The sequence below is a fragment of the Verrucomicrobiota bacterium genome (genome assembly GCA_016200005.1).
GTDB lineage: Bacteria > Verrucomicrobiota > Verrucomicrobiia > Limisphaerales > PALSA-1396 > PALSA-1396.
Genome location: JACQFP010000068.1, coordinates 1 through 57,671 on the forward strand (window position 1 = coordinate 1; position 57,671 = coordinate 57,671).

The 57,671-nt window shown below is 58.0% G+C and carries 47 protein-coding genes and 1 pseudogene; 33 read left to right on the top strand and 15 right to left on the bottom strand.

The features are described 5' to 3' along the window. The first annotated feature begins 57 nt into the window (after positions 1 to 57). Positions 58 to 270 (top strand): tyrosine-type recombinase/integrase, encoded by a 213-nt coding sequence (locus HY298_22965; protein ID MBI3853122.1) that lies wholly within the window; start codon positions 58 to 60, stop codon positions 268 to 270. 209 nt (positions 271 to 479) lie between these two features. Here HY298_22965 and HY298_22970 read toward each other — a convergent pair whose 3' ends face one another. The 3 genes from HY298_22970 to HY298_22980 form a co-directional block, all read right to left on the bottom strand. Next, positions 480 to 1,925 (bottom strand): glycoside hydrolase family 130 protein, encoded by a 1,446-nt coding sequence (locus HY298_22970; GenBank protein ID MBI3853123.1) that lies wholly within the window; start codon positions 1,923 to 1,925, stop codon positions 480 to 482. 22 nt (positions 1,926 to 1,947) lie between these two features. Next, the gene (locus HY298_22975) at positions 1,948 to 4,236 is read right to left on the bottom strand and encodes a glycosyltransferase family 4 protein (GenBank protein ID MBI3853124.1); all 2,289 of its coding nucleotides are present in this window, start codon (positions 4,234 to 4,236) and stop codon (positions 1,948 to 1,950) included. A 245-nt stretch (positions 4,237 to 4,481) separates the two neighbouring features. After that, complete coding sequence (locus HY298_22980) at positions 4,482 to 4,667, bottom strand: hypothetical protein (protein MBI3853125.1); 186 nt, start codon at positions 4,665 to 4,667, stop codon at positions 4,482 to 4,484. 170 nt (positions 4,668 to 4,837) lie between these two features. On the opposite strand from HY298_22980, the gene HY298_22985 reads away from it, so the two are divergent. Both HY298_22985 and HY298_22990 read left to right on the top strand, forming a co-directional pair. Further along, positions 4,838 to 5,014: a hypothetical protein gene (locus HY298_22985; protein ID MBI3853126.1), complete on the top strand. Its 177-nt coding sequence runs from the start codon at positions 4,838 to 4,840 to the stop codon at positions 5,012 to 5,014. A gap of 59 nt (positions 5,015 to 5,073) precedes the next feature. Then, positions 5,074 to 5,298, top strand: a complete 225-nt coding sequence (locus tag HY298_22990) for a hypothetical protein (protein MBI3853127.1) — start codon at positions 5,074 to 5,076, stop codon at positions 5,296 to 5,298. Positions 5,299 to 5,326: 28 nt separating this feature from the next. Here HY298_22990 and HY298_22995 read toward each other — a convergent pair whose 3' ends face one another. The 7 genes from HY298_22995 to HY298_23025 all read right to left on the bottom strand — a co-directional run bounded on the left by HY298_22995 (position 5,327) and on the right by HY298_23025 (position 12,959). Next, positions 5,327 to 6,064 carry an alpha/beta fold hydrolase gene (locus HY298_22995; GenBank protein MBI3853128.1) on the bottom strand — a complete coding sequence of 246 codons (738 nt, stop codon included), beginning with the start codon at positions 6,062 to 6,064 and terminating at the stop codon, positions 5,327 to 5,329. Between the two features lie 117 nt (positions 6,065 to 6,181). Beyond that, positions 6,182 to 8,599 carry a response regulator gene (locus HY298_23000; GenBank protein MBI3853129.1) on the bottom strand — a complete coding sequence of 806 codons (2,418 nt, stop codon included), beginning with the start codon at positions 8,597 to 8,599 and terminating at the stop codon, positions 6,182 to 6,184. A gap of 4 nt (positions 8,600 to 8,603) precedes the next feature. Next, positions 8,604 to 9,050 (bottom strand): response regulator, encoded by a 447-nt coding sequence (locus HY298_23005; GenBank protein MBI3853130.1) that lies wholly within the window; start codon positions 9,048 to 9,050, stop codon positions 8,604 to 8,606. Between the two features lie 9 nt (positions 9,051 to 9,059). Continuing rightward, positions 9,060 to 10,529 carry a HAMP domain-containing protein gene (locus tag HY298_23010; protein MBI3853131.1) on the bottom strand — a complete coding sequence of 490 codons (1,470 nt, stop codon included), beginning with the start codon at positions 10,527 to 10,529 and terminating at the stop codon, positions 9,060 to 9,062. A gap of 3 nt (positions 10,530 to 10,532) precedes the next feature. Then, on the bottom strand, positions 10,533 to 10,988 hold the full coding sequence (locus tag HY298_23015) for a DUF4154 domain-containing protein (GenBank protein ID MBI3853132.1): 456 nt from the start codon (positions 10,986 to 10,988) through the stop codon (positions 10,533 to 10,535). A gap of 4 nt (positions 10,989 to 10,992) precedes the next feature. After that, on the bottom strand, positions 10,993 to 11,439 hold the full coding sequence (locus HY298_23020) for a response regulator (GenBank protein ID MBI3853133.1): 447 nt from the start codon (positions 11,437 to 11,439) through the stop codon (positions 10,993 to 10,995). After that, positions 11,436 to 12,959, bottom strand: coding sequence for a PAS domain S-box protein (locus tag HY298_23025; GenBank protein MBI3853134.1), 1,524 nt, complete (start codon positions 12,957 to 12,959; stop codon positions 11,436 to 11,438). The genes HY298_23020 and HY298_23025 overlap by 4 nt, the downstream gene beginning before the upstream one ends. Positions 12,960 to 13,498: 539 nt before the next feature. Here HY298_23025 and HY298_23030 point away from each other — a divergent pair. Continuing rightward, positions 13,499 to 14,830: a hypothetical protein gene (locus HY298_23030; protein MBI3853135.1), complete on the top strand. Its 1,332-nt coding sequence runs from the start codon at positions 13,499 to 13,501 to the stop codon at positions 14,828 to 14,830. Positions 14,831 to 14,991: 161 nt separating this feature from the next. Here the strand turns inward: HY298_23030 and thpR are convergent, their stop codons facing one another. The 3 genes from thpR to HY298_23045 form a co-directional block, all read right to left on the bottom strand. After that, positions 14,992 to 15,582 (bottom strand): RNA 2',3'-cyclic phosphodiesterase, encoded by a 591-nt coding sequence (gene thpR / locus HY298_23035; GenBank protein ID MBI3853136.1) that lies wholly within the window; start codon positions 15,580 to 15,582, stop codon positions 14,992 to 14,994. A 142-nt stretch (positions 15,583 to 15,724) separates the two neighbouring features. Beyond that, the gene (locus tag HY298_23040; protein MBI3853137.1) at positions 15,725 to 16,738 is read right to left on the bottom strand and encodes an agmatine deiminase family protein; all 1,014 of its coding nucleotides are present in this window, start codon (positions 16,736 to 16,738) and stop codon (positions 15,725 to 15,727) included. A gap of 259 nt (positions 16,739 to 16,997) precedes the next feature. Then, positions 16,998 to 17,942, bottom strand: a complete 945-nt coding sequence (locus HY298_23045; GenBank protein MBI3853138.1) for an aldo/keto reductase — start codon at positions 17,940 to 17,942, stop codon at positions 16,998 to 17,000. Between the two features lie 183 nt (positions 17,943 to 18,125). Between HY298_23045 and HY298_23050 the strand changes: the two genes are divergently transcribed. From HY298_23050 to HY298_23130, 17 genes are all read left to right on the top strand, one after another. Continuing rightward, a complete protein-coding gene (locus tag HY298_23050; protein ID MBI3853139.1) occupies positions 18,126 to 20,633 on the top strand; it encodes a hypothetical protein in 2,508 nt (835 codons plus the stop codon). 56 nt (positions 20,634 to 20,689) lie between these two features. Then, positions 20,690 to 21,310, top strand: coding sequence for a hypothetical protein (locus tag HY298_23055; protein ID MBI3853140.1), 621 nt, complete (start codon positions 20,690 to 20,692; stop codon positions 21,308 to 21,310). A gap of 237 nt (positions 21,311 to 21,547) precedes the next feature. After that, positions 21,548 to 23,041: a hypothetical protein gene (locus tag HY298_23060; protein MBI3853141.1), complete on the top strand. Its 1,494-nt coding sequence runs from the start codon at positions 21,548 to 21,550 to the stop codon at positions 23,039 to 23,041. Positions 23,042 to 23,095: 54 nt separating this feature from the next. Then, positions 23,096 to 24,784, top strand: coding sequence for a hypothetical protein (locus tag HY298_23065; GenBank protein ID MBI3853142.1), 1,689 nt, complete (start codon positions 23,096 to 23,098; stop codon positions 24,782 to 24,784). Then, the gene (locus HY298_23070) at positions 24,781 to 26,709 is read left to right on the top strand and encodes a M4 family metallopeptidase (protein MBI3853143.1); all 1,929 of its coding nucleotides are present in this window, start codon (positions 24,781 to 24,783) and stop codon (positions 26,707 to 26,709) included. Before HY298_23065 ends, HY298_23070 begins: the two co-directional genes overlap by 4 nt. 87 nt (positions 26,710 to 26,796) lie before the next feature. Further along, complete coding sequence (locus HY298_23075) at positions 26,797 to 27,552, top strand: type 1 glutamine amidotransferase (GenBank protein ID MBI3853144.1); 756 nt, start codon at positions 26,797 to 26,799, stop codon at positions 27,550 to 27,552. Next, the gene (locus HY298_23080; GenBank protein MBI3853145.1) at positions 27,549 to 28,709 is read left to right on the top strand and encodes an iron-containing alcohol dehydrogenase; all 1,161 of its coding nucleotides are present in this window, start codon (positions 27,549 to 27,551) and stop codon (positions 28,707 to 28,709) included. Before HY298_23075 ends, HY298_23080 begins: the two co-directional genes overlap by 4 nt. A gap of 58 nt (positions 28,710 to 28,767) precedes the next feature. Continuing rightward, complete coding sequence (locus HY298_23085; GenBank protein ID MBI3853146.1) at positions 28,768 to 30,198, top strand: aldehyde dehydrogenase; 1,431 nt, start codon at positions 28,768 to 28,770, stop codon at positions 30,196 to 30,198. Positions 30,199 to 30,229: 31 nt separating this feature from the next. Beyond that, positions 30,230 to 30,730 carry a four helix bundle protein gene (locus HY298_23090; protein ID MBI3853147.1) on the top strand — a complete coding sequence of 167 codons (501 nt, stop codon included), beginning with the start codon at positions 30,230 to 30,232 and terminating at the stop codon, positions 30,728 to 30,730. Positions 30,731 to 30,774: 44 nt separating this feature from the next. Next, entirely contained in the window at positions 30,775 to 32,121 is a 1,347-nt protein-coding gene (locus HY298_23095; protein ID MBI3853148.1) for a glutamine synthetase, read from the top strand. A 1,271-nt stretch (positions 32,122 to 33,392) separates the two neighbouring features. Next, a complete protein-coding gene (locus tag HY298_23100) occupies positions 33,393 to 33,599 on the top strand; it encodes an antitoxin family protein (protein ID MBI3853149.1) in 207 nt (68 codons plus the stop codon). 61 nt (positions 33,600 to 33,660) lie between these two features. Next, entirely contained in the window at positions 33,661 to 33,918 is a 258-nt protein-coding gene (locus HY298_23105) for a UPF0175 family protein (protein MBI3853150.1), read from the top strand. 30 nt (positions 33,919 to 33,948) lie between these two features. Continuing rightward, positions 33,949 to 34,224 (top strand): DUF3368 domain-containing protein, encoded by a 276-nt coding sequence (locus tag HY298_23110; GenBank protein ID MBI3853151.1) that lies wholly within the window; start codon positions 33,949 to 33,951, stop codon positions 34,222 to 34,224. 178 nt (positions 34,225 to 34,402) lie between these two features. Then, positions 34,403 to 34,615, top strand: coding sequence for a hypothetical protein (locus HY298_23115; protein MBI3853152.1), 213 nt, complete (start codon positions 34,403 to 34,405; stop codon positions 34,613 to 34,615). Positions 34,616 to 35,177: 562 nt separating this feature from the next. After that, entirely contained in the window at positions 35,178 to 38,129 is a 2,952-nt protein-coding gene (locus HY298_23120) for an HYR domain-containing protein (GenBank protein ID MBI3853153.1), read from the top strand. 47 nt (positions 38,130 to 38,176) lie between these two features. Beyond that, complete coding sequence (locus HY298_23125) at positions 38,177 to 42,853, top strand: HYR domain-containing protein (GenBank protein MBI3853154.1); 4,677 nt, start codon at positions 38,177 to 38,179, stop codon at positions 42,851 to 42,853. Positions 42,854 to 42,972: 119 nt separating this feature from the next. After that, positions 42,973 to 43,707: a hypothetical protein gene (locus HY298_23130; protein MBI3853155.1), complete on the top strand. Its 735-nt coding sequence runs from the start codon at positions 42,973 to 42,975 to the stop codon at positions 43,705 to 43,707. Positions 43,708 to 43,828: 121 nt separating this feature from the next. Here HY298_23130 and HY298_23135 read toward each other — a convergent pair whose 3' ends face one another. After that, positions 43,829 to 44,761 carry a hypothetical protein gene (locus HY298_23135; GenBank protein MBI3853156.1) on the bottom strand — a complete coding sequence of 311 codons (933 nt, stop codon included), beginning with the start codon at positions 44,759 to 44,761 and terminating at the stop codon, positions 43,829 to 43,831. A gap of 308 nt (positions 44,762 to 45,069) precedes the next feature. Here HY298_23135 and HY298_23140 point away from each other — a divergent pair. The 11 genes and pseudogenes from HY298_23140 to HY298_23190 all read left to right on the top strand — a co-directional run bounded on the left by HY298_23140 (position 45,070) and on the right by HY298_23190 (position 55,645). Next, positions 45,070 to 45,288: pseudogene (locus HY298_23140) on the top strand (type II secretion system protein). Positions 45,289 to 45,905: 617 nt separating this feature from the next. After that, positions 45,906 to 46,283 carry a hypothetical protein gene (locus HY298_23145; protein ID MBI3853157.1) on the top strand — a complete coding sequence of 126 codons (378 nt, stop codon included), beginning with the start codon at positions 45,906 to 45,908 and terminating at the stop codon, positions 46,281 to 46,283. Between the two features lie 110 nt (positions 46,284 to 46,393). Further along, on the top strand, positions 46,394 to 47,323 hold the full coding sequence (locus tag HY298_23150) for an alkaline phosphatase (GenBank protein ID MBI3853158.1): 930 nt from the start codon (positions 46,394 to 46,396) through the stop codon (positions 47,321 to 47,323). 19 nt (positions 47,324 to 47,342) lie between these two features. After that, positions 47,343 to 48,482, top strand: a complete 1,140-nt coding sequence (locus tag HY298_23155; protein MBI3853159.1) for a 2-aminoethylphosphonate--pyruvate transaminase — start codon at positions 47,343 to 47,345, stop codon at positions 48,480 to 48,482. A gap of 202 nt (positions 48,483 to 48,684) precedes the next feature. After that, a complete protein-coding gene (locus tag HY298_23160; protein ID MBI3853160.1) occupies positions 48,685 to 49,533 on the top strand; it encodes a phosphonoacetaldehyde hydrolase in 849 nt (282 codons plus the stop codon). A gap of 19 nt (positions 49,534 to 49,552) precedes the next feature. Next, positions 49,553 to 50,842 (top strand): PQQ-like beta-propeller repeat protein, encoded by a 1,290-nt coding sequence (locus tag HY298_23165; GenBank protein ID MBI3853161.1) that lies wholly within the window; start codon positions 49,553 to 49,555, stop codon positions 50,840 to 50,842. A gap of 45 nt (positions 50,843 to 50,887) precedes the next feature. After that, positions 50,888 to 51,196 (top strand): hypothetical protein, encoded by a 309-nt coding sequence (locus tag HY298_23170; protein MBI3853162.1) that lies wholly within the window; start codon positions 50,888 to 50,890, stop codon positions 51,194 to 51,196. Positions 51,197 to 51,242: 46 nt separating this feature from the next. Continuing rightward, positions 51,243 to 52,619, top strand: coding sequence for an aspartate aminotransferase family protein (locus HY298_23175; protein ID MBI3853163.1), 1,377 nt, complete (start codon positions 51,243 to 51,245; stop codon positions 52,617 to 52,619). A gap of 288 nt (positions 52,620 to 52,907) precedes the next feature. Beyond that, positions 52,908 to 53,330 (top strand): hypothetical protein, encoded by a 423-nt coding sequence (locus HY298_23180; GenBank protein ID MBI3853164.1) that lies wholly within the window; start codon positions 52,908 to 52,910, stop codon positions 53,328 to 53,330. 165 nt (positions 53,331 to 53,495) lie between these two features. Next, complete coding sequence (locus HY298_23185; protein ID MBI3853165.1) at positions 53,496 to 54,863, top strand: beta-N-acetylglucosaminidase domain-containing protein; 1,368 nt, start codon at positions 53,496 to 53,498, stop codon at positions 54,861 to 54,863. A gap of 164 nt (positions 54,864 to 55,027) precedes the next feature. Next, on the top strand, positions 55,028 to 55,645 hold the full coding sequence (locus HY298_23190) for a GNAT family N-acetyltransferase (protein MBI3853166.1): 618 nt from the start codon (positions 55,028 to 55,030) through the stop codon (positions 55,643 to 55,645). Positions 55,646 to 55,749: 104 nt separating this feature from the next. Here the strand turns inward: HY298_23190 and HY298_23195 are convergent, their stop codons facing one another. Then, positions 55,750 to 57,027, bottom strand: a complete 1,278-nt coding sequence (locus tag HY298_23195) for a DegT/DnrJ/EryC1/StrS family aminotransferase (GenBank protein ID MBI3853167.1) — start codon at positions 57,025 to 57,027, stop codon at positions 55,750 to 55,752. A 163-nt stretch (positions 57,028 to 57,190) separates the two neighbouring features. On the opposite strand from HY298_23195, the gene HY298_23200 reads away from it, so the two are divergent. Then, positions 57,191 to 57,655, top strand: a complete 465-nt coding sequence (locus HY298_23200) for a hypothetical protein (protein ID MBI3853168.1) — start codon at positions 57,191 to 57,193, stop codon at positions 57,653 to 57,655. Positions 57,656 to 57,671: the final 16 nt, after the last annotated feature.

Sequence of the window (57,671 nt, forward strand, 5' to 3'; positions counted from 1 at the left end):
CCGCGCACCGGGATTGAGCGGCGGCATCATCTGGACGAGTACAGCGTGTAACGGGCGGTGCGCAAGGCGGCGGTGCTAGCCCAGCTGGACGGCCGGAAAGTGACGCCGCACACGTTGCGACATTCCTTTGCGACGCATCTGCTGGAGAATGGTTATGACATCCGGACAGTCCAGGATTTACTCGGGCACAAGGACGTGACAACGACGCAAATTTACACGCATGTGATGCAGAAGCCGGGACTGGGCGTGAGGAGTCCGCTGGATCAATAGGGTTGAGGGTTGAGGGGGGAGAAACATTCAACGTTCAACGTGGAACATCGAACTGGAACACCAACCCCTGACGCCTCACAGGAGGGGAACAAGGGAAAGGAGAAAGCAGAGGGCAGAAATTGGAGTAAAGTGGAAGGACCACTGAACATCCAACGTTCAACATTCAGCATCGGCTGTGGAAGGCAATGAGCGGATTTGTTCAGCCAGGGCTATTCCATCGCGGCCAGCACTTCGTCGAGGGACAGCGTGGCGAACGTGGTGGCGTAGTCGGACATGGCGTAGGGGATGATGAGTTGTCGTCCGAACAGAAGACTGCCGCAGGAATAAACGACGTTGGGGACGTAACCTTCGCGCTCGTTTTCGTTGGGCTTGATCAGCGGTTCGCGCAGACGGCCGATGACCTTGGTCGGATCGTCGCGGTCGAGCAGGAACGCGCCGATGCAGTATTTCCGCATCGCGCCGACGCCGTGGCTGAGCACGAGCCAGCCGGCTTCGGTTTCGATGGGCGAACCGCAGTTGCCCATTTGAATGAACTCCCATGGAAAGGTCGGCTTCACGATGAGTTCCGCATTGTGCCAGAAGTGCAGATGGTCGGAGAACATCACGAAAATGTTTTCATAATCCTGACGGCCGAGCATCGCGTAGCGGCCGTTGATCTTTCGCGGGAAGAGCGCCATGCCTTTGTTTTGTATCGCCGGGCCGTTCAAGGTGATGAATCTGAAATACAGGAAGTCGGGCGTCTCGATGAATTGCGGGAGGATCAGCTTGCCGTCGTAGGCGGTGTAGGTCGCGTAATAGGTCTGCGTACCGTCGTCATTCCTGAAGAGAACAAAGCGCGCGTCTTCAATGCCGTTGCTTTGGGAAGGCGTGGCCGGGAACAGGATGCGTTCGGACAAGCGCGAGTCAGGGGCGAATTGCACTTCGTAATTCGATTGGGCCAGCGCCAGGACTTTCGACGCGAGCACTTCAGTTTCCTGGTCGCGTTTCCGGAGTTGATCCAGGGCACTCTTGACGTGGGCGGTCAACTCTTCCAACGCAAATGATGCGCCCAACTGTTCGAGCACGTGACGGCTGAAATCGCCTGTCAGACCGAGTTCCTGAAGCTTTCGCTCGAACAGTTTTTTTTCGTACGCAGCGTTGGGCGCATGGTCCGGCTCAAGGCTGTAGCGCGTGGGTGTGTTGATGGTGATGTCGCCCTTCGCGTCGAGGAAACCCGTGCGAAACGTGACCGACGAAATGTGTCCTTCGCCGGTGGCCCGCAGACTCAGAACGAAACGCAGTGAACCCGGCGGCAGGTCTGATTGATCCGGGTGCGGCACCATGGAGGGATTGAACAATGCCGCAGCTTCTCCCGAATACTCATGCGTGAAATGCGCACCCAACAACAGTTCCCGTTCCTCGGAAAGCTTCTGGTCGGTGAGCAAATAGCCGCGCACCTGCTCGAAGCGGCGTTTGAGGAAGGCGCGGATTTTCAGATGACGTTCGCCAAAGTCGGCCAGGACTTGCTCGAGCAAAGTGTGGACTTCGCTTTCCGACAGGGCCATGACCCGCCCGCAGATTTTGATGGCACGCTGCTCGCTCGTGGGGTTGAAGGGCCGGACCAGCACGCGTGCGCGGTCCGGCAGCAGCATGACGTTGGTGCGTTTGACATTGATGGCTTTCATAAAGGATCGAGAGTTACGAAGCGGGCTGGTTGAACGCCGTGACGGCGTTCTGCATGAGTTGCATCTCCGCCAGCGCGAGCAGGAAAGCCAGCGTCGATTCCGCGCCTTGGTTCTGGTTGACGCGATCCACGTGCAACGCATCGCGGCAGCCGCCGGTGCTGGAGGAGTACACTTCCAGCCCGAGATCGTTCCAGCCGAGGAACCAATCGAAGGCGCGGTGGGCCTCCTCGTACCACCACCCTTCCGCCGTAACGCGGTAGGCTTCGAGGCTGGCCGATACCATGGCCTGCGCTTCGATCGGTTGCTGATCGAAGGTCGCGCGGTTGCCGCCCCGCTGATGAAATCCATTGCTGCCGATGGGGCGGAAGTCGCCGCTCTCCGCCGTTTGCGCTTCCGCCAGCCAGCGGAGAGTCTGGAGTCCGCGCTCGAGGACCGGCTTTTGCCCCGTCGCATTTCCGGTCAGGATCAAGGCGTGGGCGAGCTTCGCGTTGTCGTAGGAGAGCACGTCCTCGAACCACGGCCAGTCCGGCTGCGTGGTCCGGTCGAAGAGTTCCATGAGCCGGGTGGTCAGCAGGTCACGGATTTGGCTGGCGAACCGATCGCCGCTCAGACGCTGCAAATATTCATGAATGCCGAGGAGGATGAACGCCCACGCGCGAGGTGAACTGAACTCGGTCACCGCCGGCAGCGCTTGCGCGAAGAGTTGTCCAGCCATGACCTGGAAACTGCGGTAGGGCGAACGCCCCACCCCCAGACCCAGCGCCCAAAGCGCCCGCGCATGGGAATCTTCCGAACCCTGCTCATCAAGCCAGCGCCGGTCGAAGCTCAGGTGGTTGTGGAACCGCTTTGTTTTGGGGTCGAACGCGTGATGCAGAAACGCGGCATAAGTCGTGGCCAATGTCCGCACGCTTTCCGGCTCTTCTTCCATCTCATCCAGCAGCACGGCCAGAATGAACGCGCGCGCGTTGTCGTCCGTGCAGTAGCCTTCGGAAAAATTCGGCACCGTGAATATGGCGTGCTGAAAGAGACCGGTCGAATCGGTCATCCGTGAAAGATGATCCAGCTTCAATTCCGGCAACTCGCGGGGTTGCTGGTCGAGCGTTTTGGTGGCGAACGATTTTCGCGACAGCACCGCGCGTTCGAGGCGCGCCTGTTCGAACGAGCGCATGTAAAGCCGCGCCACGTTGCTCCAGATCATTTCGCGACCCAGTTTGTAAGCGTTCTTGCGGGTGGTCGTGCGGCGTGTTTCATCACGCAGCAAACCGATCACCTCGCGGGCAATGGCCTGAGCGTCGCCGAACGGCACCAACACACCGCGGTCTTCCGCGAGCAATTCGGCCGCGTGCCAGTACGGAGTCGAGATGACGGCCTTGCCAGCGCCGAACGTGTAGGCGAGTGTGCCCGATGTAATCTGCGCTTCGTTGAGATAAGGTGTGATGTAAATGTCCGCTGCGCCGATGAACTCCTTCAGTTCCTCGAGTTCCACGAAGCGGTTGTAAAAGATGACGTTCTTCTGGACTTTGTTTTTCTTGGCGAGGCGCTCGAGGCCGAGACGGTAGGCTTCGCCCTGCTCGCGCAACTCGTTCGGGTGCGTGGCACCGAGGACGATGTAAACCACGTCGGGAAACTCCGCGAGAATCTGCGGCAGCGCGTTGAGGACATGCTCGATCCCCTTGTTCGGGGAAAGCAGGCCGAACGTGAGCAACACCACGCGCCCTTCCACACCAAACTGGTCCTTGTAATAACTCGGATCAACGAAAGGCAGATCGGGAATGCCATGCGGGATGAGATCAATCTTGGCAGGCGGCGTCTGATAAACCTCTTGCAACATCTGTCGTCCGCGCTCAGCCATCACGGCCAGGCGGCTGGAGCGCGCGATCAATTCCTGCATGACGCGCCGCTGGTCGGCGTTCGGCTCGCGCAGGAGGGTGTGAAGCGTGGTAACAATGGGCATCCGCAATTCACGAAGCAGCGCGAGCAAGTGACTGCCGGCCGGCCCGCCGAATATCCCGAATTCGTGCTGCACGCAGACGATGTCCACGTTGCTGATGTTCAGAAAATCCGCCGCGCGCTGATACGAAACCAAATCCTGCTCCTCGATCTCGAAGCGGACCACGTCCGGGTATTCATAGCCGCCCTCGATGTCATTCACCGGCACCGCGAAGCACTGGCTTTGCGGGTGCTCGGCCGCCACCGCCGACAGCAAGTCGGACGTAAACGTGGCAATGCCGCATTTGCGCGGCAAGTAGTCGCCGAGAAATGCGATTTTTCGAATTTCCGATGCCGTTTCCACCGTTGCCATGATTTGCAGTTCCTTGCCCCGTGGAGTAGCAGTGCGTTTAGCCTCCGGCGTGCGTGCGCCGTTTACTCCACGGGGCGCGTCGGCCTGCCCGCCGGAAAAGTAGAAATCTGAAATTGGGAAAGTTGAAATTCGGATTTCAGCTTTCTGCTTTCACTATTTCAGCTTTTCCCAAGACTGGCCCGGAACGAAACTAACCTTGTCCCAAAATAATTGTCTCGCGAAATTTTTAAAGCGAGTGACGCCAACTAAACCACACTTGAGGTGAGGATCAGTTTTTCGCCTCTTTCCAAACGCTTGCCTCCGCGCTTCAAAAGGGCGACGCGGATGGCGCTGAACATTTCTCCATCGGTCAGGATGCGATGCGCCATCACAACATAAGTTCGTTCGTGGACTTCATCGATGACGATATTTTCGATACTGGGTGATTTCATGCTATTTAACCTTTCGTTTTCGAGTTTGTAGGCATCCCACCCGGGCGCTTCGACGAAACGAAGAGGCCGGGATGGCGTGCGCGTTGATCCATTGATTCTTAAGAAAACCTCCGTTGCCGATCCAGGCTGGCAGCTTAGTGACGGTTTCCGATCTCGACGGAGTATCGTTGATGTCAACGGAAGTAGCCAGCGAAACTTATACCTGGCAGGAAGCCGGGTATCGCGGAAGTGTTTTTTGCTCCCGATCCCTGGGCATTGTCGCCGCAACCCAGCGGGTATTGGTGGTGGCGCTGCCGCACCGTTCCGTCAATCGTTATGATTGCACGCCTCCGCAATGGGAGCGGTGATTAACGGGTTGAACATTTTTTGCTGCACTCGGATCGAGACTTCTGATACAGTCACCGCCATGAATAACACTCTGCAAAAGAGCCGCGGCCCGCGACCGCCATTTGAAAGCGGTCAAATCTGGGAACTGGCGGATTCAAGTCTTCAGATTGGCCTGGTGGGCAAGACGCTGGTGCATTACAAACATTACAAGGGCAAGACCAAACGGGCGCCCATTTCGCTGGCGGGCATCAAGGTGTTGGAGAAATATCTGAAAGCAAACAAGGCGGTCCTGGTTCAGGAATAGCCGCTGAGCATTGCTTCAGGCGGATCGTTTAATTGTTCACCTGAACGAATTGAGTCTTCGACCAGGCGACAACCTTTTCCACCATCACCGAAGTAAATTCGCCGCTGAAAACATGGCCTGAACCTTCGATCTCGGCGAATTGTTTTGGCTCGTTGGCCCTGGCGAAAATGTCGCGTGAATCCTGGATGGGAATGACATCGTCGGCGGTCCCGTGCACCAACAACCAAGGCACATGAATTTGCGGCGCGCGATCCACCACCGTGTTGAGGGTCGTCAGGTCGTCCATGTAAGCTTTGGAAAGGGGACAGCTTGCGTCATCCCACATGCAACCCTGGCCCGGTTTGACCGTGCCAAATTCACGCTGCGCAAAAGCCTTCGTGTGAACCATGCCCGCCAACGAAATCAGAAGTTTGATGCGCGTGTCCCGGCTGGCGCGCAACACCCCCACCGCCCCGCCCATGCTATGCCCGGCGTAACCTACGGTGCGACCCTTCAACGCATCCAACACGGCGACCAAATCCTCGACTTCCTTGGTAACGGTGGAGTCAACAAACCGGCCGCCCGAAGCCCCGTTGCCGGAAAAGGAAAAACGCAGCGCCGAAATGCCGGCGCCTGCCAACCCTTCCGCCAACGCCACGAGGAAGGGACGGTCCTTGTTACCGGTGACGCCGTGACCAAGGACGACGAGGCTTTGGGAATTGCTTCTGCCGGCGTGAAAAGTGTAGTCGAGCCGTTCGCCCTGCGCATTTTTGATTTCGCCAAACATAGCGGTTGCTCTCTTGTAGCGGCGAGACGGGGGGCGAACAACCTTAAACTGTCGCCACCCAAACCCGACCGATGAGATTGCGTCCGTGGTGGGGAGCCAAGAAGCTGGGTTTTCGGTTCAGGCATCCAGACTTTTCCGCACGGCCTGCAGCAGGCGATTCGGTTGGTAGGGCTTCTGCAAGAAGTTCGTGCCTTCCTTCAACACAAAAGCGGTGTCTTCAACTTTCACGCTGTAGCCGCTGGTGTAAAGCACGCGCAAGTTCGGTTTTTGCGCCGTCAGTTCTTTGGCCAGGACGGGTCCATTCAATCCCTCGGGCATGACGATGTCCGTCAGCAACAAATCAATCTGCGCCTGATGTTCGGCCCACAGCGCCAGGGCCGCCACGCCGGAGGCGGCTTCCAGGACCTGGTAACCGTTTCTTTTCAGGATGCCGGCGACGAGATTGCGCACGGTCGTTTCGTCCTCCACCAGCAGGATGGTTTCGGTGCCGCCGCGCGGTTTCGGTGAGACCGCCACTGGCTCCGTGTCGGCGTCCTGTTCCGCGGCGCACGGCAGGTACACTTTGAAGCTGGTGCCCTGGCCCACCTGGCTGGCCACTTCCACCCAACCCTGGTGTTGCCGGACAATGCCATACACGGTCGCCAATCCCAGGCCGGTGCCTTGGCCGACACCTTTGGTGGTGAAGAATGGTTCAAAGATATGCGCCAGAATTTCCGGGGTCATGCCGCAGCCGGTGTCGCGGACACTCAGGCAGACAAATTCGCCCGGACGCGATTCGGAATGATCGAGCAGGTTCACCGCGTCGATCCGTGCGGAGGCCGTGCGGATGATCAACCGGCCGCCGTTGGGCATGGCGTCGCGGGCGTTGATGGCGAGGTTGAGAATCACTTGTTCGATCATGCCCGCATCGGCCAGCACCCGGGGCAGTCGCGGTGCCTGGTGAAACTGCAAATCCACATCCTCGCCAATGATCCGGCGGAGCATCTTACCCATGCCCTCGATGACCTCATTGAGGTTCAGCGCCTTTGGCTGGATGACCTGTTTGCGGCTGAAAGTCAGCAGTTGACGGGTCAGGCCGGCGGCCCGTTCCGCCGCCGCCGCCACTTCGTGCAGTTTTTCCTTCATGCCATCGGCCAGGTTGGGTTCCGCCGACAGCAATTCGGTGTAACCTTCGATGATGGTCAGGAGGTTGTTGAAATCGTGCGCCACTCCGCCCGCCAACTGGCCGACCGCTTCCATTTTTTGCGACTGGCGCAATTGTTCCTCGAGTTGTTTCCGTTCAATGAACTGACCGATCTGGCTCCCCAGAATATTAAACATCTGCAGCAAGCCCTCGTCGGCTTGCTGAATGGTATCAGAGAAGAACTCCAGGACGCCCAACATTTTGTCCCCCACGCGAACCGGAAAGCCCAGGGCGCCGCGCAACCCCGCGCGCTTGACGGCCGGCGCGCGCAGGAAGTTTGGTTCCTGGGTTGCGTCGGGAATCCAGGTCGGCTGGCCGCTGGCCCAGACCCGGCCCGGCAGGCCCACGCCGATCCGGAAAGTCATTTTGCGGCTCGCTTCCTTTAATTCCAGGAATTCGGTGCTCGGCAGGTGCCAAAGTTCGGCGCAACGCAAGACATGGTTGGCTTGGTCGATCAGCCACAGTCCACCGACCTGCCATCTCAGGTTCCGACAGATCACCTTGATGATGCGTACGGTGGCTTCCCCGAGCGCCGTTGATTCCGACAATTCCCGCGTCACCGCATGAATGACCATCTGCCGTTGTTCAGTACGCTTACGCTCCGTGATGTCGCGGGCGATGCCCAGGACGGCGACCGGCTCGCCCTGCTGGCAGATCAAGGTGCTGACCACCTCCAACGGAACACGACTGCCATTTCGGGCGGTGATGTCCAGTTCGTAGGTTGTGGCCATGCCAGAGTCGAGTTTGCGAGCAAAGCTGCCGCGGGCTTGTTCCACGTACTCCGGAGCCACCAGGTCGGTGATGTTTCGACCCAGGATCTCCTCAGCCCGATAGCCGGTGGCATTTTGCGCGGCCTTGTTGAAGGAAGTGAAATTGCCGGTCAAATCATGGGTATAGGCCAGGTCGTGGGCGTGGTCGAACAGGCTGCGGTAACGTTCCTCGCTTTCGCGGAGCGATTCCTCGACCCGCTTGCGCTCGATGGCGTAATGGATGGCGCGTTTGAGCATGAAGCTGTTGATCTGTCCCTTCACCAGGTAATCCTGTGCCCCGGCGGCCACGGCCTCCAAGGCCATCCGCTCGTCGCTCAAGCCGGTGAACACGATGATCGGGATTTTGGGAGCTTGGGCCATGACGCTGCTAAACGTCGCCAATCCCTGACTGTCGGGCAGCCCCAGATCCAGCAGCAGGATGTCAAATGTTTCGCGCTCCAGAGAACGCAACACCTCGTCCACGCGCCCGGCGCAGCTCATCTCAAACGCGGCCACGGGTGGCTCATTCAACATCTCATGGAAGAGCCGGGCGTCTCCCGGGTTGTCTTCCACCAGTTTGATTTTGATCGGACTCGCAAGCACGATGTTACGCCTGTGGCAGCTTTACGATGCCAAACCAGAAGTCCTCAATCGACTGCACGATCTTGATAAACTGGTCAAGCCGGAGGGGTTTGGTGATGTAGCAGTTGGCATGAAGATTATAGGCCTTGACGATGTCCTCCTCGGCTTCCGAATTCGTCAAAATGACGACCGGGATGCGCTTCAAGTCCGGATCGCGTTTGATCTCTTCCAACACTTCGCGCCCGCTTTTGCGCGGCAGATTGAGATCCAGGATGATGACGTTCGGGCGCGGCACACTGACGTAATCGCCGACGCGACGCAGGAACGCTATCGCCTTCGCGCCGTCGTCCACAACGTGTAGCTTATTCAGCACTTTGCACTCTCGTAGGGACTCGCGCGTCAGGCGCACGTCGCCGGGATTGTCTTCCACGAGCAATATTTGCACCAGTTGACCGACTGCTTCGTCTTGCATGACTTTGATTCAATTGGCTTTCTGTTTGGGGATAGTGAAGTAAAAGATTGAGCCTTTGCCAAGCTCGGATTCGACCCAGATCCTCCCGCCGTGGCGCTCCACGATACGTTGGCAGATCGCCAGGCCGATGCCCGTGCCCGGGTATTCCGCTTTGGAGTGCAGCCGTTGAAAGATGATGAAGATGCGCTTGAAGTATTCCGGCGCCATGCCGATGCCGTCATCATGCACCGAAAAAACCCACTCCGCCGCGCTCTCCACGGCACGCACATGGACATGGGGCCGCCCGGCGCCATGGAATTTAATGGCGTTGCTGATGAGATTTTGAAGCAGTTGACCCAGTTGCGTCGCGTCGGCCATGACGGTCGGCAGTTCCCCGTTTGTCACGACCGCACCGGCGGTTTCAATGGCGGGGCTCAGATTCACGCGCACCGTGCCCAGCACCTCGTGGACATCCACCGGTGAGAGCGGCTTGCCCCGCGTGCCGACGCGCGATAATTCCAGCAGGTCGCTGATGAGCCGCTGCATCCGCGTGGCGCCGTCCACTGCGTAGGCGATGAACTCGCGCGCGTCGTCGTCAAGCTGATCGTGATAGCGTTGTTCGAGCAGTTGGGTGTAGCTGGAGACCATGCGTAGCGGCTCCTGTAAATCATGCGACGCCACGTAGGCAAACTGCTCCAGTTCCTGGTTGGCCAGTTCGAGTTGCGCGGTGCGTTTGCGGACCCGCTGCTCGAGTTCAACGTTCATCGCGCGCACGCGCTCTTCTTTTTCTCGCAACGCATTGTTTTGCTCGTGAATCTGGTCGAGCATCTGATTGAAGGCATCGGTCAGCAGGCCCAACTCATCTTGCCCCAACTTTTTGGCCCGGACAGAGTAATCCCGGCGGTCGGAAATGGCTTTGGCAGTCCCGGCCAGCGCCAGGATGGGCTGCGAAATCTGTTGCTGCAGTACGTTGGACAGGGTGTAGGCCGCCAGGAAAGAAACCACGATCACCAAAATGGCGATGCCACCGTAGAGTCGGAATCGCTCATACATGACCTCCAGGTCGGACTTGAGATAAAGCGTGCCCAGGCGTTGGTTGTCCCGGTGCGCGACCGGCTGAAATCCAACCAGGTACGAATGCTCGAAACGGTAACCATCCTTTCCCGGCGTCGCCGGGAAGTCCCCGGCGGCGAGGTTTGCCGGATATTTCGAGAATAGTTTGCCATCCTTGTCGTAGAGGCTCGCGGCGACGACATGCCGCTCGGCTCTGAGCGCGGCCAAGGTTTCGTTGGCGTCCCCCGGGTTGTCAAAGGCCAGCGCGGCGGCGCTGTTGGCGGCGATGACTTGCCCAATAGTGGCGAGTTGCCGCAGAGTCGTTTGCCGAAACGTCAGGAACTCGGCGGCAATGAAGGCCGCGCAAGTCAGCGCCACCACCACCCCGCTGGTCAGCAACAGAATTGCCATCAGCTTCCGCTTGATCGGTGTGTTGCGAAGCGACATCGGCTAAACTTTTCCGGCGGTGATGATCTCCGCCGGGCCCAGCAGGTGGGAACTAATCATCAGATCGGAAGCTTTGGCGGACTCCCCATTGATATTGAGACGGGTTTTTCCTTTGCGAGTGGCAAACTGGATCGGCCGGCCGCTCCGGGCAAAGTCATCGGCGTCCTCCATCGTGAGAATGTTCCGGTCTTGCAAGCCGGCGAAAGTCTTCACCCAGCGCTTTGCCGCAGATCGACGGAGGCACACGCCATGACAGGTCTGGAACTCCGGCACCCGGCGATAGCGTTGCGCCACCCCTGGCCGGTTTCTTCCTCTCTCACTGCGGACGACGTCGTCCAATCGACGGTCGCAGCGCATTTCAAACGCGGGGACTGGCGGCTCTTGCAACATCTGCTGGATGAGCCGGGCGTCGCCAGGGTTGTCTTCGACCCGTTTGATCATGATCGGACTCGCAGGCACAAATTTACTTCGGTGGCAGCTTTACGATCTCGAACCAGAAGTCCTCAATCGCCCGAACAATCTTGATGAAGTGCTCAAACGCGAGAGGTTTGCTGATGTAACAGTTGGCGTGAAGATTGTATGCTTGGACGATGTCCTGCTCCGCTTCCGAACTCGTCAGAATGACGACCGGGATGCGTTTCAGGTCGGGGTCGGCCTTGATGTCTTCCAACACTTCGCGCCCGTCTTTTCGCGGCAGATTGAGGTCAAGGATAATGACGTTGGGGCGCGGCACCTGGGCGTATTCGCCGGCGCGCCGCAGGAACGCCATCGCTTTCACCCCGTCGTCCACGACGTGCAGCTTGTTGCCCACCCTGCATTCGCGGAAGGACTCGCGCGTGAGGCGCACGTCACCGGGATTGTCTTCCACGAGCAAAATTTGCACCAGTTCACTGACGGGTTCTTCTTTCATGACGCTTGTTTGGCTTTTTGTTTGGGAATCGTGAAGTAAAATACGGAGCCTTTGCCCAGTTCGGATTCGACCCAGATTCTCCCGCCGTGACGTTCGACAATGCGCTTGCAGATGGCCAGGCCGACGCCAGTGCCTGGATATTCCGCCTGGCTGTGCAGCCGTTGAAAGATCAGGAAGATGCGATCGAAGTACTCCGCCGCAATGCCGATGCCGTTGTCACGGACCGAGAAGATCCATTCGTCCAGCCGCTCTACTGCAGCCACATGAACGTGTGGCGGTTCTTTGCCGCGGAACTTGATGGCGTTGCTGATGAGATTCTGCACGAGCCGGATCAATTGGGGCGCGTCCGCCAGGATCGTGGGCAGTGGTTCGTTCGTGACCAGCCCTTGGCATTGTTTAATGGCGCTCTGGAGAGTGACACGCACTTGACCCAGAACTCCGTTGACATCAACCGACTCAAAGGACTGGCCGCGCGTGCCCATGCGGGAATACTCAAGCAGATCGTTAATAAGTTGCTGCATCCGGGTGGCCCCCTCGACGGCGTAGCGGATGAAATCACGCGCGTCGTCGTCAAGCTTGTCGTTGTAGCGCTGGGCCAGCATTTGCGTGTAGCTGGAGACCATTCGAAGCGGCTCCTGTAAATCGTGCGAAGCCACGTAGGCAAACCGTTCCAGCTCCTCGTTGCTGCGGCGCAATTCCGTCAACGCGGTTTGCAGGTTCTTCTCATTCTGGCGTCTTTCAGTGATGTCGCGAATGGCGCTGGAAACCAGCGTGCCCTCCTCCGTTTCCAAAGGGCTGAGGCTGACTTCCACTGGAAATTCAGTGTTGTCCTTGCGCAGGCCGTAGAGATTCAAACCCGCTCCCATGGGGCGCACCGTCGGAGCGTCGAAAAAGCGCATACGATGTCCGGCGTGATTTCCCCGAAAGCGCGGAGGCACGAGGAGTTCAATCTCTTTCCCCAAGAGTTCTTCACGCGAGTAGGCAAACAGCCTTTCGGCTTGAGAATTCATAAGTTCAATGAGGCCATGGCGATTGATAATCACGATCGCGTCCGGCGCCGATTCCAGAAACCGGCGGAATCTTTCCTCAGCCTTCTGGCGCACGATGATTTCTTTTTCCAAGGCTGCGTTGACCTTTCTCAAATCGTTCCGGCTGGGCAAGGCGAGCGCGGTTGGCATCAACTTTGCGAGAAGGATCGCCGTGAACACGGACACCAACGCTGTCACGGCTTTTATAACTCCGGAAAGCCAGTAGGCAGGGTGCCACACCGACCAGATTTCCATCAGGTGCGTGGTGCCGCAAGCTAGAATAAAAATAGCGAAAAAGACCAATATCCAGTTAAATGCAAAGTCTCTGCGTTTGCGAACGTAGTAAAGCAGCGTGAGTGGAATCGAATAATACGCCAGCGTTATGAGTGCATCGGAAATAACATGCAGCCAGATGAGGCCGGGCTCCCAAAGATAACAATGGCCGTGAGGCATGAAGCCTTCGCCCGACAGGAGTTGTTTGATGAATTCCATACGCTTTAATGACCGGACCAGCCCCGACCGCGGAATTCTGGCTCGCCGTCGCCTGAGTCGTGGTCGAGGCAGACCCGGTCCCTTCCGATGATGTTAATCGCGCGGCTCCAACGTTTACATCTGACCGCGTTGCCGCATCGCGGATGACTTCGCCGAAATATCGGCCAGCTTGAGCGAGCCGCCCGTCGGTCTTGGCGTTGCATTCTTGACTCAACCTTCTGGGGAACGCCAACCATCTCAATGGACCACCGACGATGGCGATTCGATCCGGGAGGCTTACGGCTAACCCAAAGCCGCCATGAAGACAAGGAAAAATTCCCGTACGGATCACAAGGGACCAACGTCTAGCGTGGGCCAACGGAGGTCCACGGCGACTTCGCGCACCAGCAATCCATCGCCTTTGCACATTCCGGTTCGAGATGGTCGTGCCCTTCGCAACTCAACGCCAAGGCCTGTTTCCGGCCCAACCGAACACTGCCTGCGAAGGGTTTCCTCCGAGCGTTGAGAATGGCAACAGTTCTGCTAATCGCCATTATTATATGAAACATTCTCGCCAACCGGTGCATTCGTCGGCGGGCAGCGTGCTCTTGACCACATTATGTGTGGTCACGATCATCGGCGTCACGTTGGCGTCCTACCTCACGCTCATTAATCATCAGAATTACAATTCGTGCCGTTCGCAGGCTTGGAATCAAGCCATGCCCGTGCTCGAAGCCGGGATTGAAGAAGCGTTGACCCACTTGAATGCTCATGGCCAGACCAACCTGCTTTGTGATGGTTGGGAGTATCATGACGGGAGCTACAGCATGATTCGTCAACTGGGCGCAGCCTACTACGTCGTCAACATCACCAACTACGTCTCCTCGAACTCCAGCCCGACAGTTGTCGCCGCCGGTTATGTTCCACTGCCGCTCCAGACGAACCGATACATTTGCCGCCAAGTCTCGGTCACCACCAAGAAGGCGACCCTCTTTGCAGGCGGCATCGTCGCAAAAGGCTCGATCGATCTCAACGGCAACAACATCAACACCGATAGCTTTGACTCCGCTGATCCGGCCTACAGTTTGTTGGGCCTCTACAATCCGCTGGCCACAAAAGACAACGGGGACGTGGTAACCAATTCGCGGCTCACAAATTCGCTGTCCGTCGGGAACGCCAGGATCAAAGGCAAGGTGGCCACCGGACCGGGTGGCGTTGTGGCAATCGGTCCAAACGGCGTCGTGGGGAGCGCGGCTTGGAATGCGGATACAAGCAATCGCGGCATCGAACCCGGCCACTGGCATGACGACATGAACCTTGCATTTCCGGATGTGACGCCGCCATTTTCTGGCGGGGCGTTTATGCCGGTTTCCGGAGTGGTGGGCGGCGTTTTTTACACCTACGTATTGAACAACATTTTGAACAACGGTCGGTATCAGATGGCGGAACTGAAGATGAGCGGCTCGGCCAACATGATCGTCGTTGGCGACGTCACTTTATACGTGACCGGCAACGTCGATATTTCCGGGCTGGCGACCATCGTGATCGCCCCAGGTGGACATTTGAAATTATATGTCGGCGGCCCTTCAACCGCGATCCACGGGATTGGCGTGAACAACCTCCTCGGCACGGCGGATCAATTCTACTACTACGGCCTGCCCGGCAACAAAAGCATTGAAATTGGTGGCAATGCGCTCACCACCGTTGCGCTCTACGCTCCTAATGCGGACCTTGATTTTCAAGGCGGCGGAAACATCCTCTATCATCTGATGGGAAGCGTGGTCTGCAAATCGGTGAAATTGAACGGTCATTTCAGTTTCCACTTTGACGAGAATCTGCCGCGAGTCGGACCCGCCCGCGGTTATGTCGCAACCTCGTGGCAAGAGGGCTAACACTCGTCCTGCGGGGAAGTTTAACTCCGGTCGTTCGCCGCCGCCGGCGCACGCTGAACCTCGCCGCTCTTTCCATGCCTCAAATAACTTGCCAGGTGCATCCCTGATTCGCCAAAACCTGACACCGTCGATTGATGTAAAGTCCGGCACACGCGCCCGTTTCACCGTTCCCCGATGCCCTTTCCTTCCAACGGAATCCGGTCCAGGCATGAGTAACGCGCCCCTTGCGGCGAAAGCTCGCTCCGCATCAACTCCAGATGCGCCATTGCCCACCCGCCAAATTCTCTGTTCGCCCAGGTGGATAGTTTCTCCGCGAGGAATGCGCTCTTCGCGTGCCGCGGCTTGACGCGGCCGATGGTCAGATGCGGTCGAAACGCCCGCTGCTCATTGTGATCACCGAATCCGCGCGTCGCATCGCTGATGTGCGCGGCCAAGGCTTCCAAGTGTTTCAGGTCGCCCGCCAAGCCCACCCAGATCACCCGCCCGCCGAAACAGCCCGTCTTTTCGGCACGAAGCTGACATGGGGCGACCTCCGCGCACACCTGGCGGATGGTCTGTTGCAATGCTGCGAGGCGCGCGTGGGGAACATTGCCGAAAAAACGAATCGTCAAATGCACCGACTCCGGCCGTGTCCAAGCAACATCTTCAATCGACTCGCCGAGCTCTCGTTGCAACACTTTCAGTCGCGCCAGCACCTCCGGCGGCAGCGGCACGGCGAGGAACGCGCGAATGTTTTGAGGCGGCTCAGGCATCACAAACAAGATTGCATTTATTCAACCACCAAGCCTCATAAAAACGATGCTCCTGAGGTTAGGGCGTCATGAGCTGTTGGAAAGTCCGTCCGATCCATCGCTCCCAATTCTCCAATACTCCAGAACTCCATCAGCCCATTCCTTACCCCGGCTCCTGCTGGCTGATGCAATGGAACGCGCCGAGTCCCCAGATCAACTCCGTCGAATCGATACCCATCACACGCCGGTCACGGAATTCCTTTTGCAAAATTGCCAGCGCCTTTGCGTCGTTGGTGTGGCGATACGTCGGCACGAGAACAATTTCGTTGGCAATGTAGAAATTCGCGTAGCTCGCGGGCAATCGTTGCCCCTGATGTTCGACGACACCGGGCATCGGCAATGTAACAATCCGAAACGCTTCGCCGTCCTGATCGCACAGGGTGCGCAAGCGTTGCAAATTGTCTTGCAGGATTTGGTGGTTTGCATCGGCGGGATCCTGTTCCATCACCGTCACAACCGTTTCCGGGTTCACAAAACGCGCCAGATCGTCGATGTGTCCATCGGTATCATCGCCCACAATGCCTTCGCCCAGCCAAAGCACTTTCGTTACACCGAGATAGTCGCACAGACATCTTTCGATCTGACGTTTTGTCAAATCCGGATTGCGGTTGGGATTCAACAAACAAGCCTCGGTGGTCAATAAAGTGCCGCGACCATTCACTTCAATCGAGCCGCCCTCCAAAACCATCGACGGCGAGAAGAGCGGAAGCTGGCGCAATTTCGCGACGTGTTGCGGAACCGCGTCGTCGAGATCAAACGGTGGATACTTGTTGCCCCAGGCATTGTAGCCCCAATCGACGATCGCCCGCTCGCGTTTTCCGTTTTGTTCCCGCACGAGAAAAATCGGGCCGTGATCGCGACACCACGGTTCATAAGCGGGGAACTGGTGAAAGCGGACACGATCAAGTGGCGTCTTATATTGGCTCAACAATCCGCGCACCACACGTTCCATCTCCGCATCCCAAACGTTGATGTTCACCTCTTCAACTTGAACGAGATGCCGAATCAACTCCGCGTAAACTGGCGGGACGCTGTCATACTTGTCCGGAAAACTGATTCCATCGCGACGCGGCCAAGTGAACCACGTGCTCGCGTGCCTTTCCCATTCCGCCGGCATCCGGTAGCCGAGGTCGGCGGGGACTTTAGAAGTGTTTGGCACTTGGCGAGAAAAGCTATGGCGATACTCGAAATCCGAAATCCGAAGTCCGAAACAAATCCGAAATTCGAACGCCAAAAATCCAAAACCCGACAACGGCCAGGCCGGAGTCACCTGCAACCGGACCCAGTGTTTGAGTCCGCGTGTTTTTGTTTCGGATTTCGGATTTCGTCATTTGGATTTGTTTCGGATTTCGAGCTTCGGATTTCGGATTTTCTTTTCAGGGCACCGGCCCACCCTGCGCCGCGGCCAGCAGGTGATACCATTCCTCGCGCGTCAGTTCGAAGTCCGCCGACTTTGCTGCCTCACGAATTCGCGCCGGATTGGTTGAACCAATGATCGGCACAATCCTGCTCGGATGTTTCATCAACCACGCCAATGCCACAGCCGTCGGGCTGACACCCCTCGCTGCCGCGATCTTATCCAGCACGGCGACAATCGTCGCCGTCCGATACTTCTGTTGTGAGGGCAACACACGTTTCGCTCCGTCACCCAAATAACCTCCCGCCAGCGGACTCCACGCCAGTGGCGTCATTTTTTCAATCAGGCATTGGTCGAGCGTGCCGTCGGTAAAGCAATCCAGTTTGGCCAGACTGATCTCAACCTGATTGACAATGAGCGGCATCGGGCAGGCGACCTGAAGAGCAGTCACCAGCGACGGACGAAAATTGCTGACGCCGAAATAACGCACCTTGCCCGTCTGTTTCAATCGTGCAAAGGCACTCGCGATCTCTTCCGGGTTGGCCAGATAATCCGGGCGATGCAGTTGGTAGAGATCAATCGTGTCCACTCCGAGCCGCTGCAACGACTGCTCACAAGCCGAGACGATATGTTGCTCGGAAAAATCATAACGCTGCGGTGAATCGGGATTCGGCTCGCCGGGAACACGTATCCCGCCCTTCGTCGCAATCACCACCCGCTCCCGCATCCCGGAAACTTGTTTGAGGGCTTCCCCCAACATCCGTTCCGATACGCCGATGGAATAAACATCCGCCGTATCGAACAGCGTGTAACCCGCCTCGTAAGCCGCGATCACTGCGCAGCGACCCGCCGCCTCGCTTTCGGGTGTGACCTCGGACGGCGTCCAGGTGCCGGCGATTCGCCAGCAGCCGTAAGCCAGGCGGCTGGTGCGTAGTGAACTCGTGCCCAGTGGAATCGTTTCCATAATTTGAAAGTCAAAGACTAGAGCCGGAAAGATTCCAGCGCAAAATTAAATCATCGAAAAGACATTCCGCAGTCCCCACGGGATTGGATCCGGAAATTGACTTGCTTTCCCAGGAGGCTCGCGGTGTCATACGAGTGTTCCCGAGGGAAATCAACCATTGCAAATCTTAACCATGTTCTGTTTATGAAATATCCACGATGCGCATTCATCAGACTGACGTCGCTCACCGTGCAGCAGAGGGTTTTTGAAACACTCGCTGTGCTTCTTCATCCTAAAGAAGACTGGACAAGGAAAACCAACACCATCCTCTGCATCACCGGTCTGTTGTTCTCAGCCCTAAGCCCTCACTTCTCAACCGCCTTCGCGCAGGGCACGACCATCACATATCAAGGCCGCCTCGATGCAGGAGGAAGTGCGTTCAGCGGCAACGCCGAATTCCAGCCCACGCTCTGGGACGCCTTGAGCGGCGGCTCGCAGCTCGGCACGAACAACCCGCTCTCGGTGATTGTGGCGGTGACCAATGGCCTGTTTGTCCTGCCGCTGGACTTCGGCGACGGGCCGTTCAACGCCGGGGCGGACCGCTGGTTGCAGCTTCAAGTGCGCACGAGCATCGGACCGTTCACCACGTTGACGCCACGGCAGCCACTCACTTCCGCGCCGTATGCAATTCATTCGGCCAACGCGGCCACGGCTGGCGTGGCGGCAAGCGCCAACTCGGTTGCGGCCGCAAACATCACCGGTACGCTGGGGCTGGCGCAGTTGCCCAGCGCCTTGGTGACGAACAATGAAACGGGTGTGAATCTCACCGGCGCCTTCAGCGGCAACGGCGGCGCGTTGAGCAATTTGTCGGCGAGCGCGTTGGTGGCACCGCTGACCGGTGTTTCCATCACCACTTGGGGTGACACTCAGTTCGGTCAGCGGGAAGTGCCCGCGAACCTGGACAATGTCGTGGCCGTGGCCCCTGGGATAGCGCACAGCCTGGCCTTGAGAGCCGACGGAACAGTGGCGGCTTGGGGGGCAGGAGCAACCAATAATCCAAGTGCTGGCGTTGATTTCGGCCAGTCCATCATACCCCCCGGTTTGAACAACGCGAAGGCGGTTGCGGCCGGTTACCTGCACAGCCTGGCCTTGAAATCCAACGGCACGGTCGTTGCTTGGGGTTGGAATGATTATGGCCAGACGAATGTGCCCGTGACCTTGAGTAACGTGACCGCAGTTTCAGCCGGGGCCTATCACACGCTGGCGTTGAAAACCGACGGAACGCTCGTCGGTTGGGGGACCAATAGCAATGGCCAGTTGTCCATTCCGCCAGGCTTGAGCAATGTGATGGCCGTGTCTGCGGGCCTCCTTCACAGTCTGGTCTTGAAGTCCAACGGAACGGTGGTCGCGTGGGGAGCGGGACAAACCAACGATCCGGGAACGGGTCAAGATTTCGGCCAGTCGCTGGTGCCGCCGGGCTTGTCCAATGTCGTGGCCATTGCCGCAGGCGGCGTGCACAGCCTCGCCCTGAAGGCGGATGGCACCGTCGTCGCTTGGGGAGCGGGACAAACCAACGATCCGGGAAGCAGCGTTGATTATGGCCAGTCTCTGGTGCCACCGGGCTTGAGCAACGTGGTCGCGGTCGTGGCGGGCGTCTATCACAGCCTGGTGTTGAAGAGCGATGGCATGGTCGTGGGTTGGGGGGGCAGCGGGTTGGGCGAGGCGGATGTGCCGCCGGGTTTGAACAATGTATTTATGCTGGGCGCCGGCTCCTGCGCTCGCCACGCTTTGGCATTGCGGAGGCGCGCGGAGTCGCCCGTGGCCTGGCTCGATTCAGACAACACCTTCAACGGCAGCCTGCAAATCAATGGCGAGATCCACGCTTTTGGCGAAGCGACGTTCGGCGGCGACTTGAGATTGGATGACGGTAATCTTTGGTTTCGCGGCGGGCTTGATCGCAATAACGGCTTGGGCTGGTATGGCACCAACAAGAGCTTTGGTGACTTCTCCTCCCCTGCGCCCGACGGCCCGATCTTGTTCGGTTACGCGGGCGGCGGGCTGGGAACGACAACCAACGGATCGCACGTTGTGCTGTCTTGGGATGCTTCGCAGCGCGTGGGGATCGGCACGGTCACACCGAACGCCCGGCTCTCCTTGGGTGGCGATCAAGCCGCCAGCAAGTTGCTGTTGTATGACTCCTACGGGTCCGAGGCCGGTCTTGGTTTCACAGGTTTCCAATTTCGCTTGCATTTGCCCGACACCAGCAGCCGGTTTGCCTTCCTGGACGCGCCGAACGGCAACGAGGTCTTCACCATTCAGGGAGGCACTTTCGGCAACGTCGGCATCGGCACCAATTCACCGCAGTCGAAATTGCACGTCCGCGGCGATATCCGGCTGGGTTCCAGCGGCCAGTACTTTGCGCCCGGCGGTCAGGAAAATCTGCGCATCATTCGCGGCGTGGTGAACGCAGCGGGCACCATTCTCGCCGGGCAAGGTTTCACGGTCACGAAAGGTCCGACTGGTTTCTTCACGGTCACGTTCAGCCCCGCCTTCTCGGACATGCCGGCTGTAACAGTGACGGCGCAATCGGGCATTGACCGGATGGCGACCTGCACCTCTGTCAGCACGAGTTCGACGGGGATCTGGACTCGCGACTCCGCCGGCACTGCCACGGACAACCAGTTTAATTTCATCGCCATCGGCCCGCGCTGACGCGCCGAACTCGCAATGACCGCTCCCGTCATCCACGAATCAAAACGAGGTGCATCATGAAAAATCTGAAAGACTTCCAAAAACACAAACCCCAGACTTCCAGATCGAGCCGAAGGTCTCTGGTGGAGCGCGTTGAATCATCACTGCTTTGGGCAATGCAATCGGTCACCTCAAGGAACGGTCGCAGACAATTCAGCGCGGACCATGGACTGGAACGCTGGCCTTACCGGGCCCGGGCGCTTTGTCTGATCTTCGTTCAAGCTGCCTTTTGCCTGCGGGCAGCTAGCCAGAGTTACTCCATCGACTGGTTCACGATTGACGGCGGCGGCGGCACGAGCACTGGCAGCGTCTATTCCGTCAGCGGCACCATCGGTCAACCCGACGCCGGCCCGACCATGAGCGGCGGGAATTATTCCGTGGACGGCGGGTTCTGGTCCATCCTCGCCACCGTGCAAACGCCCGGCGCGCCGCTGTTGACCATCACCCGCTCCAACGCCACCAACGTGGTTCTCTCCTGGCCTTGGCCATCGACGGGCTTCGTGCTGCAGGAGAATCCAGTTATCGGCACGACCAACTGGACAAATGTTGGCACGTCGCCGATCACCAACGGGCCGAATCTCGAAGTCATCATCTCCCCGCCTATCGGCAATCGGTTCTATCGTCTGAAGCATCCGTAACCGGGACTGCCGCCGCCAAATCACGCCACCCGAGGAGGGCCGGGAATCGCCTTGCTTTTCCTTGATCCTTGCCTTCTCATTTACTTGTTCCCGAAGGGAATTTGCCATCGTGAATCTCAAGCAAGTTCTGTTTATGAAAACTCCCCTGCTTGTTTTCAAGCTGTCGGTCCTCCTCACCGTGGTGGACATGGCTTTGGAAAAACTCGTCGCTCATCATCATCTGAAAGAAAACTTGTTATGAAAAACAAATCCATCCTCGCACTCGCAGCGTTGCTCTTCTCGACCCTCAACCCTCAACTCTCAACCGTCCTCGCCCAAGGCACGGCGTTCACCTATCAAGGCCGCCTCAATGACAATGGCAGCCCGGCCAACGGCACGTACGATCTCCGTTACGAACTGCACAATGACGCCACCACCAACGGCCTGCTTGGCTCGCCGCAGAATGATTTCGGCGTTGCAGTCTCGAACGGCCTGTTCACATCTAGGCTCGACTTCGGGCCAGGCATTTTTACCGGCGACCCGCGCTGGTTGCAGGTGTTGGTGCGCAGTAATACTGCGCCAGTGTTTTCCGTCCTGTTGCCGCGGCAACGAATTGACGCTGCGCCTTACGCCGTCTTTGCCGGACTGGCGGCGGACCTGAAGAGCGGAATCAGTCCGACGTTCACAGGCACGCCCAGTTTCAACGCAGCCAGCGGCCCGCCGTTCAACGTGGGCAGTTCGAGTTTGGTCAGGAACTTGAATGCCGACCTGCTGGACGGTTTGGACTCGACCGCGTTCGTGCTCAAGGCCGGCGATACGATGACCGGCGGCCTGACGATTAACGCGTCAGGAGTTGACGCGCTGACAGCCACAGCGTCAGGGGTCAACGGCGTCAACGCAGTATCCACTTTCAATAACGGCAACGGCGTCATCGGCACGGCGGACATCGGCAGCGCCGCCTACGGAATCTGGGGGAAAAGTGCCAATGGTCAGGGGGGCCATTTCAACGGTGGCGCCTATGGGGTTTATGCCACGAGCACGGGCGGTCAGGCGGTGTATGCCAACTCCAGTTCCGGCTATGCTGGTCAGTTTGACGGGGCCGTGCGGATCAACTTCGCATCGCCCTTCAACAAACCACAACTGGAGGTCAGAGATCCTTCCGATTCCGGGTTCGCCCGGGTCCGGTTACAGACCGGCACGCGGCCGCTCTGGGACATCGCGGTTGGAACGGGCGTCAACACCACGAACACGCTTCGTTTCTTTAGCGATGGCAACGGCGATGTCGTAACCATTTCGCCACAAGGAACGCTCTCCACCAAAGTGCTGACCATCACTGGAGGCGCGGACATCGCCGAACCGTTCAAGATGTCCGAGGAAAATCTGCCCAAAGGCGCGGTGGTCGTCATTGATGAGGAAAATCCCGGACACCTGAAGCTTGGCACACAGCCCTACGACCGACACGTGGCGGGTGTCATCAGCGGCGCGGGTGGTATCAACACCGGACTGAATCTGCAGCAACACGGCGTCCTGGAGGGCGATCAGCCCGTAGCACTCTCCGGTCGCGTCTATGTCCAGGCCGACACTTCAAACGGCGCGATCAAGCCGGGCGATTTGCTGACGACATCCGACACGCCGGGTCACGCCATGAAAGTGACTGACCATGTTCTGGCGCAGGGAGCGATTCTCGGCAAGGCGATGACCGGATTGCCGGCGGGCAAAGGACTGGTCCTGGTGTTGGTCACGCTGCAATGACCTTCACGCACCCGGCGGAATTTTCAGAATCATGAATTCAATCTCTCTTTCGCCATGAAGATTCAAATAGTTAGCCCGCGCTCCACGCCAAAGAACAAGGTGTTGATCGTGGCGGGCCTTGCACTGTTGATTCATTGCCACACCGCCGCGGCGGTGGGCACGTGGACGCCGGTGGCCACCAATGCGCCGGCCGGGGGCGCCCACATGTTGTTGCTGTCTGACGGCACCGTCATGGTTCAGCACGCTGACGATACACTCCCCAACACCATGATCTGGTATCGGCTGACGCCGGGGAATCAAGGCGGTTACACCAACGGTAGTTGGACGACGATTGCGCCGAGCCACATGAGTCACGTGTTCTACGAATCGTTCGTGTTGCCGGACGGAAGAGTCGTGGTGGCCGGTGGTGAATATGGCACTGGAACAAATCACGCCGAGGTGTACGACCCGGTCGCCAACTTCTGGACAACGCCTCTGGCCTCGCCAGCGCCGATTATCCGCGACGGATGTTCCGAGTTGCTTCCAGACGGCAGATTGTTGGTGTTCCCGAACACCTACGTCTTCACTCCTCCATTTACGAATATGATCTACGATCCCACGGCCAACAGTTGGTCGCTTGGGTCGCCGTGCCTCGCCTCGCAGGACGAGGCCACCTGGATCAAGCTGCCCGACGACAGTATTTTGACAATTGATCGCAACGCCAACACGACCGAGCGGTACATCCCCGCGCTGAACCAGTGGATTGCAGATGCCCCGGTGCCGCCGAATTCACAAGTGTGGTCCAACGTTGAAATCGGAGCCGCTCTCCTCCTGCCCAACGGCAAGGCATTTTTCCTGGGTGCCAGCGGAAGAACCGCTCTCTACACTCCGTCGGGCACGACGAATGCGGGCACATGGGCATCCGGAGCCAACATTCCCAACGGGCTGGTAACCCAGGACGCCCCGGCCGCCATGCTGGCGAACGGCAAAATCCTGTGCGTCGTTCATACCTTTGGCAGCAACAACAGTGGGCCGTCGTATTTTTATGAATATGATTATGTCGCCAACTCGTTCACACAGGTCAACAGTCCCACCGGCGGTCTGACGGACAGCAAGGGCGCCAACCGCATCTCCCTCCTGGATCTGCCCGATGGAACCGTGTTGTTCAGCGACACGACCAGCCAGCTCCATGTTTACCAGCCGACCTGCTGTCCCCTGGCCGCCGGCAAACCGGTCATCAACACCATCAGCGCCAACGCCGACGGCTCGTATCTTCTGACGGGCACTGGCCTGAACGGAATCTCCGCCGGCGCCGCGTACGGCGACAACGCGCAGATGAACAGCAATTATCCGCTCGTGCGACTGACCGACGGCAGCGGCAACGTTTATTACGCGCGCACTTACAACTGGTCCAGCACCGGCGTGATGACTGGCAACCGCGTCGTCAGCACGAGATTCGCGCTGCCCGCCGCCGTGTTTCAGGGCGGAGGTGGCACCTTTTCGCTGGTCGCAGTAGCCAACGGCATCAGTTCGGATCCGGTTTCATTTGCCGGACCCGTCTGGGTTGATTTCAATTACAGCGGCTTTTTCCAGTTCGGCACTTACGACTTTCCTTTCAGCACGCTCGCTCAAGGAACAAATGCAGTTTCTTCCGGCGGTTCAATTCTGATCAAAGGAAACGGCACCAGCTCTGAAACGCTTACGATCAAGAAATCTTTGACAATTGTGGCTATCGGCGGCCCGGCAACAGTCGGCAAGCAATGAAACGCAAACGCCAAATGCTTCGATGGTTAGTACGACTGAAAGAACCAACCGCTGTCAGCATCGTGCGCCGCGCTTGCGTGTTTTCTTTCATTGCGATGGTTTTTTTCACGGTGAGAACGCTCGGCGCGCCAACGACAGAGGATTTCGCCAAGCTTGCGAGCCAGGTCGTCCCGGCACAAGCCCGCTCCGCGGCCGCGGTGCCCCCGGCGACAGTTCCCGCAAGCTTCTCAATCTCACCGCGGGGATTCTTGAAGTCCATCAGCGCGCCGCCTTCATACCATTTTCCGGCGCAACCTGGGGCAGCGGCCCAACCACCGTCAGCCATCGCACGCGATTTCCTGCTGACCAACGGATCGTTGTTTGGCGTGTCGCCGCTGGCGATTGACTTTCGCGAGGAGCGCGCGCGACAAAGCACCGCCCGTCAATACGTGCGGTTGCAGGAGTTGTATCACGGCATCCCTGTCGTGGCCGCAGAAGCGGTCGTGCAACTCAATTTGCAGAACGAGGTGGAAGCTGTGCTCGGCGATTTCGAGCCGGAGGATTCGCTTGCCAACAACGGGCGCACTGAGACGCAACCGCGACTGTCAGCCGACGCCGCGGTTGCGAAGGCAAAGGAAGCATTCATCGCGCAAGCTGCGCCCACGCAAATCCAGACCAGCACGCCGCAGCTTGCAATCTTCGCGCCGGCAGTGCTCGACGAATCCGGCGAATCTCAACTCGTGTGGGACCTGGAAGTTTCCGCCACCGCGCCGAAGAAATTCCGCTATCGAGTTTTGGTGGACGCGGCGCGCGGGGACATTGTGCGCCTGTGGACTTTGACGCCATCCGCTTTGTATCGCCAAATTCTTCAGTACTCCATCGTCTCCATGAGTACCAACAGTTGTAGCTCGAGCGAGTCGCTCGTGCGGCTTGAAGGCCAGCCGCCCTCCGGCATCGCCGATGCAGACAGCGCGTACACGTACTTGGGCGACACCTACAATTTCTACCTCGTGAATCATGGGCGGGACGGCTTCGACGGTTTGGGAGCAACCAACCGCGCGGTCGTCACCTACTGCCAGAGCTGCCTTCAATGCCCTTGGAACAATGCGGAAGCAGACTCGTTTGATCGGGAACTGCATTTCGGCGACGGCTGGGCTGTGGACGACATCGTCGCACATGAATTCACTCATCTGGTGACAGCCTCGGAATCCGGATTGATTTATACCAACGCCTCCGGCGCCATCAACGAATCGTTCTCCGATGTGTGGGGTGAGTTTGTTGATTTGACCAACGGTCACGGGGCGGACACACCAGACGTTCGCTGGCTCATCGGCGAGGAGTTGGCGCTCGCGACGCTGCGCAGTATGAAAAACCCGCCTCAATACAACAATCCGGATCGCCTCGGCAGCCCGCTTTACCAACCACCGAGCAACACCTACGACAATGGCGGCGTTCACGAGAACAGCGGCGTTAACAACAAACTCTGCTATCTGCTGACCGACGGCGATGCGTTCAACGGACAGTCAGTTTACGGCATGGGCATCACCCGGATAGCGGATTTGTATTATGAAGTGCAGGTCAATCTGCTCACCTCGGGTGCCGGCTGGACTGAGCTGTATCAGGCGCTCCGTCAGGCTGCCATCAACCTGGGATGGAATTATTCCGATCGTTTGAACCTGTATCACGCGTGCGCCGCGGTCGAAATTGCCGGGCCGGGCGCGAACCTTTACGTTGACAAATCCAGCACCTGCCCAAATCCGGCAGGCCTGGCGTCTTGCGTCTTCCCAGGCATTGGCCCGTACCTCACGGTGAGCCAGGGCTTGAATGCCGCCGGCCCAGCCGACGTTGTTCATGTGCGAACCGGCAACTACAACGAGCCAATGACCATCAACCAACTCGTGACTATCCGGGCTGAGAGCGGGCCGGTATCCATCGGCAAGCCCTGAAACGCATAGGTCGTTCCATGAGCTAGTCGGTCAGCTTCCGCGCATTTCACTCGACTTCACTGCCCTGCTTTGAAACCTTTTGCACCCGTGGTTGCATACCGAAAAACCAGCCTCAAGCCTAAACGAGTGCTCCTGATCAACGCCGTCAAATGGTCGGACGCATACTCGAAGGACAATCCTTGCTGCGATGTCGGACACTGGTTTGGTCGCTGGCTCAAACATCTTCCAGCCGTTTCGCAAACCGTCGTCGATGCTGAAGATGAATTCATGGAGACCGTCCGGAACGAAACCGATGGCGTCATCATCAGCGGCTCGCCGCGCGACGCCTGGAACGACGATCCGGTAAATGAAAAACTTTGTAACCTCATCCATGAATGCGCCGAGCGAAAGATTCCGGTGCTGGGCGTTTGTTATGGGCATCAGGTGATGGGTCGCGCGCTCGGCGGCCAAGTCGGACGCCATCCGCAAGGATTGGAACTGGGCAACACGCCGATCGACCTCACGCCTGCCGGTGCGGACTTTCCGCTCTTCGCCGGTTTTCCAAAACGATTCGATGTGCTCAACAGCCACGCAGACGCGGTGCTGACGTTGCCGCCGCAATGTGAGTTGCTGGCGACCGGACGCTTCACCGAGGTCCAGGCTTTCCAACAAAACGGGTTGTTGATGGGCGTCCAGTTTCATCCGGAAAGCGACCCCGACACAATGCGATTCATCTGGAGCGGCCGGCTCGAAGCCTGGCGGAAAAAAGTCAGCTTCGATCTCGATCAACGCCTTGCTTCCCTGCGACCCGCGCCGCAAGCCACGAAAGTTCTGGAAAATTTTGTTAACCACTTCATCCCATGAGCCAACCACTCATCACTTTTTCTTTTCCAACCACAACGCTCTTCGGCGTCGGCGCCATCGCGGAGCTTTCCTCGCGCCTCCGCCAGATGAACGTCACTCGCCCGCTCGTCGTCACTGATCCTGGCGTGGTGCAAACGGAAGCGTTCAATCTGTTGAAACACACGTTGGGTGAGAAGGCGCAGGGCCAATCCTGGTTTCTCTTCAGCGGCGTGCATCCGAATCCGGTGGAGAATGATGTAGTGGAAGGCGCGGCGGCATATCGAGACGCGAGTTGTGATGGTGTGATTGCGTTCGGCGGTGGCAGCGCGCTTGATGTTGGCAAGGCAGTCCGTTTGTTGGTCAAGCGACCCGACCTCAAGCTAGAAAAGTTCAACTATCAGGACGATTGGAACAATCTCGCGCCGTGCGTTTGCATTCCGACAACGGCGGGAACTGGCAGTGAGGTTGGACGGAGTTCCGTGATTACGATGTCCGCCACCAAACGCAAGGCGGTTTTGTTCCACCCAGCGTTGCTCGCGAAGCTGGTCATTCTCGATCCGGAATTGACGCGTGGACTGCCACCCAAGTTGACGGCGGCGACTGGCGCTGATGCGTTGACACATTGCATCGAATCGTTCACCTGTCCCGTGTTTCATCCGATGTGCGACGGCGTCGCGCTGGAAGGAATCCATTTGATCATGGACGCCCTTCCGCGCGCCTATCGCGACGGCAACGATCTCGATGCGCGCGGCAAAATGCTCGTAGCGGCGGCGATGGGCGCAGTAGCTTTTCAGAAGGATTTGGGCGTTGTCCACTCGCTGGCGCACCCGCTGTCCACGATATGCGGAATGCATCATGGGCTGGCGAATGCGCTTTGCCTTGTCGCCGGCATGACGTTCTGCGCGGAGCGCAAGCCAGGGCTTTATCGCCGCGTCGGAATCGCGTGCGGGTTGGACGTCGTCAAGAGCAGCGATGCCGAAGCAGATCGAGCGACGATTGAGTTCATTAAGAAATTCCTCGCCGGTATTGGCCTCGACGCGCGATTGCGTGACCACGGGGTGAAGGCGGAACAACTTGACGCGCTTGTAGCTCAGGCGGTGGACGATCCCTGCCACAAGACAAATGCAGTGCCAGTGACCGCGAAGGACTTCCGTCAGCTCTATGAGCAAGTGCTGTGAAGCAAGGCGCGGCTGAACTTGACCTGAACCGCACCGGCAGCGTATCACATTCCGCACAATGAATGTTCCGACGCAGCTTTTTCTCGATGGTAGTTACCAGAATTCCGCCTCTGGTCGGCGCACGACGTTGGTCAACCCCGCCACCGAACAAACCTTCACCGAGGTCGCCGCTGCTGATCTGGGCGATCTTAATGCCGCCGTGGAATCCGCCCAGCGCGCTTGGGAATCCGGTTGGCGCGACCTTGCGCCCGGCAAACGAACTGAAATTCTTTTCAACGTCGCCCGCAAGCTGCGGGAAAATCTGGAGGAGATCGCGCAGTTGGAGACATTGAACATTGGCAAGCCAATCTCTGACGCTCGCGATGAAGCCGGATTGGGTGCGCGAGTGTTTGAATTTTACGCCGGTGCCGTGACCAAGTTCTACGGGCAGACCATTCCCGTGTCGCGCGGCGGATTTGATTTTACTTTGCATCAGCCGATGGGCGTGATCGCGGCAATCGTGCCTTGGAACTTTCCCTTCCCCATCGGTTCTTGGAAGGTTGCGCCGGCACTGGCGGCGGGTAACTGCGTCGTGCTCAAGCCCGCCTCACTTTCTCCGCTCACGGCGCTCAAGCTCGGCGAACTGGCTCATGCCGCCGGTTTGCCACCGGGCGTGTTGCAGGTTCTGCCGGGCAGCGGCTCGACCATCGGCGACGCGCTCGTCACTCATCCGTTGATTCGCAAGGTTTCGTTCACCGGCTCGACGGAGATCGGCCGCCGCGTCATGGAACTAGCTTCGCGCGATCTCAAGCGCATCTCGCTCGAACTCGGCGGCAAGTCGCCCAACATCGTTTTTGCCGACGCCGATTGGCAGCGTGCTGCCGAAAGCTCGCCGATGAGTGTGTTCGCCAACACAGGGCAGGATTGTTGTGCACGCAGCCGCATGTTTGTGGAGCGAAGCATCTACGATCCCTTCGTGGAAGCATTCGTCGCCGCCACACGAAAGCTGAAGGTTGGTGATCCCGCCAAGCCCGAAACGCAACTCGGTCCGCTCGTTTCCGCGGGACAACGAACAACCGTGGAAGAGTTTCTTGTCGATGCCCGCAAACACGGCAGCCAGTTCGCCTGCGGCGGAGCGCGGCCAAATTCCAAAGGTTACTACCTTGAACCAACAGTGTTGCTCGACGTGGGCAAGACCGACCGTTGCTGGCACGAGGAGATTTTTGGTCCCGTGGTTTGCATCACACCATTCGATGACGAGACGCAGATGCTGCAAGAAGTGAATGCGTCGCCCTACGGTTTGAGCGGATCGCTTTGGACGAATGATCTGCGCCGTGCGTTGCGCGTAAGTCGCGCGGTCCAGAGCGGCGTATTGAGCGTGAACTCGCACAGCAGCGTCCACGTCGAAGCGCCGTTCGGCGGATTCAAGACCAGCGGCATCGGTCGCGATCTCGGCATGAACGCGATGGAGGGTTACACGGAATTGAAAAATGTTTACGTGGGGGAATGATACGTGAAACGTGAAACGTGAGGAGTGAGTCATGAACTTTAGCCAGTGGGAACAGACGGTGGCGGCAGAGATTAAGGGCGATTCCGTGTGGAAATCGGAGGCGTACCGACTGGCGCTGTTCGCGGCGGATTTGGGGTGGAGTGATGCAACCAAGCTCTTGAGCGATAAGCGAACCATCAGTCTGGCCGACCAGCTTTATCGTTCAGTAGGAGCTGTCAGCGCAGATTTGGAGGAAGGCTATTCGCGAGGCACGGGTAGAGATCGGGCACGGTTCTATGAGTACGGTCTTGGCTCGGCGCGTGAATCCAGAGGATGGTATTTCAAAGGACGCCATGTGCTCGGCCAGGAAGTGGCCGAGCACCGAATGCGGTTGTTTACTCAGATCATCAAACTTCTTCTGACCATGGTGCCAGATCAACGTGGACAAACTTTACACGAGGAATCTCCGCAGTACCCTTCCGTTCCGAAATTACCATCCTCGGATGGTGCGGAAAAAGGTGACGAACTGCTAGAGATTATTCCCATGCCCTGAGCCAATCTAACCTCTCACGTTTTACGCATCACATTTCACGTATTATGAACCTTCAGACTCTCAAATTCAAAATCAAAAGCGGCACGATTGACACGGTGATCGTTGCCTGCCCCGATGTCTTTGGCCGTCTGGTGGGCAAACGATTCACCGGACAATTCTTTCGCGACCATGTCGTGAAAAGCAGCACACACGGCTGCAATTACTTGCTGACGGTCAATATCGAAATGGACCCGATGGATGGCTTCAAGCTGGCCAACTGGGACAAAGGCTTCGGCGATTTCGAGATGCGGCCCGACATGTCCACGTTGCGCGTGCTCCCCTGGCAACTGGGCACCGCGCTGGTCCTGTGCGATTTCCTCCATCACGACGGCAAGTTCGTGGCGGAAGCGCCGCGCTCAGTGTTGCGACGGCAGCTTGACGCCATTTCAAAGAGGAAGCTCACTTGTTACATCGCCGGCGAACTGGAGTTCTTCCTGTTCAACACTTCCTACCACGATGCGTTCGCTTCGCATTATCAAATCCTGCCGCCGTCGAGTGATTATCGAATTGATTATCACATCCAGCAGCCGACGCAGGACGAGCCGATCATGCGCGCGGTTCGCAATCAAATGGCCGTTGCCCGCGTGCCGGTGGAATCGAGCAAGGGCGAATGGGGACGAGGTCAACACGAGATCAATTTCATTTACGACCAGCCGCTGCCGATGGCCGACATGCACGTGGTCTTCAAGCACGGCGTCAAGGAAATCGCCCAACAACACGGAAAGGCCGTGACGTTCATGCCCAAGTATTCCGCGCAGGACGCCGGCAACAGTTGTCACATCCACGTCAGCCTCTGGCAGGGCGGCAAAAATCTTTTCTGGGACGACAAACGCGGCGCTGGCTCGAAATTCTACCGCCAGTTTCTTGGCGGGCTGATGAAATATTCGCCGGAGCTTTGTTACTTCTTTGCGCCAACGATCAACGCCTACAAACGCTACCAATCGGCCAGTTGGGCGCCCACCAAGATGGCCTGGGCGCATGACAATCGCACCGTGGGCTTTCGCGTCGTCGGCCACGGCAATTCGTTCCGCATCGAGAACCGCATGCCGGGCGCCGACGCAAATCCATACCTGGCGTTTGCGGCCACCTTGGTCGCCGGCATGGCCGGTGTGGCGGAAGGATTGGATTGCGGCGAGGTCTATGAAGGAAACGCGTACATCGATCCCAAACTAAAAAGTCTGCCGAAATCTTTGCGCGATGCGACCGACCTTCTGGATCGCAGTCGAGTCGCGCGGGCGGCGCTGAGTGATGAGGTGGTCGATTTTTACGTCCACACGGCGCGGTTGGAGGCCCAGGCCTTTAACGACGCGGTCACGGATTGGGAACGTATCCGATATTTTGAACGGATTTAGGTGGAGGAACGGAGGGGCGGCGCTCGACCAATGTTGTCGCTAATCATAACCAAATCCTTCTGCTTGTCGAACCTCGACCCGACCGTTCTTGGTCAAGGAAATTCCGAGGGTGGCACCGGCGTTCAGATCAATCTGCTTCGACCAACTAATCCGCTTGCTGGGCATCGTGAAGGTCACGATTGGATGGACTGAAGTAGCTGAGACAGTTGAAGCCTCTGCGAATCCGAGCACTGCTCTGGTTTTCGGCCTGCCTCTGTAAACCTCCCTTCCATCAACCGCGATGACTGCCTCGCGGCCTTGATAAAAACCTTCCTGTAAGTGAATGACGAGGCTGTTCGTTGCGCCCGGCAGAATCGGTACGGCAGGGCGAACCGCGGGCTCTCTCCTGCACCCCGTAAGAGCGAAAAGCCCCACTAAAAAGCCAATGCTTATGTGATGTAATCTCCTGGTGTATGGGTCGGCGTGACAGAAATAAGGCCGGGGTTTGCAGTTAATCAGTATTGTCATAACGGGGCGACGCCTCTCGTTTCATACTCATCTCGCTTCATTAAACTTCACTCTTGCGGGCGTGCAAGCTTGGGTGGCAGCGTCGGAAAAATTGGGTACGGTTGCCACTCAGGAAGCTTTGGCTCGAGCTTCGGCGACAGAGGAGCGCCAGCAACAGGGGAAGCAACTATCTGGAGAGGCGGCTTACTCGCCAACGCCCGCTGCTGCTCGACAGTGGGAACGAAAAAGATACAGCAAACGGTGAATCCGACGCAAAAGCCTACACAGGCGAATAAAACCGATTTGAGATTCGCTTTCATACTTTGTTTGACGGTGAATGTGATATAATGCTCCCCTGCCAACTACCGAGGTAAACGACCCCTGCCACCCAACGTTGAGCGGAGAAGCGGCGCGGCGCTGGGCGATGACGTGGTCGATTTCTACGTCCACACGGCGCGGTGGGAAGCGCAAGCGTTCAATGATGAGGTGACGGATTGGGAACGCATTCGATATTTCGAACGGATTTAAGCACACAAGGAGTCTGTGCAAAAATCCGGGGGAATTGGGACGCCTTCGGGCACCGCCCCGCGCGCGTAGCGCAGCCGTCCTCGGCTGCGGGTTCGCGGGGCGTCCGCGCCCCGTGGACCGGGCTTGGCCGCGAGACGCGGCCAGAACCCGCAGGCGGGGACGCCTGCGCTACGGGGGCAGTGCCCGGATGCACCCGGCGGAATTGCGAAGCGGAATGCGAACTTGCAAACACGGCACAAAGAACTTAGTGTCCGAACGTGACAACCAGCATTGAGGCCATTTACCAAAACGGCAAAATACTACTGCCGCGACCGCTGTCGTTGCCTGAAAAATCTCCGGTGCGCGTGACGATCGAATCGGGCGACACCGAGCGCGAGGCCTGGCTGAAGCTTTCCGAGGAATCCTTGACCAGGATATGGGACAACGCGGACGACGATGTCTTCAATGAACTGCTCTTGAAATGAGGTCGTTCTCCTGCCGGACATTGCGCATTGCCAGGCAGACAGAAAGGGTTAAAATATTCCCATGAGCGTTACGCTGGAAATTCCGGATGACTTTGCGCAGCGGCTGCAAACCGAACCTGATGCGGCCGAAGCACAGTTGCGCCTTGAACTGGCCATCGCTTTGTATCGTCAAGGCCAACTGCCGCCGGGTCGCGCTGCGGAGTTGGCAGGTATGAATCGTTGGACATTCGAGGACCTCCTCCGGCAGCGCCAAGTTCCCATGCCCTACTCGTTGAGCGACCTCGACCACGACAGTGCTTATGCCAGCGGTCGTCGTTGACTCCTCTGTGAACTCGGACGGGTCCTCGGCTTGTCTTTCATCCTGCAACCCGGCGAGACGCAAGCGCTGGCCTTGGCCTTGGAGCTGCCCAATTCGCTGTTGTTGGTGGATGACGCCCAAGGTTGCCGGGCCGCCCAGGCGTTGGGAATTGCTTACACCGGAACGCTTGGCGTCCTGCTTCGGGCCAAGGCAGAGAGCAAAATCGCCGCACTCCGTCCGGTGTTGGAATTGCTGAAACAAAGAACGACCTATTGGCTCAGTGCGGCGGTCTATGAAGCGGCGCTCGCACAGGCAAATGAATCGTAGCAAAGGAGTTGATTTTTGGAAAAAAACCTATCTCACTTCTCGGAAGACGCGCAGCTACACAAGTGGGTGGAAGCATCTCCGATCCTGCGCAAAGCGCCGCGCGAACAAATCCATCCGAAGAGAATCCAGGCAAACCTATAATCCAGGGAGTCTGTAGAACCGTTCGTCTTCTGCCTATGTGGCCGTTTCATTGCTCGAACCCGGCAAGCCCGTCAGGTTTGAAGTGGTTGGCTCGGCGAACAGTCGGCGGTGGTTTGGGAATTATCTTGCGCGGGCGGCGCTGGGCAATGACGTGGTCGATTTTTGCGTCCACACGGCGCGGTTGGAAGCGCAGGCGTTCAACGACGCGGTGACGGATTGGGAACGCATTCGTTATTTTGAACGGATTTAATCAGAGTTCGGTGGTGTCCTGAATTGGCGGTAGCACTATGGGTGATGCCAACGGCGTAAAGCTAAGATCACGTTCCTCTGAACAAATATCACCGAGTTTGCAGTTGAGACGCCGCATAATCTGGCGAAGCGCTCGAGGAGTGATACTTTGCTGGCCTTGTTCCAAGCGATGAAGTGTAGAGGGAAGCAGGCCGACCTTCTATTGCTGCCGAGTTTTCAATTCCGGTGTGGAACAAAAGTGGAATAAACAGATTGACAATCGACCGACGGGCAGCATACTCGTCACAAATCCCAAGGACTTCTAACGAAGTTCTATGAAGACCCATCAAGACACACCTCTCCCCCCAACACCAAACCTTTATGAACTGTGCGGCCAGCTCGGCCAATCTGTTCCGGGTGACCGACGGGCAATGGCACTTCAACTTCGACGCTCGCGGCACGGGTGTAGGCCCTCGCAACTCATCGTGACCTTTTCCGACGGCAGCCAACCCAACGTCTGGATCCAACTCAAGTAAGCAGATTGCAAAAGTAATCCGTGTAACCCAGAGAGAAATAGAAAACTCATGAAAACTCCCAATGCGAAAATCCACTGGTTTTGTCTCACGTCGTTCGCCGCGTTGGTGCAGTTGATGTTCAGCGCCAGCACCGTCACCGCCACCACTGCCTACTACGACCTCGAGGTCAAAGTGGGTTATGAGTTTGGCGGTTGCAGCAGTTCAGGTCAGCCCGGCTATTGTGCGAATCCAGATTGTGGCTTCGTCGTCATCAAGAACAACGGACCCTCACAGTTCGTGGGTGAATTGCGGTTGGATGGCGTTTCTGGCTTCGGACAATACGGTCACCAGGAGGTTCACGACACATCCGGACCTGGTTGTGTTTTGGCCCCAGGGGCTTCTTTCAGGCTGGAGGCCGGAGATGAGAGCAGCAATTACGGCGGTTTTAACAAGGCGTGCAACGGGCCGGATAACGGTTTGCTTCTGTCCATTATAGGAAAGTCCGCGGGTCTGGACATCAGCTATCAAGTTTTTGACAAGGACATCCACTCGGGGGTTTTCCGCGACATTCACGCAACTCCATCACTTGAAAGCGGTGCACCGCTCCTCTCGGATTCGTATATTCTCCAGGGCGGAGATCCGTTCGGCGGAGACACTGGCGACGACTTCGAGGTGTCCCAAACCCCTGCCACCTTCCACGTGCAAGCGGCTTGCGGCGATCCCTGCGCGCTCATTTGCCCCGGCAACATCACCGTGTGCGATAACAAGGGACAGTGTGGCCCGGTAGTCAATTTTGTGGGTGCCAGTCTCTCCGGCGGCTGCCAAGGTGTGACGATTTCCCGCTCGCCCCCATCCGGTTCCTTCTTCCCGGTCGGGACAACTACCGTCAATTGCACCGCGACGGACGCCGCCGGAAATGAGACCCATTGCTCGTTTACCGTCACCGTTATCGCCACCGCATCGGACGGATTCATTCCCGAAGGTGTAGCGTCGGTAGGGCTGACTCATCTAGTACCGGACACCATTCTCTACAACGCGAACCCTGTTCCGAATCTAAATGACTGGGAGCCGTACCTCAGCGTCTTGGGCACGCATACTTTTCTGATTGGAGCCAACACGTTCGCGATCCCCGCCACAGACAGTCCGAGCGGAATGCTGATGCAGCGCTTCGCGCTGGCCTTCCAACCGGTTGCCGGCGGCAGCCACCGGCTGGGTGACTTCTTCTTTGCCGACGATGGCACCCCTTACCGCAGCCAGATCAACCGTTCTCGGGAACATGGCGACCCCGGCCGCGTCGCAGGCGACAAGCGACCTGGTGCGCTTAACTTCATTGTCGGCGGTGAAGCCTCGCCCCACTATTACACGAGTTTTCAGTCGGATGGGCGTTGGGCGTTGGGCTTCGCCCGTTCCGGTCTTAATGCAAGAGGCGATGAGCCAGATCCCACTGAGGGCCGCTATGGCACGATTCAAATCTACTCGTTGGACCCGACGGACTTGGTGCAGACCATGTTGTGCAAGGCGCAGGACTCGGCCAACGGGCGATTGGCCAGCGGGACGCCACCGGATGCGATGATCACGCGCTTCGGCGGCGAATTGGCCGGGCTGGACAACGGGAACTTCGTGTCGGTCGTGCATGACCGATCCGGGCTGCGCAATCCGGGTGATGCCACCGTGGCGACGATTTTTGCTCCGGACGGGTCGGTTGTCACAGAGAGCTTCGTGGTGGAGAATCACGACCTGTGGTCGAACGTGGCGGCGTACCGATGCGGTTTTGCGGTGCGCGTGCATGAGAATCTGTATTTCTTTGACAACGCAGGCAACCGCCAGGGCGTGGCCAACATTCTCAACAGCGGGATAGACTGGGACACCGGACGAGGCGATGGTCAGCGGATTGGGGCGCACATCAACAGTCCTTACGTGTGCCTGGCTGGAGCGGTGAATGAGACGGATGGGTTCGGAAACCCGATCAAGGTGGTGCGGTTGGGAGTGTGGGATTCGCGCACGCGGGCGTTTGTGACCCAAAGCCGGGTGAGCGAGATGGAAGTGAACACGCTTGACCGGGTGAATCTGGCGGTGGATGCGTTGGACCGGGTGTGTGTGGTGTACGAGGTCGAACCGGGCATGAGCTTCTTGCGGTACCAAGTGGCTACCCGGGTGTTCGCCTTCAACAGTTCCTCCGATACGCTGACCGCGCTGACGGCGTCGTTCTTCCCGTTTGTGAATTACGATCCGGACGGGTGCCATGGCATTCGCACCTTCCGGCCGAGTGTGGCGATGACCACGCGGCAGATTTGCATCGCGGCCAAAGGGGAGGTCAACAGCGCGAACAATCCGTTGGCCGGGCCGGATACGTTCCCGCAGACGACGTTCTATACCGTCATCTCCCACCCCGATCCCCAAAATGACCCCACGACGGTGAGTCCGACAATCACCTGCCCGGCGGACATCAACCTCCCCTGTAGTCTTGATCTGTTGGTGCCAGTCACGTTCGCTGCCACAGCGACGGACCATTGTGATCCGTCGCCGACGATTGCCTACTCGCAACCGTCCGGGTCGGGCTTCCCGGTGGGAACCACGACGGTCACTTGCACGGCGACCGGCGCGAGTGGGAAAAGCGTCTGCTCCTTCACCGTAACGCGGGCAGTGCTGGGTTTTGCCGGGTTCCTGCCGCCCATTGGTGGAGCCGACGCCACCGGTGGCAGCTTTGGCAACCCAGTGCGGACTTTCAAGAGCGGCAGCACGATTCCAGTAAAATTCACGGCGTCATGCGGTGGCGCGCCGGTGCTAACTGGGATCCACCGGCTGCAAGCCGTCAAATACAGCGACGCCACGACTGCTGCCGCACCGATCGACGCCACGCCGCAGGATGCGGCGACGACGGGCAACCAGTTCCGGCTGGCGGATAGCCAATGGCATTTTAACCTCGACACCAAGGCCGCCGGCATGACCGCCGGAATCTGGCAACTGGTGGCGACCTTGTCCGACGGCAGCCAGCACCACGTCTGGACCCAACTCAAGTAGGCAGATTGCAAAAGTAATCCGTATAACCCAGAAGAAATAGAAAACTCATGAAAACTTCCAAAACAAGAATCCGCTGGTTCTGTCTAACGTCGTTAGGCGCGCTGATACAGTTGGTACTCAGCGTCGGCAGCCATGCAGCAACCTTTACCGTAACGACCACCGCCGACAGCGGATCTGGCTCGCTACGCCAGGCCATCACAAATGCCAACTTCAACCTCGGCGCGGATACCATCGCGTTCAACATCCCCGGCACAGGGCCGCACACAATCCAACCGCTTTCAGCGCTGCCCACGATCACCGACCCAGTGATCGTTGACGGCTACACCCAGTCGGGGGCCAGTCCAAACACCATGGTCGAGGGCGACAACACAGTGCTGAAGATCGTTCTGGATGGCAGTCTGGCCGGAGATGACCTCGCGGGAGGCCCGCCCGTCTACGGACTCGAAATCGTCTGCGGAAGCACGACGGTTCGCGGCTTGGTCGTCGCCAACTTCGCGGATAGCGGAATTTTTCTTCGCAACAATGGGGGCAACGCCATCCAAGGCAACATCATTGGCACTGACGGCTCTGGATCCATTGCGCAAGGCAACGGTCTGCGGTCGCCGCCGCTAGGATCGTTTTCGTGGGGAGGAGATGCCGCCGTGAAACTCGTGTTGTCATCCGACAATCTCATTGGCGGAACCAGTCCCGCGGCGCGAAACCTCATTTCGGGGAACCTCCTCGGCATTCGCATTGATCCGGGTGACCGGAATCGCATTCAAGGGAACTTGATTGGCACCGACGCCAGCGGAACCCGCGCGGTTCCGAATTTGCAGGCCGGGATCGCTATCTTCGGCACTCAGGACGGCTATGAATCTATTGGAAATGTCATCGGCGGCGGCGCTCCCGGGGCCGGTAACCTGATCTCCGGAAACCGAAAACCCGACCCGGTGAATTGGTGGGACGGAGGCTATGGGATTTGGGTCCAAGATCGCGGAGGCGCGGTCATCCAAGGCAACAAGATTGGCACAGATGTAACGGGCAAGCTCCCTCTTGGAAATCAGCACGGAGCGGTTGTGACCGAGTATGATCTCGCGGTCGGCGCACTTGGCGCCCTAGTTGGGGGCACGGGCCCCGGGGAAGGGAATCTGATCTCTGGCAATGAGCACACGGGATTGATGCTTGGTGGGACTGCCAGGAAGGTCGTGCAAAGCAATTTGATTGGAACCGACGTGGGAGGAAGTCAACCGCTGGGCAATGGTGACGACGGCATCCTCTTGGCATTCGCGGCAGATTGCCTGATTGGCGGGACGATCTCGGAGGCGCGGAATGTCATTTCATGCAACGGGAATTCCGGTGTCAATATGGTAGGGGATGGTGCGGACCACAATGCGGTTCAGGGCAATTTCATCGGCACCGACATCACCGGTACCCGAGGTCTGTTCGGACAACCCCAAGGAATCATGATTCAAGGCAGGGCGAACAACTTGATTGGCGGCCTCCCTCTTGGTGCGCGCAATGTCATCTCTGGAAACGGCGTTGGCGTGTGGATCAGCGGCTCCGACAACAAAGTCCAAGGCAACTTTATTGGAACTGACGTCAGCGGCAGAGTGGCGCTGGGCAACGGTGCCGGCGTTTACCTGGGAATTGCCGCCGGAACTTCCATCGGCGGTGTCGAGCCAGGCGCCGGAAATCTCATCTCCGGCAACAACCTTCCGAGTGGCTACGCCGGTGGCTTGTATTTGAACGGGGCGGGGGTCACTGGAACTCGGGTGCAAGGCAACCTCATCGGCACCGACATCACAGGCACCCTCCCTCTGGCCAACACTGTCGGCATGACGATCGACAACTCGTCTGACAACGCCATCGGTGGATCCGAACCAGCCACCGCCAACCGCATCGCCCACAGCCTCTATTATGGTATCTGGGTGACTGGAGATGCGGCGGTGAGGAACTCCATCCGTGGCAATTCCATTTTCGACAACGGACTCTCGGATCCATCTTCGTTTTCACTCTTGGGGCTCGATCTAAGTAGCAGCGGGCTAGGGGTTACTCCCAATGATGTCGGCGACGCTGACACAGGGCCGAACAACCTCCAAAACTTCCCGACAATCACTTCCGCCTCGACCTCGCCCGGAAATGTTCAGATTCAGGGCATGCTCAACAGCACGCCCAACACGACCTTCACCCTCGACTTCTACGCCAACCATGTCGCGCATGCTTCTGGTTACGGCGAAGGCGAAACCTACCTCGGTGCTGCCACCGTTACCACCGACCCTAGCGGCAATGCGAGTTTTAACGTCACCCTACCCCTTCCGCCGGCCGCTGGTCAGATCATCACAGCCACCGCCACCGATCCGGCCGGCAACACTTCCGAGTTCTCGCAAACGCTGCGATCCTTCCCGGCGGACGCCTGCGGATACGACCTCCAAGTCACAGTGGGTTATGAGTTTGGCGGCTGCAGTAGTTCAGGGCAGCCAGGGTATTGTGCCAATCCAGATGCCGGCTTCGTTATCATCAAGAACAACGGGCCGGCACCGTTCGTGGGTGAATTGCGGTTGGATGGCGTTTCTGGTTTTGGCTCTTATGGTCACCAAGAGATCCATGATACAACCGGAGTTGGTTATGTTCTGGCTCCAGGGGCTTCTTTCAGGCTGGAGGCCGGAGATGAGAGCAGCAATTACGGCGGTTGGAACAAGGTTTGCAACGGACCGGACAATGGTTTGCTTCTGTCCATCATCGGAAAGTCCGCCGGTCTGGACATCAACTATCGAGTTTTTGACAAGGACATCCACTCGGGGGTTTTCCGCGACATTCACGCGTCTCCATCACAGGAGACCGGCACGCCGCTCCTCTCGGATTCACACATTCTCCAAGGGGGTGATCCTTCCGGCGGAGACACTGGCGACACTTTCGAAGTGGCTCAAGCTCACGCCATCTTCCACATTCAAGCGGCCTGTAGCGATCCTTGCACGCTCATTTGTCCCGGTAATATCACGGTGTGCGATGACAAGGGGCAGTGCGGCGCCGTGGTCACTTTTGTGAGTCCCAGCCTCTCCGGCGGCTGCCAGGGTGTGACGATTTCCTGCTCGCCTGCATCAGGTTCTTTCTTCCCGGTCGGGAGCACGAGCGTCAACTGCACTGCGACGGATGGCTCCGGAAACGTGGTGACCTCTTGCTCGTTTACCGTCACGGTTACCGAGACCGACCCGCCGCCGGTTGCCTGCCCGAAGGATATCACCGTTGGCAACGATCCCGGCCAGTGTGGTGCTATCGTGAACTACCGCAATGTTCAGAGCCAATCAGACGACTTCAACGACGGGAACGATGACGGCTGGACGCGGCTTTCGCCGGGGACGGTGCCTGCAGTGTTCACCTTTCCCAACGGCGGCTATCGCTTCCAGACAACGACTCCAAGCGGCAACGCCAATGAGCCCGGCCGCGTAGAGAGCCTCAGGGAGGATGTCACCTACAGCGACTTCTATCTCAGCGTCGATCTGGTGGACTGGAAAGAGGACACGCGACAACTTTTCGGCCTCCTGGCACGGATCAGCACACCGGGGCATTACACCACCCGGGGTTATGCGTTTTACTATGATCGTGGCAATGCACGTGGAAGTGGAGTCACCCCGACCAGCGGTTTCGTGGTCCTTTCACGAGTCTTCAATGAAGGTGGCAGCGGAGTTTCATCAGCCGGCATTCACCTGGATCCTGCAAAGGACTACCGGTTTGTGTTCATCGGAAAAGGGCCTCATTTGGAAGGGCGAATCTACGAATTACCCAACATCTGCACCCCCGTGCTCACCATCACCGGCACCGACGCCACCTACACCAGCGGCTATAGCGGTTTGGTCGTCTATGACAACTCTGGGGGCTTGGGAGTCACGGATGTGACCTTTGACAATTACTTCGCATCCGAGGTCGAACCGCTGAGCGACTGTGCCAACTGCAGCCCGGCTTCCGGCTCGTTCTTCCCGGTGGGCACAACCACGGTCACTTGCACCGAAGCCAATGGCTGCGGCACGATCGTTCATCAATGCACTTTCACTGTGACCGTGCGGGATAACACCCCGCCCGTCATCACGACCTGTCTGCCAGCGGTTTCGGTTCCGTTTGGCGGCGTGCCGGCGGCGGCCACTACTGTGACAGAGTTCCAGAGTCAGGGCGGTGCCGTTTCCGACAACTGCGGCCTCGCCCCGGCGATGACCAGTTCGGATTCCGTGGCCGGCCTTTGCCCGACCATCGTCACCCGCACTTACACGGTCAAGGATACCAGTGGCAACCCCGCCACCTGCCAGCAGACCATCACGGTGAACAATCTGTTTGCCGGGGACGGCATCGTCTGGCACCAGCCGCTGGCCCGCAACGGCGCGAGCGAAGACACCGATCCCAGCGCCGGCGGCACGCTCAAGTATCGCTTCAAGCTGGGCAGCACCATTCCGATCCAGATCCATGCGCAGGGCTGTAGCGCGGATGTGACGGCAAACGCGAACGTCATCGGCAAGGTCGTGGTCTTTGGCGATTCGAACTGCGACGGCGTGGCCGACGGCAACGCCCTGGCGATCGACTACAATGGCGTTGGCGAAGCCGGCGGGATCATGGACAAGATTGATGGCCACTTAAAATTCAATCTCGACACCAAGAAGCTGCCGCAGACCACCAAATGTTATCTGCTGCAGGTGACGGTCACTGACACCAGCACCGGCGAGTCGCGTTCCGAAATGATTCCCGTGCAGGCGAAGTAAACCGAACCTGCCGCAAGTGCCACGCATCGGCGGGTGGCATTATGGAAGATCAACAGGCCCCGTGCGCGACATCGCTGGCGGGGCCTTCCGCGTCAGACGGATAAATAAAAAACATCCAGATGAAAATTTCAAAAATGTTGTTGGCAGTGGTGGTCGTCGCCACGCTCGTGCTGGCGGCGCTTGTTTTTCGAGGCCGTCAACCACATTCGACTGAAGCCGCGGTGGAGAGCCCTCAACCGGTTGAAGCCTCGGCACCGCTGGCGTCGTCCCCAGTGGACCGCGTGGTGGCGAAGCCGGTGGCTGCTCCCGTGGCCACGCCGGCCAGACCCGCTGGTGTGGCTCTGCCCGCGACCCCCATTCAATCCGTCAATCTGATGCGGGTGAGCGCCACCCAGGTGTTGGGCCGGGTCAACGGCAAGCTGATCCAACTCAAAGACCTGGTCCCGGTGCAGCCCGGCGAGACGGAAAAGAGCATGACGCCGGAGCAGTATCAGTCCCGATTGGAGCGGGCCATCGAGGCCGAGCTGGTGTTCCAGGAGGCCGGCCGTCAGGCGGTAGGTTTGACTCCGCAGCAACAGCAGCGGTTGGACAAGATCGCGCAGGACCACGCGGCCACATTGGAGGAATACAAGAAGCAGGGCATCTCGTGGAGTTCAGTCGGCGCAGCGCAACTGGAGTTTGAGAAACGGCTGCTGTCTGCGCAGATGCTGCAACAGAACCTGGTCGTCAAAAAAGCAGCCGTGGTCCCGAGTCCAGAGCCCGAAATGCAGTCCCGCTATGAGCAGGCGCGGCGCGAGCTGCTCGGTCAACTCCGGGCGGGCGCCAATATTACCGAGACAGTCCCAGCACTGTAGCCCCGGGGAATTTGATGGACTTCAAATCCCTCCTCCCAAGGCTGGCCGGTGTCGGACACGGTCAATTCCCTCCTCACAACCAGCCGTTCGACATCGATTTGATTTTTTGAGTTTCGTGTTGTCATCGTACAGCCTTGTCCGTCCATTCCTTCTGCGATCCCTCGATCCGCAATGGGCCGGCGACTTCTTTACCGTCGCGGACAACCATATAGGCATCGGCGCCGGCAACGCTGTCCCAGCGGAGTCGCGCCAGTCCTTTGGCTTTTGTGGCGGGTGAAGCAGCCGTGCGACTACCTTGGACGCCAACGGCAATTATCGCATATTTATGTTCGCCCGAACCATCGTCGCTGATCACCGTGGGTGCGGCGGGAGTCGGAATCATCGCTTGATGTATTTCGCCACCCCAGAGTTGCAGGACATCTTTGGGATAAGGCAATCCACCGCCGCCATAACCGCCGCCGCCGAGGGACATCATCCCCTGTCCGATCAGTGCATCGGTCAGCGGCTCGTTGTGTCGTGGCCGGTAGGTCTGAAAGCGGAGCCGTCCGGGATGGTTTCCGCCCGTCAACTCCTTTGGTGGCATTTGGGAAGGCTCAAGGCCCTCGCCTTGGATGATCGCCATTTGTCGCCACGCGCCATCGATCCAGACGTTCCATGAGATGTGCCCCGGCGAGCCTCGCACGCTGCCATCTTTCTCAAGGGCATGAAACCGGTCGTCGAATGGATCATCAATCTCTCCCTTGATCAACCGGCTGCGGACCCACAGCCCTCCCGGTCCATCCCACAGCGAGCGCGCATAGATGCCGCGAGGAATCGCCTGCGCTTCAAATCCCTTCTCCCACGGCTGGCCGCTATCGGACACGATCAATTCCTTCCTCACGATCAACCGTTCGACATCGATTTGCTTTTTGAGTTTGGCGTTGCCCTCCTCCAACGCCGCGACTCTCTTCTTCAATGCTTCGACGTCCCGCTTGAGCGCGTCGAGATTTTCATCGGCGATTACGGCAGAGGCAAACAACATCATCGTGGACGTTAGCAGAATAATTGTTTTCATGATTGAAGTTTCGTTTGTGGTGAACATGCGCAGGATAATGTCATGGCGCGGTCTGGCTGCAACCCAAGGATCGCACGCTGCCCGAGCACGTATCGCAGCCGTCCTCGGCTGCGGGTTTGCGGGGCGTCCGCGCCCCGTGGACCGGGCTTGGCCGCGAGACGCGGCCAGAACTCGCAGGCGGGGACGCCTGCGTTACGGTGCCAGGGCGAGGATGTGCAGGAATGGTGAGCCAACTTCACAGCGACATTGACATGGAGGCGTTGAAATGCGAATCATCTTGTAATTCACAGGCCTGAGTGGTCCCGCGTATGGAACTGTCAAATCAAAGGCAAGTTCTCGGTACAGTTGCAACCGACAGTGCTGTGTGCCCGAGCGCCTTCACGCTCATCGAACTGCTGGTGGTCATTGCCATCATTGCCATTCTCGCCGGGCTGTTGTTGCCCGCGTTGAGCAAGGCCAAGGAAAAGGCAAAACGCATCGCTTGTCTCAACAATGCGCGCCAGGTCGGGTTTGCTTCCCAGATGTACACCACGGATTACGGAAAGATTCTAAATCCGGGCGTGGATGACATCACTGACTTCAACAGCCCGTTTGCGCCCGACAACCCGCTCAAACTGTTCAAGCAGTATGTGGGAGTCAAGGACCCCATTGGCCGGCCGCAGGTTTATATTTGTCCCGCCGCCAAGCCAATGAAAACGCCAACTTACGCGCCGAGCGTGTACAGTGCCACTGATTTGATCCTCAGCCAATTGGTTCTTAACAAGGGAGTGGACAAGGTCCGTGTTCCGGCGCGGACTGTATTCATCCAGGAGCATTACGTGTTGATGAACCTTTCCGGTTTTGAACCGGAAGATATCAACCGGCCAAACAGCGCCGACGCCTACACGCAATGGCATACGTGGACCGCCTCCAGTTCCTCCGAATGGAGCGGGCCGCCAGGACGCGAGCATTATAACAACCTCCATGAGCAGGGTGGCAATCTGGTCTCCTGCGACGGCCACGCCGAATACCGGAAGAACAAGCAGACCTCGAGTCTCGATTGGGGCCTTGTGGATCAAAAGCTGAATGATTCGCCCTGGCAGCCGAACGAAGGCCACTCGCGGGCGCCCTATTATTACAAATAACTGAAAGGGTCTGGTGAGCCATGATGAAATTGGCGAACGTCTTCTTTTGCCTGGGGATTGCGGGATGCGCCCTTGGCCTTCTCGCTTGCCAGAAGGAAGCCCGCGTTGACGCCAGCCGATCCTTGGAACAGTCATTTCAGTCATCGGAGCCGGAAGTCAAGGAGGCCATCGCTGCTGCCACCGCAAGCCTGAAGGCGGGAGATTACACGGACATGGCGCGGGCATTGAACCCGGTGCTGACGGGCCGCGAGCTTACGCCACCGCAACGAGAAGCGGCCGGACAATTGTTCCAGCAAATCAATCAAGTACTGGCGGCGAACCCCAAACTCGACTCCAAGGAATTGTACGAGTTACGCGTAAAATTACGCCAGGCCGCCACCGGAGGGAAGCGGTTCTGATCTCATAAACGCGTCGCTTTTCAATGTGAGAAGACAGAGGCGGGTTGTGCTTGTGTTCAGTTGTCTCTTATGGCTTCCTTTCCCGCGGCCCTGAAAAGACTGGATTGATCATGAAAAGACTCTACCCGAAGCTGAAGTCGTTACCCATCTTGATACTCACCGCCTTTTCCACCCTTGGATTCACAACTACGGCCCACGGCGAAGTTGCAGGCGTGCAGCACGTCGTCATAATCGGTTGCGACGGGATGAGTCCGAACGGAGTGTTGAAGGCAAAGACGCCTGTGATGCGCCAACTCATGAAGGAGGGCGCTTACACTTTGCACGCGCGCGGCGTGATGCCGACTTCCAGCAGCCCCAACTGGGCTTCGATGATCATGGGCGCGGGACCGGAGCAACACGGCGTCACTTCCAACGATTGGGAGACGAACAAATTCGACATCACCCCCATCGCCGTTGGTTCGGGCGGAATTTTTCCCACCATCTTTGGTTTGCTGCGCGACCAACGACCGAAGTCGGTCATCGCCTGTTTTCACGACTGGGATGGCTTCGGGCGATTGTTTGAAAGAAAGGCAGCAGACATGATCGAGGACAGCGACGGGCCGACGAACGCCGTGGAACATGCCGTGGCGTACATTCGCCAGAAGAAACCGACGTTCACATTCATCCACCTCGATCACGTGGATCATGTCGGCCATCAGATTGGCCACGGCACGCCGGAATATTTTGCGTCAGTGGAGGTGGCGGACAAATTGATCGGAGAAGTGATTCAAGGGTTGAAGGACGCCAACATCTGGAAACAAACCATCCTCCTCATCACTGCTGACCACGGCGGAGTTGGTAAGGGTCATGGCGGTGCAACGATGGCTGAAATTGAAATCCCGTGGATCATCGTCGGCCCTGGTGTTGCCGTCGGCAGGGAAATCAAAAGACCGGTCAACACTTACGACACCGCCGTTACTGTCGCCTACATTTTCGGACTGCGTCCGCCCGAATGCTGGATTGGCAAACCAGTAATGGACGCCTTCAAAGTCTCCCGCTGACCACTGCCTAGCTGGAATAATGGACGCCGCTTCATCACTCCCGACCGCGAAGGACAAACTCCTTTTTACGCCCGGCCCGCTGACCACCAGCCTCACGGTCAAACAGGCGATGCTGCGGGACGCCGGCTCCTGGCATTTCGAGTTCAACGCCGTGGTTGCGCGCGTGCGTGAAACACTGCTCGCCCTGGCCGGTGTTTCGCGCGAAGCCGGCTACGAATGTGTTCTCCTTCAAGGCAGCGGCACGTTCGGCGTGGAGGCGGTCTTCGCCACCTGCGTTCCGCCCAACGGCAAGGTCGCTGTCCTGGCCAACGGCGCTTACGGCGAACGCATCGTGCTGATGCTCCAACAGGCGAAAATTGATCACGTCGTTCTCCGCACGCCCGAGGACACGCCGAATGATCCCGCTGCGCTCGAACGCACTTTGACTGCGGACAGATCAATCACCCACGTCGCCGTGGTTCACTGCGAAACTACCACTGGGATTCTGAATCCAATCAACGAGATCGGCCAAATTGTCAAACAACACGGTCGCGCCTACATCGTGGACGCAATGAGCAGTTTTGGGGGGATGCCTATCGATTTTGCCGCGGCTGGAATCGATTTTCTCATCTCGTCCGCCAACAAGTGCATCGAGGGGGTGCCTGGATTCACTTTCGTTATTGCCCGTCGTCCGTCACTACTCGCCAACGAAGGACACGGACGCAGTCTCAGCCTCGATCTGGTCGGTCAGTTGAGAGCATTTGAGAAAAGCGGGCAATTCCGTTACACGCCACCAACGCATTCAATTCTCGCTTTCGACCAGACATTGCGCGAACTGGATCAGGAAGGCGGCGTCGCCGCGCGCGGCGCTCGGTATCATCGCAATCACGAGGTGCTCGTGGAAGGGATGAAAAAAATTGGCTTCCGGGTTTTTCTCGATCCAACATTACAGAGCTACATCATCACCTCGTTCTATTTTCCGAATGATCCCAAGTTCACGTTCAACGAATTTTATCGGCGGTTGAGCGACAAAGGCTTCATCATCTATCCAGGCAAAATCAGTCAGGCGGACACGTTTCGCATCGGTAACATCGGGCGCATCTTTGAATCCGACATCCGCGCCCTTTTGCTGGCCATCGGCGAAACGGTGAAAGAGATGGGGTTGCAGATGAACAAATGAACGCCGGCTTCCGAGAGCGAGCTGTGCAGGCACTTCCCGCTGGCGTAAGTTACCCTTTCCTTGTTCGCGACAGCCGGGCGGTTGGCCCTCAAAAAATGCGGATTGACCTTGAATCTATGATCTCCACTGTTGATCTTTCGCGAGCACATTTGCAGAAACTGTAAATGCACCGATCAACTACAACCGAACGAATAGAAATTCCATGAGCGCCAATGCCAATTTTGTTTTCAAGCGAAGCTACCGGGGCAAAGTCTCCGCCCTCATCCTCGACTGGAGCGGCACCACGGCCGACGCCTACGTCATCGCCCCGGCGGTGGTGTTTGTCGAGGTGTTTAAGAACCAAGGGGTCGAAATTTCAATGGAGGAAGCCCGCGGGCCAATGGGGCTGCGAAAAGACCTGCACATCAAGGCGCTGACGGAAGACCCTGTCATCCGCGAGCGTTGGAAGGGCGTCCACGGCAAGTATCCGAATCAAGCTGACGTGGACCGCATGTTCACGGATTTTGTTCCGGCGCAACTGGCCTGTCTGCCGAAGTACACCAAGTTGCTGCCCGGCGTAGCCAACGTCATCAAGCGACTTCAGGCGAAGGGCATCAAGATCGGCAGTTCCACGGGCTTCACGCGCCCGATGGTGGATGTCCTGGAGAAAGCGGCGAAGAAACAGGGCTACGTGCCCGACGCGTCGGTTGCCGGCGACGAAGTGGTGCACGGCGCGCGCCCGCGACCCTTTATGGTTTACCGCAACCTTGATCTGCTGGACGCCTGGCCCATCGAATCCGTGATCAAGGTGGATGACACGATCAGCGGCGTCGGTGAAGGCTTGAACGCCGGTTGCTGGGCCGTGGGCGTGGCGCGCTACAGCAATTACATGAACATCAACTCGCTTGAGGAAGAAGCCACGTTGTCCAAGCAGGAGATCCAACGCCGCCTGGAACAGACGCGCGAAATCTTGCGCAAAGCCGGCGCGCACTACGTCATTGACAGCCTCGCCGACATTGAAGCGGTCATCGAAGACGTCAACGGTCGCCTCGCGCGCGGCGAGAAACCTTGAGCGCGAAATTAGAGCTGCCATGTCCCGACTTCTGACAACCGCATTCCTTGCCTTATTCGTAAGCGGCCTCACCGCAGGTGAACCCAACTGGCCGCAGTTTCGCGGCCCGCGCGGTGACGGTTCAAGCTCCGCCGAGCATGTCCCCGTAACATGGAGCGAGACCAACAACATTGCCTGGAAAGTCAGCCTGCCCGGGCGCGGCCGGTCATCGCCTGTGGTGATAGGCGACCGTATTTGGCTGACACTGGCGGTTGAACAAGGCGTCGTGCGGAAGAAGATCGAAGGCGACGATATGCAGACGGCGGAACATGTCTCGCTCGAAGCGGTATGCCTCGACGCGCTCAACGGAAAAATCCTCTGGCGAATGCAACTCTTCGATGTGGACAAGCCTGCACCGGTCCACTGGTTCAACAGTTGGGCGACACCAACGCCAGTCGTGGAAGCGGAACGACTTTATTGCGACTTTGGAACTTTCGGCACCGCCGCCGTGGACACCAGAACGGGCAAAGTGATTTGGAAAACTCAATTGCCCGTGGATCACCAGGTCGGGCCGGGCAGTTCGCCGGTACTTTATCAGAACCTGCTTGTGCTCGTGCGCGACGGTCGTGACGCCCAATACCTCGCCGCGCTCGACACAAAAACAGGCAATCAAGTCTGGCGTACCGAGCGTCCACCGATTAACGCTTCAAGTGGCAACTTGAAGAAATCATTTGTTACGCCGCTGCTCGTCAACGCAGCGGGCCATACGCAGTTGATTTCGCCCGGAGCGCATTGGGTCGTTTCCTACAACCCCGCCACCGGCAAGGAATTCTGGCGGGCGCGCCACGGCAATGGATTTTCAATCGGTTCGTGCCCTGTGTTCGCCGATGGCGTGACCTACTTCAGCACCGGCTGCATGAAGCCGCAACTCTGCGCGTTCCGCGCCGATGGCGAAGGCGACGTCACCACGACTCACGCCATCTGGAAGACGTTGCGCCAGGTGCCCGTCATGTCCTCGCCTCTGCTACAAAACGACACGCTTTATTGGACCTCGGACGACGGCATGGCGAACTGCGCCAATACCAAAGATGGCGAGGCGTACTGGCAGGAGCGGCTGAACCAGCAGCACCTCGCGTCGCCCTTGTTGGCCGAGGAGCGAATTTATTTCTTTGGCATGGAAGGCAAGTGCACGGTCGTCAAGGCGGACAAGAAGTTTGAGAAACTCGCGGAGAATCAGCTTGAAGGCACGGTGGTGGCAACCCCCGCCATCGTTGACCAAGCCATCTATCTGCGGACGGACAGCCATCTCTACCGGATCGGCAAGAAGTAACCCGCCCGCTGTGCGGCAGGGGTAGGAACACCCTAAGCCGTAACGATGCAGACCGACGAACCCCTCACCCTCACCCTCTCCCCATCGGATGGGGAGAGGGAACGCATTCCCGCGTACGGACGACACGCACCGTTCGGTGATTCGCCGCAACGTCGCCGGAGTTTCACCCTCTCCCCGTCGGACGGGGAGAGGGCCGGGGTGAGGGGCGTGTTCAACTGCATCGTTACGGCTAAAGGGTGGACACCGAACTGTCGCGGCTCTGTTTGGTGTCCGCCCTTTAGGGTGTTGCGGCTGCAGCAAGCTGTGGTGGCGTTGCCCGGATGCGACGGATTGAAGGCTTCATCAAAGCAATGAATTGCCTGCCGACGGCGAAACCGGCTACGCTGCCATCCTGAAAGCCATGAATGATTCGTTCGACCATCTAAAATCGGAAGGCGACTTGAACATCTCGCCGCAACGTAAATCGTGGTCGGCGAAACATATCAACGCCGAAACGCGCCACTGGTTGGAAGAGGACGCGAAATATTTTCTGCATCAATCACTCTCCACTCCCTGCCTGAATGTTTTGAAGAGTTGCAACGGCGCAAGCGTAGAAGACTTGCAAGGGCGGCAGCTCTTGGATTTTCACGGCAACAACGTTCACCAGGTCGGCTTCAGTCATCCGCGCGTCATCGAAGCCATCACGGCGCAAATGAAGGAGCTTTCTTTTTGCACCCGACGCTACACCAACCTGCCGGCGATCAAGCTCGCGAAGAAACTCACTGAGCTTGCACCCGGAAATTTGAACCGAGTGTTGTTCGCTCCCGGCGGCACCAGCGCCATTGGCATGGCGTTGAAGCTGGCGCGTGTGGCTACCGGTCGCTTCAAAACCATTTCGATGTGGGATTCCTTTCACGGTGCGTCGCTCGATGCCATTTCGGTTGGTGGTGAGGCGATTTTCCGCAGCGGCATCGGCCCGTTGCTGCCCGGATGCGAACACGTTCCGCCGCCGGACAATCGTCATTGCCCGTTCAAGTGCGGTGACGCCTGCAATCTCAAATGCGCCGACTACATCGAGTATGTGCTGGAGAAAGAAGGCGATGTCGCTGCGGTCATCGGCGAAACCGTCCGCAGCACGCCGTTCATTCCACCGCCCGATTATTGGAAACGCGTCCGCGCTGCCTGCGACAAGCACGGCGCGTTGTTGATCCTTGACGAAATTCCGCATTGCCTCGGCCGCACGGGAAAAATGTTCACCTGCGAACATTTCGATGTCGTTCCCGACATGCTCGTGATCGGCAAAGGGCTGGGCGGCGGCATTTTTCCGCTGGCGGCGTTGATCGCGCGCGCGGATTTGAACAAGGCGATGGCGCACAAGGCGCTCGGCCATTACACGCACGAAAAAAATCCGGTCGCTTGCGCCGCCGCTCTGGCAACCATTGAAGTCATCGAAAGCGGGGGTTTGTTGCAGAACGCCACCAGGCTTGGCAAATACGCCGGGGACCAGATGCGTGGCATGATGAAAAAGCACCCGTTGATCGGCGACGTGCGCGGATTGGGTCTGTTGATGGGCATCGAGCTGGTGAACAATCGGAAGACGATGGAACGCGCCGCCGATGAAGCCGAGCAAGTGATGTATCACGCGTTGAGCAAGGGGCTGAATTTCAAACTGACGATGGGCAACATCCTCACCCTGACGCCCGCCTTGACCATCACGAAGCCGCAGATGGACAAAGCGCTGGCAATCATCAGCGACGCTCTCAATGAAATTGAATTGCACAAGCAAATCAAAAGGTAACCGTCGCAAGCCAGCTCTGGTTTGAAACGTCGTAGCGGCGGGCGTCCCGCCAGACGTAGAAACCGGCATCTTGCATCAAGCGCGGTTTCTCGCCTGAACTGCACCGGCAGCAGTCGTGCTGAACCCTTAACCTGCTCGAATAATTCTTGATGGAAAATCGCAAGTCTGGTGTTGTGAACACATGATAAAGAGAGACTGGAACAAGTCACCCGTGCATCAGCCCACGCATACCGTTCTGCTCAAATGAAATGTTGGGCAGCGTTGGCACTTGAAAGCAAAAGACATCGTATGAGCGATGACATCAATCAAGAGATATTGACTGAACTACGTAAGGTGACTTCCCTGACTCGGCGCATGTTTTACTTGATACTGGCTTTGGTCATCGTGTCGGCCCTGTCTGTGCTCGTTGATCAACATTCCCGGAATTCCTCTCAGGCAGACTCTTGGGCGGAGGTCACGTCTGCGGTGAGACGGCAAGATTTCCCGAAAGCTTTCTCTTTGGCCAAGGCGCTGGTTGCTCGCCAGCCCAATTATAATTACGGCCAGGCATACCTTGGAGCCATCTATTTGGCGATGAACGATATTACGAACGCCGAGGTACACTATTCACGAGCTTACGAATTGTTCCCGGACGAAGAGAGCGCCAAGCATTTGGCGGCGGTTCGGAAACGGCTGGCGGCGGCGAATGACTTGAAGCTGCTGTCGAAATGAAACGAACACTACCTGATTACCCCGTGGGATTCGGATGCGCATTTCTCGATCAACTCTACTCGCCTGCCCCGGTCGCATAGCTTGTTTGTTGATACAACCGCCACATTATTTGACAAACGCTTGATTCAACGAATCCTCTCCCATCAGTGAACTGATTTTCAAACGATGAGCGCAAACCCATTCATTTGTGGAGTGATCGAAGGTTTTTATGGCCGCCCGTGGACCGGGCTGCAGCGACGGCGATTGTTCGGCTGGCTGCAACAATGGGGCATGAACACTTACATGTATGCGCCCAAGGACGACATCAAACATCGCGCGTTGTGGCGGGAACCATACGACGATGCCGAAGCCGCCGAACTCAAAGGCCTCATCGCCGATTGCCAGGCGCGCAACATTGACTTTGTTTATGCCATCGCGCCGGGACTTGACATCGAATACGGCGTCGATGCTTCTGCGCTGCTGAACAAGCTGCGACAGGTGGCGGGGCTGGGCGCGCGCTCGTTCGCCATCCTCTTCGACGATATTTCACATCGAATGAGGGCTGCGGACGCCGGTCGCTTTGCCACTTTTGCCGAGGCGCAAAGCAAGATCACGAACGCCGTGTTCCATTTGCTGCGCGACGAGATCGAATCAGCGCGGCTCTGGTTTTGTCCCACGCCCTATTGCGGTCGCATGGCCGGGCACGCGGTGAAGAAGTGCGATTATCTGCGCGAGATCGGCGAACGATTGGATCGCGACATTGATATTTTTTGGACCGGGCCGGAGATTGTATCCGAAACCATTTCCCGGGCCTCCATGCGCGAGTTGCAAACCGTCCTGAAGCGCAAGCCGCTCCTCTGGGACAATCTTCACGCGAACGATTACGATTTGCGCCGGATTTATCTTGGCCCGTACGCCGGTCGCCCGCCGCAGTTGCGCGCCGAGGTCCGCGGCATCCTGAGCAATCCGAACTGCGAGTTCGCTGCGAACTTTGTCCCGTTGCGGACACTCGGCCTGTATGCGCGAGCCGGGAAAGATTGGCAACCGCGAAAAGCGTTTCGACAAGCGTTGACGGAATGGTTGCCGGAGTTCGCCAGTCGTGCGAAAGACTCCGTGACGCTCCGCGATCTGAAGTTGCTGGGCGATCTGTTTTATCTGCCATACGAATCCGGCAAGCGGGCGACTCAATTGTTGAATGATTTTGAATTCCTGTTGCGAACACCTCCGAACCGCTGGGGCAAAACGCTCACGCGTTTCGACCAGACGTGCCAGGAGATCGTGGCGTTGTTCGCGAAAGTGACCGAACTGGACGACCGCGAATTGTGTTACTCGCTTTACCGGCATCTGTGGGAGATCAAGGAGGAGGCGGTCTTGCTGCGCGCTTATTTGCATTGGCTGAAATCTAAGCCAAAACGCGGCGAGAAGTTTTCCTCCGGAGAACATCGTCCCAAAGTCTATCGCGGCGGATTGGTCGCGGCGTTACAGCGCCTGTTGCCCATGGATGAATCCGGTTATTTTTCGCACGCCCTTGGCAAGAGGACTCGAAACAGGTAATAGAAACCGCGTATGATTTTCTGGCGCTTCAAATGTGCCCTCACCCGGCCTCCGGCCACCCTCTCCCCCTCGGAGGGGGAGAGGGCAGGGTGAGGGGGGCGCACAGAACTTTAGGATTAGAATCTTGCCGAGTATCATCCCTAACGAGCATAATACTTTCAGCCATGTTACCTGAAGGATTCCAGATTCGACGCTATCTACCGCGGGATGAAGACGCGGTTTATGAAGTTTGCCTGAAAACCGGTGACAGCGGCAAAGATGGCACGCACCTCTACGACGATCCCAAAGCCCTCGGTCATATCTATGTCGGGCCATACATCCATCTCGAGCCGGAACTTGCGTTCGTGCTGGAAGACAAGGAAGGGGTTTGCGGCTATGTGATGGGCGTGTTGGACTCGAAAAAGTTTTATCAGGCGTTCGTGGACAAATGGCTACCCGGAATCCGCCAGCGCCATCCGGAACCAACCGGCGATCCGGCCACGTGGACTCCCACGCAGAAGCTTTACCATCAGTATTACCATCCAGATGTGTTTTGCCCCGAGCCGTACGATCAATACCCGTCGCATCTGCACATCGACCTGATGCCGCGCGTGCAAGGTCGCGGATTGGGGAATGACATGATGCGCGTGCTACTGGAGGAACTTGCAGCGCAAAAAACTCCCGGCGTTCATCTCGGAATGGCGCCATCCAACGCGCGCGCAGAAAAGTTTTACAAGAAGCTCGGCTTCCACGAGCTGCTGCGAACCAGCGACTCGCTTTACCTCGGCAAACAGTTTCCTTAACCGGCGATGGTTCGTCCGCTTCGTAGCCGCCGACGTGAGAAGGCGGAATTTTTAGAAACACCGTCAATAGTTCCGCCTTGTTACCTCGGCGGCTACAGCATCGCTCAGCGAAGTTGATCGGCGTTGGCAACAACCTTCTGGATCGCTTGCGCTACCAAACGAATTCTATCTTCATTCGCCAGCAAGACATTCTGCGGAATCCAGACCGCGTCCCGGCAAACCTGCTCACAAACGGGGCATTGCACTTTGGTATAATCGACTCCTTTGCCGAAGAGCGGCGCACTGATGCCGTTGGCCGGTCCTTGATTTGCGTTGCGGAAGACGCCATTGGCGTAAAGTGGCTGATACCAACCTTTGGATGCGGGTACACCCTCGGCAATCAAGGCATCGAGAAACTTGTCGCGTGAAACACTCAACATCTTCTCGTCCACCCGGAAGATATACATGTGATAACTGCGGCGGGTCATGCGAGGCTCCGGCGCGAGCAAACGAATCCCCGGCACCTCGCGCAACTCACGGTCGAGGATTTGCGCGTTGGCCTGGCGTTTGAGTGTTTGCTTTTCGAGCCGGCTAAGTTGCGCCAGCAAAACGGCCGCTTGAAATTCCGTCATGCGCAGGTTGCTGCCGAGGTAGTCGTGGTCATACCATGCCGACCCCTTGCGCCGGCCGCAGTGCGAGTAACTGCGACAAAGATCCGCCAACGCCTCGTCGTTCGTGACAAAGATGCCACCTTCGCCCGCCGTGATGTTTTTCGTAACCTGAAAGCTGAACGTCCCACCTTCGCCGAGCGTCCCCGTCCCCTGCCCTTTCCATTGCGTGCCCCACGAATGCGCCGCGTCTTCGAGCACGCGCAGTTTGTGTTTGCGCGCAATCGCGTTCAAGCGATCCATGTCCGCCACGTAACCGCCGACATGCACGGGAATGATCGCCTTCGTTCGCGGTGTCAACTGGCGCTCCACGTCGTCGGGGTCCATGCAAAGTGTGTCGGGTTGGATGTCCGCAAAAACCGGAATTGCACCAACAGTAACAACGGCGCTGGCCGTGGCGATGAACGTGTACGGCGGCACGATGACTTCGTCACCCGGCAGAACACCCAATCCACGCAACGCCATTTCGATGGCCGCGGTGCCATTCGTGCAAGAAACGCCGAAGCGCGCCATCTGAAACGCGGCGAACTCCGCCTCGAACTGGCGGACTTTCTCACCGTACCACCACTTGCGGGATTCCAGGACGCCCAACAATTGTTTGCGTTCGGCGTTGTCAAAGGCTGGCCAGACCTGCCACTTGACCGGGCAGACAGGCTTGCCGCCGCTGATGGCAAGCGTGCTTGGTTGACCTTTGACGGTGGCTTTTGTTCGTTTGGTTGCGGGTCGCTTCATCATGCTGGTTGGGAACTTAAGAAAACCGCCCGGAAAAGGTAAGGACAAATTGGAACAACCCCACGGTGCGAATTGCCAGATTGAACGAAGCATGATTTCGTTGGGTCGAATTAAATTGATAACGCATAGGGATTGGCGAGCCGCATGATACACATTTCGACGAGCCATGAATGGAAAAACACTACTTCCCACCATTCTTCTCGCGTCGTTGCTGCCCGCGCTGGCAGATGAACGCGAAACGGCTTTCGATCCTTATGCGCCGGTCAAAGCCACGACGGAATGGAAACCGAATCCCGCGCTCTTGCGAGAACTGCTCCGCGTAAGGAGGAATTACCCGACCGTCTCGATTGGCAAAGGCGATTTCGAGGTCAGCGGCCCATTACTCCAGACGATCCGCCGGCCGCGCGATTGGTCCGATCTGAGTCTCGGACGGAAAATCCTTGCTCTGCCCGTCATCAATCTCCTCGTTCCCCAACCAATGCCGCCGTCACCGGGCGGGGGGAAATATTTTGCGTGGGGACAAAGCGGCCTGCCGTGGGGAACGCTGGCGGAAGGTGCCGCGCCTGGGGCCGGAGGATTTGCCCGCTACGTCAATCACGAGGCTACAGGATTGATTTCCATCGGCTGGTAAACGAGGTCAAGCCGCC

What these genes read in the sequence shown, in the direction of transcription:
- HY298_22975 (MBI3853124.1), bottom strand. Translation starts at nt 4,236, where the DNA reads ATGGCAACGGTGGAAACGGCATCGGAAATTCGAAAAATCGCATTTCTC.
- HY298_22980 (MBI3853125.1), bottom strand. Translation starts at nt 4,667, where the DNA reads ATGAAATCACCCAGTATCGAAAATATCGTCATCGATGAAGTCCACGAA.
- HY298_22985 (MBI3853126.1), top strand. Translation starts at nt 4,838, where the DNA reads ATGTCAACGGAAGTAGCCAGCGAAACTTATACCTGGCAGGAAGCCGGG.
- HY298_22990 (MBI3853127.1), top strand. Translation starts at nt 5,074, where the DNA reads ATGAATAACACTCTGCAAAAGAGCCGCGGCCCGCGACCGCCATTTGAA.
- HY298_22995 (MBI3853128.1), bottom strand. Translation starts at nt 6,064, where the DNA reads ATGTTTGGCGAAATCAAAAATGCGCAGGGCGAACGGCTCGACTACACT.
- HY298_23005 (MBI3853130.1), bottom strand. Translation starts at nt 9,050, where the DNA reads ATGCAAGACGAAGCAGTCGGTCAACTGGTGCAAATATTGCTCGTGGAA.
- HY298_23010 (MBI3853131.1), bottom strand. Translation starts at nt 10,529, where the DNA reads ATGTCGCTTCGCAACACACCGATCAAGCGGAAGCTGATGGCAATTCTG.
- HY298_23020 (MBI3853133.1), bottom strand. Translation starts at nt 11,439, where the DNA reads ATGAAAGAAGAACCCGTCAGTGAACTGGTGCAAATTTTGCTCGTGGAA.
- HY298_23025 (MBI3853134.1), bottom strand. Translation starts at nt 12,959, where the DNA reads ATGGAATTCATCAAACAACTCCTGTCGGGCGAAGGCTTCATGCCTCAC.
- HY298_23030 (MBI3853135.1), top strand. Translation starts at nt 13,499, where the DNA reads ATGAAACATTCTCGCCAACCGGTGCATTCGTCGGCGGGCAGCGTGCTC.
- thpR (MBI3853136.1), bottom strand. Translation starts at nt 15,582, where the DNA reads ATGCCTGAGCCGCCTCAAAACATTCGCGCGTTCCTCGCCGTGCCGCTG.
- HY298_23040 (MBI3853137.1), bottom strand. Translation starts at nt 16,738, where the DNA reads ATGCCGGCGGAATGGGAAAGGCACGCGAGCACGTGGTTCACTTGGCCG.
- HY298_23045 (MBI3853138.1), bottom strand. Translation starts at nt 17,942, where the DNA reads ATGGAAACGATTCCACTGGGCACGAGTTCACTACGCACCAGCCGCCTG.
- HY298_23050 (MBI3853139.1), top strand. Translation starts at nt 18,126, where the DNA reads ATGAAATATCCACGATGCGCATTCATCAGACTGACGTCGCTCACCGTG.
- HY298_23055 (MBI3853140.1), top strand. Translation starts at nt 20,690, where the DNA reads ATGAAAAATCTGAAAGACTTCCAAAAACACAAACCCCAGACTTCCAGA.
- HY298_23060 (MBI3853141.1), top strand. Translation starts at nt 21,548, where the DNA reads ATGAAAAACAAATCCATCCTCGCACTCGCAGCGTTGCTCTTCTCGACC.
- HY298_23065 (MBI3853142.1), top strand. Translation starts at nt 23,096, where the DNA reads ATGAAGATTCAAATAGTTAGCCCGCGCTCCACGCCAAAGAACAAGGTG.
- HY298_23070 (MBI3853143.1), top strand. Translation starts at nt 24,781, where the DNA reads ATGAAACGCAAACGCCAAATGCTTCGATGGTTAGTACGACTGAAAGAA.
- HY298_23080 (MBI3853145.1), top strand. Translation starts at nt 27,549, where the DNA reads ATGAGCCAACCACTCATCACTTTTTCTTTTCCAACCACAACGCTCTTC.
- HY298_23085 (MBI3853146.1), top strand. Translation starts at nt 28,768, where the DNA reads ATGAATGTTCCGACGCAGCTTTTTCTCGATGGTAGTTACCAGAATTCC.
- HY298_23090 (MBI3853147.1), top strand. Translation starts at nt 30,230, where the DNA reads ATGAACTTTAGCCAGTGGGAACAGACGGTGGCGGCAGAGATTAAGGGC.
- HY298_23095 (MBI3853148.1), top strand. Translation starts at nt 30,775, where the DNA reads ATGAACCTTCAGACTCTCAAATTCAAAATCAAAAGCGGCACGATTGAC.
- HY298_23105 (MBI3853150.1), top strand. Translation starts at nt 33,661, where the DNA reads ATGAGCGTTACGCTGGAAATTCCGGATGACTTTGCGCAGCGGCTGCAA.
- HY298_23120 (MBI3853153.1), top strand. Translation starts at nt 35,178, where the DNA reads ATGAAAACTCCCAATGCGAAAATCCACTGGTTTTGTCTCACGTCGTTC.
- HY298_23125 (MBI3853154.1), top strand. Translation starts at nt 38,177, where the DNA reads ATGAAAACTTCCAAAACAAGAATCCGCTGGTTCTGTCTAACGTCGTTA.
- HY298_23130 (MBI3853155.1), top strand. Translation starts at nt 42,973, where the DNA reads ATGAAAATTTCAAAAATGTTGTTGGCAGTGGTGGTCGTCGCCACGCTC.
- HY298_23135 (MBI3853156.1), bottom strand. Translation starts at nt 44,761, where the DNA reads ATGAAAACAATTATTCTGCTAACGTCCACGATGATGTTGTTTGCCTCT.
- HY298_23145 (MBI3853157.1), top strand. Translation starts at nt 45,906, where the DNA reads ATGATGAAATTGGCGAACGTCTTCTTTTGCCTGGGGATTGCGGGATGC.
- HY298_23150 (MBI3853158.1), top strand. Translation starts at nt 46,394, where the DNA reads ATGAAAAGACTCTACCCGAAGCTGAAGTCGTTACCCATCTTGATACTC.
- HY298_23155 (MBI3853159.1), top strand. Translation starts at nt 47,343, where the DNA reads ATGGACGCCGCTTCATCACTCCCGACCGCGAAGGACAAACTCCTTTTT.
- HY298_23160 (MBI3853160.1), top strand. Translation starts at nt 48,685, where the DNA reads ATGAGCGCCAATGCCAATTTTGTTTTCAAGCGAAGCTACCGGGGCAAA.
- HY298_23165 (MBI3853161.1), top strand. Translation starts at nt 49,553, where the DNA reads ATGTCCCGACTTCTGACAACCGCATTCCTTGCCTTATTCGTAAGCGGC.
- HY298_23170 (MBI3853162.1), top strand. Translation starts at nt 50,888, where the DNA reads ATGCAGACCGACGAACCCCTCACCCTCACCCTCTCCCCATCGGATGGG.
- HY298_23175 (MBI3853163.1), top strand. Translation starts at nt 51,243, where the DNA reads ATGAATGATTCGTTCGACCATCTAAAATCGGAAGGCGACTTGAACATC.
- HY298_23180 (MBI3853164.1), top strand. Translation starts at nt 52,908, where the DNA reads ATGAGCGATGACATCAATCAAGAGATATTGACTGAACTACGTAAGGTG.
- HY298_23185 (MBI3853165.1), top strand. Translation starts at nt 53,496, where the DNA reads ATGAGCGCAAACCCATTCATTTGTGGAGTGATCGAAGGTTTTTATGGC.
- HY298_23190 (MBI3853166.1), top strand. Translation starts at nt 55,028, where the DNA reads ATGTTACCTGAAGGATTCCAGATTCGACGCTATCTACCGCGGGATGAA.
- HY298_23195 (MBI3853167.1), bottom strand. Translation starts at nt 57,027, where the DNA reads ATGATGAAGCGACCCGCAACCAAACGAACAAAAGCCACCGTCAAAGGT.
- HY298_23200 (MBI3853168.1), top strand. Translation starts at nt 57,191, where the DNA reads ATGAATGGAAAAACACTACTTCCCACCATTCTTCTCGCGTCGTTGCTG.